The sequence below is a fragment of the Nocardia sp. NPDC004604 genome (assembly GCF_040609795.1).
Classification (GTDB): domain Bacteria; phylum Actinomycetota; class Actinomycetes; order Mycobacteriales; family Mycobacteriaceae; genus Nocardia.
In genome coordinates, this window is sequence record NZ_JBEXLC010000054.1 from 1 (window position 1) to 54,051 (window position 54,051).

At 65.8% G+C, this 54,051-nt stretch carries 50 protein-coding genes, 2 tRNA genes, 1 pseudogene and 1 riboswitch; of the genes and pseudogenes, 18 read left to right on the forward strand and 35 right to left on the reverse strand.

The window, feature by feature from the left end; translation table 11 throughout:
- Positions 1–94 (forward strand): annotated as a pseudogene (locus tag ABZW16_RS20430) (50S ribosomal protein L11); the annotation flags it as partial.
- Between the two features lie 128 nt (positions 95–222).
- On the opposite strand, the gene ABZW16_RS20435 reads toward ABZW16_RS20430, so the two are convergent.
- The 7 genes from ABZW16_RS20435 to ABZW16_RS20465 form a co-directional block, all read right to left on the reverse strand.
- On the reverse strand, positions 223–1,293 hold the full coding sequence (locus ABZW16_RS20435) for a PHP domain-containing protein (RefSeq protein WP_354957510.1): 1,071 nt from the start codon (positions 1,291–1,293) through the stop codon (positions 223–225).
- Positions 1,294–1,301: 8 nt separating this feature from the next.
- Entirely contained in the window at positions 1,302–1,883 is a 582-nt protein-coding gene (locus tag ABZW16_RS20440) for a dihydrofolate reductase family protein (protein WP_354957511.1), read from the reverse strand.
- Positions 1,884–1,939: 56 nt separating this feature from the next.
- The gene (gene mutM, locus ABZW16_RS20445; RefSeq protein WP_354957512.1) at positions 1,940–2,806 is read right to left on the reverse strand and encodes a bifunctional DNA-formamidopyrimidine glycosylase/DNA-(apurinic or apyrimidinic site) lyase; all 867 of its coding nucleotides are present in this window, start codon (positions 2,804–2,806) and stop codon (positions 1,940–1,942) included.
- 1 nt (position 2,807) lies between these two features.
- Positions 2,808–3,530: a ribonuclease III gene (gene rnc, locus ABZW16_RS20450; protein WP_354957513.1), complete on the reverse strand. Its 723-nt coding sequence runs from the start codon at positions 3,528–3,530 to the stop codon at positions 2,808–2,810.
- A 22-nt stretch (positions 3,531–3,552) separates the two neighbouring features.
- Entirely contained in the window at positions 3,553–3,735 is a 183-nt protein-coding gene (rpmF, locus tag ABZW16_RS20455) for a 50S ribosomal protein L32 (protein ID WP_014987105.1), read from the reverse strand.
- A gap of 61 nt (positions 3,736–3,796) precedes the next feature.
- Entirely contained in the window at positions 3,797–4,423 is a 627-nt protein-coding gene (locus ABZW16_RS20460) for a DUF177 domain-containing protein (RefSeq protein ID WP_354957514.1), read from the reverse strand.
- A 106-nt stretch (positions 4,424–4,529) separates the two neighbouring features.
- A complete protein-coding gene (locus ABZW16_RS20465; protein WP_354957515.1) occupies positions 4,530–5,276 on the reverse strand; it encodes a DivIVA domain-containing protein in 747 nt (248 codons plus the stop codon).
- A 341-nt stretch (positions 5,277–5,617) separates the two neighbouring features.
- Here ABZW16_RS20465 and ABZW16_RS20470 point away from each other — a divergent pair, with 341 nt between their 5' ends.
- Positions 5,618–6,184, forward strand: coding sequence for a GtrA family protein (locus ABZW16_RS20470; protein ID WP_354957516.1), 567 nt, complete (start codon positions 5,618–5,620; stop codon positions 6,182–6,184).
- A 207-nt stretch (positions 6,185–6,391) separates the two neighbouring features.
- Here ABZW16_RS20470 and coaD read toward each other — a convergent pair whose 3' ends face one another.
- From coaD to ABZW16_RS20485, 3 genes are read right to left on the reverse strand one after another with little or no spacing between them, the layout of a single operon-like run.
- Positions 6,392–6,877 (reverse strand): pantetheine-phosphate adenylyltransferase, encoded by a 486-nt coding sequence (gene coaD, locus ABZW16_RS20475; protein ID WP_354957517.1) that lies wholly within the window; start codon positions 6,875–6,877, stop codon positions 6,392–6,394.
- Between the two features lie 54 nt (positions 6,878–6,931).
- The gene (gene rsmD / locus ABZW16_RS20480) at positions 6,932–7,492 is read right to left on the reverse strand and encodes a 16S rRNA (guanine(966)-N(2))-methyltransferase RsmD (RefSeq protein WP_354957518.1); all 561 of its coding nucleotides are present in this window, start codon (positions 7,490–7,492) and stop codon (positions 6,932–6,934) included.
- Complete coding sequence (locus tag ABZW16_RS20485) at positions 7,489–10,893, reverse strand: pyruvate carboxylase (RefSeq protein WP_354957519.1); 3,405 nt, start codon at positions 10,891–10,893, stop codon at positions 7,489–7,491. Before ABZW16_RS20485 ends, rsmD begins: the two co-directional genes overlap by 4 nt.
- A 331-nt stretch (positions 10,894–11,224) precedes the next feature.
- Positions 11,225–11,481, forward strand: a riboswitch (cobalamin riboswitch).
- Positions 11,482–11,642: 161 nt separating this feature from the next.
- On the opposite strand from ABZW16_RS20485, the gene metE reads away from it, so the two are divergent.
- Positions 11,643–13,907 carry a 5-methyltetrahydropteroyltriglutamate--homocysteine S-methyltransferase gene (metE, locus tag ABZW16_RS20490; RefSeq protein ID WP_354957520.1) on the forward strand — a complete coding sequence of 755 codons (2,265 nt, stop codon included), beginning with the start codon at positions 11,643–11,645 and terminating at the stop codon, positions 13,905–13,907.
- 389 nt (positions 13,908–14,296) lie between these two features.
- Here metE and ABZW16_RS20495 read toward each other — a convergent pair whose 3' ends face one another.
- From ABZW16_RS20495 to prpB, 3 genes are all read right to left on the reverse strand, one after another.
- A complete protein-coding gene (locus tag ABZW16_RS20495; RefSeq protein WP_354957522.1) occupies positions 14,297–14,680 on the reverse strand; it encodes a limonene-1,2-epoxide hydrolase family protein in 384 nt (127 codons plus the stop codon).
- A 115-nt stretch (positions 14,681–14,795) separates the two neighbouring features.
- Positions 14,796–15,926 carry a bifunctional 2-methylcitrate synthase/citrate synthase gene (locus ABZW16_RS20500; protein ID WP_354957556.1) on the reverse strand — a complete coding sequence of 377 codons (1,131 nt, stop codon included), beginning with the start codon at positions 15,924–15,926 and terminating at the stop codon, positions 14,796–14,798.
- Between the two features lie 2 nt (positions 15,927–15,928).
- Positions 15,929–16,837, reverse strand: a complete 909-nt coding sequence (prpB, locus tag ABZW16_RS20505; RefSeq protein WP_354957523.1) for a methylisocitrate lyase — start codon at positions 16,835–16,837, stop codon at positions 15,929–15,931.
- A 26-nt stretch (positions 16,838–16,863) separates the two neighbouring features.
- On the opposite strand from prpB, the gene ABZW16_RS20510 reads away from it, so the two are divergent.
- On the forward strand, positions 16,864–17,079 hold the full coding sequence (locus ABZW16_RS20510) for a DUF1737 domain-containing protein (RefSeq protein WP_354957524.1): 216 nt from the start codon (positions 16,864–16,866) through the stop codon (positions 17,077–17,079).
- Between the two features lie 8 nt (positions 17,080–17,087).
- Here the strand turns inward: ABZW16_RS20510 and ABZW16_RS20515 are convergent, their stop codons facing one another.
- Entirely contained in the window at positions 17,088–18,611 is a 1,524-nt protein-coding gene (locus ABZW16_RS20515; protein ID WP_354957525.1) for an MmgE/PrpD family protein, read from the reverse strand.
- A gap of 152 nt (positions 18,612–18,763) precedes the next feature.
- Between ABZW16_RS20515 and ABZW16_RS20520 the strand changes: the two genes are divergently transcribed.
- Positions 18,764–20,185: a short-chain fatty acyl-CoA regulator family protein gene (locus ABZW16_RS20520; RefSeq protein ID WP_354957526.1), complete on the forward strand. Its 1,422-nt coding sequence runs from the start codon at positions 18,764–18,766 to the stop codon at positions 20,183–20,185.
- 15 nt (positions 20,186–20,200) lie between these two features.
- On the opposite strand, the gene recG is transcribed toward ABZW16_RS20520, so the two are convergent.
- Both recG and ABZW16_RS20530 read right to left on the reverse strand, forming a co-directional pair.
- Positions 20,201–22,483, reverse strand: a complete 2,283-nt coding sequence (gene recG / locus ABZW16_RS20525; RefSeq protein ID WP_354957527.1) for an ATP-dependent DNA helicase RecG — start codon at positions 22,481–22,483, stop codon at positions 20,201–20,203.
- Between the two features lie 4 nt (positions 22,484–22,487).
- On the reverse strand, positions 22,488–24,275 hold the full coding sequence (locus ABZW16_RS20530) for a DAK2 domain-containing protein (RefSeq protein ID WP_354957528.1): 1,788 nt from the start codon (positions 24,273–24,275) through the stop codon (positions 22,488–22,490).
- A 343-nt stretch (positions 24,276–24,618) separates the two neighbouring features.
- Between ABZW16_RS20530 and rpmB the strand changes: the two genes are divergently transcribed.
- The 3 genes from rpmB (at position 24,619) to ABZW16_RS20545 (ending at position 26,320) form a co-directional block, all read left to right on the forward strand.
- Complete coding sequence (gene rpmB, locus ABZW16_RS20535) at positions 24,619–24,810, forward strand: 50S ribosomal protein L28 (protein ID WP_011210730.1); 192 nt, start codon at positions 24,619–24,621, stop codon at positions 24,808–24,810.
- Between the two features lie 209 nt (positions 24,811–25,019).
- On the forward strand, positions 25,020–25,526 hold the full coding sequence (locus ABZW16_RS20540) for a GNAT family N-acetyltransferase (protein WP_354957529.1): 507 nt from the start codon (positions 25,020–25,022) through the stop codon (positions 25,524–25,526).
- A 14-nt stretch (positions 25,527–25,540) separates the two neighbouring features.
- Positions 25,541–26,320 (forward strand): enoyl-CoA hydratase-related protein, encoded by a 780-nt coding sequence (locus tag ABZW16_RS20545; protein ID WP_354957530.1) that lies wholly within the window; start codon positions 25,541–25,543, stop codon positions 26,318–26,320.
- Here ABZW16_RS20545 and ABZW16_RS20550 read toward each other — a convergent pair.
- Genes ABZW16_RS20550 through thiL form a run of 4 tightly spaced genes read right to left on the reverse strand, consistent with a single transcriptional unit; the run spans position 26,317 to position 29,295 of the window.
- Positions 26,317–27,204, reverse strand: a complete 888-nt coding sequence (locus ABZW16_RS20550) for an alpha/beta hydrolase (RefSeq protein WP_354957531.1) — start codon at positions 27,202–27,204, stop codon at positions 26,317–26,319. The two genes, ABZW16_RS20545 and ABZW16_RS20550, sit on opposite strands and share 4 nt — an antisense overlap.
- A 58-nt stretch (positions 27,205–27,262) precedes the next feature.
- The gene (locus ABZW16_RS20555; protein WP_354957532.1) at positions 27,263–27,517 is read right to left on the reverse strand and encodes a hypothetical protein; all 255 of its coding nucleotides are present in this window, start codon (positions 27,515–27,517) and stop codon (positions 27,263–27,265) included.
- A gap of 42 nt (positions 27,518–27,559) precedes the next feature.
- Complete coding sequence (locus tag ABZW16_RS20560; RefSeq protein ID WP_354957533.1) at positions 27,560–28,243, reverse strand: uracil-DNA glycosylase; 684 nt, start codon at positions 28,241–28,243, stop codon at positions 27,560–27,562.
- Positions 28,244–28,254: 11 nt separating this feature from the next.
- Positions 28,255–29,295, reverse strand: coding sequence for a thiamine-phosphate kinase (gene thiL, locus ABZW16_RS20565; RefSeq protein WP_354957534.1), 1,041 nt, complete (start codon positions 29,293–29,295; stop codon positions 28,255–28,257).
- A gap of 306 nt (positions 29,296–29,601) precedes the next feature.
- On the opposite strand from thiL, the gene ABZW16_RS20570 reads away from it, so the two are divergent.
- Positions 29,602–30,246: a DUF3515 domain-containing protein gene (locus ABZW16_RS20570; protein WP_354957557.1), complete on the forward strand. Its 645-nt coding sequence runs from the start codon at positions 29,602–29,604 to the stop codon at positions 30,244–30,246.
- 32 nt (positions 30,247–30,278) lie between these two features.
- On the opposite strand, the gene ABZW16_RS20575 is transcribed toward ABZW16_RS20570, so the two are convergent.
- Positions 30,279–31,412, reverse strand: a complete 1,134-nt coding sequence (locus ABZW16_RS20575; RefSeq protein WP_354957535.1) for a D-alanine--D-alanine ligase family protein — start codon at positions 31,410–31,412, stop codon at positions 30,279–30,281.
- A gap of 66 nt (positions 31,413–31,478) precedes the next feature.
- Positions 31,479–32,474, reverse strand: coding sequence for an NAD(P)H-dependent glycerol-3-phosphate dehydrogenase (locus tag ABZW16_RS20580; protein WP_354957536.1), 996 nt, complete (start codon positions 32,472–32,474; stop codon positions 31,479–31,481).
- Positions 32,475–32,517: 43 nt separating this feature from the next.
- Between ABZW16_RS20580 and cofC the strand changes: the two genes are divergently transcribed.
- The 3 genes from cofC to ABZW16_RS20595 all read left to right on the forward strand — a co-directional run bounded on the left by cofC (position 32,518) and on the right by ABZW16_RS20595 (position 36,502).
- Entirely contained in the window at positions 32,518–33,216 is a 699-nt protein-coding gene (gene cofC / locus ABZW16_RS20585; RefSeq protein WP_354957537.1) for a 2-phospho-L-lactate guanylyltransferase, read from the forward strand.
- A gap of 161 nt (positions 33,217–33,377) precedes the next feature.
- Positions 33,378–35,537 carry an RNA degradosome polyphosphate kinase gene (locus ABZW16_RS20590; protein ID WP_354957539.1) on the forward strand — a complete coding sequence of 720 codons (2,160 nt, stop codon included), beginning with the start codon at positions 33,378–33,380 and terminating at the stop codon, positions 35,535–35,537.
- A gap of 20 nt (positions 35,538–35,557) precedes the next feature.
- The gene (locus tag ABZW16_RS20595) at positions 35,558–36,502 is read left to right on the forward strand and encodes a bifunctional NUDIX hydrolase/histidine phosphatase family protein (protein ID WP_354957558.1); all 945 of its coding nucleotides are present in this window, start codon (positions 35,558–35,560) and stop codon (positions 36,500–36,502) included.
- Positions 36,503–36,693: 191 nt separating this feature from the next.
- Here ABZW16_RS20595 and ABZW16_RS20600 read toward each other — a convergent pair whose 3' ends face one another.
- From ABZW16_RS20600 to leuC, 3 genes are all read right to left on the reverse strand, one after another.
- Positions 36,694–37,332: an HU family DNA-binding protein gene (locus tag ABZW16_RS20600; RefSeq protein WP_354957540.1), complete on the reverse strand. Its 639-nt coding sequence runs from the start codon at positions 37,330–37,332 to the stop codon at positions 36,694–36,696.
- A 156-nt stretch (positions 37,333–37,488) separates the two neighbouring features.
- Complete coding sequence (gene leuD / locus ABZW16_RS20605) at positions 37,489–38,097, reverse strand: 3-isopropylmalate dehydratase small subunit (RefSeq protein ID WP_354957541.1); 609 nt, start codon at positions 38,095–38,097, stop codon at positions 37,489–37,491.
- 189 nt (positions 38,098–38,286) lie between these two features.
- Positions 38,287–39,708 carry a 3-isopropylmalate dehydratase large subunit gene (leuC, locus tag ABZW16_RS20610; RefSeq protein ID WP_354957542.1) on the reverse strand — a complete coding sequence of 474 codons (1,422 nt, stop codon included), beginning with the start codon at positions 39,706–39,708 and terminating at the stop codon, positions 38,287–38,289.
- Between the two features lie 146 nt (positions 39,709–39,854).
- Between leuC and ABZW16_RS20615 the strand changes: the two genes are divergently transcribed.
- The 3 genes from ABZW16_RS20615 (at position 39,855) to ABZW16_RS20625 (ending at position 41,454) form a co-directional block, all read left to right on the forward strand.
- Positions 39,855–40,556 (forward strand): IclR family transcriptional regulator, encoded by a 702-nt coding sequence (locus tag ABZW16_RS20615; protein ID WP_354957543.1) that lies wholly within the window; start codon positions 39,855–39,857, stop codon positions 40,554–40,556.
- A gap of 34 nt (positions 40,557–40,590) precedes the next feature.
- On the forward strand, positions 40,591–41,127 hold the full coding sequence (locus ABZW16_RS20620; protein ID WP_354957544.1) for a PPOX class F420-dependent oxidoreductase: 537 nt from the start codon (positions 40,591–40,593) through the stop codon (positions 41,125–41,127).
- Between the two features lie 132 nt (positions 41,128–41,259).
- Positions 41,260–41,454: a DUF5302 domain-containing protein gene (locus tag ABZW16_RS20625; RefSeq protein WP_354957545.1), complete on the forward strand. Its 195-nt coding sequence runs from the start codon at positions 41,260–41,262 to the stop codon at positions 41,452–41,454.
- A 760-nt stretch (positions 41,455–42,214) separates the two neighbouring features.
- On the opposite strand, the gene ABZW16_RS20630 is transcribed toward ABZW16_RS20625, so the two are convergent.
- The 4 genes from ABZW16_RS20630 to ABZW16_RS20645 form a co-directional block, all read right to left on the reverse strand.
- Positions 42,215–42,287, reverse strand: a tRNA-Glu gene (locus tag ABZW16_RS20630).
- Between the two features lie 156 nt (positions 42,288–42,443).
- Positions 42,444–42,515, reverse strand: a tRNA-Gln gene (locus ABZW16_RS20635).
- Positions 42,516–42,648: 133 nt separating this feature from the next.
- The gene (gene gltX, locus ABZW16_RS20640; protein WP_354957546.1) at positions 42,649–44,121 is read right to left on the reverse strand and encodes a glutamate--tRNA ligase; all 1,473 of its coding nucleotides are present in this window, start codon (positions 44,119–44,121) and stop codon (positions 42,649–42,651) included.
- A gap of 13 nt (positions 44,122–44,134) precedes the next feature.
- Positions 44,135–44,908 (reverse strand): fumarylacetoacetate hydrolase family protein, encoded by a 774-nt coding sequence (locus ABZW16_RS20645; protein WP_354957547.1) that lies wholly within the window; start codon positions 44,906–44,908, stop codon positions 44,135–44,137.
- Positions 44,909–45,314: 406 nt separating this feature from the next.
- Between ABZW16_RS20645 and ABZW16_RS20650 the strand changes: the two genes are divergently transcribed.
- On the forward strand, positions 45,315–46,451 hold the full coding sequence (locus tag ABZW16_RS20650) for an MFS transporter (protein ID WP_354957559.1): 1,137 nt from the start codon (positions 45,315–45,317) through the stop codon (positions 46,449–46,451).
- A gap of 298 nt (positions 46,452–46,749) precedes the next feature.
- Positions 46,750–47,232 carry a hypothetical protein gene (locus tag ABZW16_RS20655; protein ID WP_354957548.1) on the forward strand — a complete coding sequence of 161 codons (483 nt, stop codon included), beginning with the start codon at positions 46,750–46,752 and terminating at the stop codon, positions 47,230–47,232.
- 6 nt (positions 47,233–47,238) lie between these two features.
- Here the strand turns inward: ABZW16_RS20655 and ABZW16_RS20660 are convergent, their stop codons facing one another.
- The 6 genes from ABZW16_RS20660 to ABZW16_RS20685 all read right to left on the reverse strand — a co-directional run bounded on the left by ABZW16_RS20660 (position 47,239) and on the right by ABZW16_RS20685 (position 53,117).
- Positions 47,239–47,520, reverse strand: coding sequence for a hypothetical protein (locus tag ABZW16_RS20660; RefSeq protein WP_354957549.1), 282 nt, complete (start codon positions 47,518–47,520; stop codon positions 47,239–47,241).
- Positions 47,521–47,600: 80 nt separating this feature from the next.
- Positions 47,601–48,203: a Uma2 family endonuclease gene (locus ABZW16_RS20665; protein WP_354957550.1), complete on the reverse strand. Its 603-nt coding sequence runs from the start codon at positions 48,201–48,203 to the stop codon at positions 47,601–47,603.
- Positions 48,204–48,374: 171 nt separating this feature from the next.
- Positions 48,375–49,382, reverse strand: coding sequence for a 3-isopropylmalate dehydrogenase (locus tag ABZW16_RS20670; protein ID WP_354957551.1), 1,008 nt, complete (start codon positions 49,380–49,382; stop codon positions 48,375–48,377).
- Positions 49,383–49,565: 183 nt separating this feature from the next.
- Positions 49,566–51,164, reverse strand: a complete 1,599-nt coding sequence (gene serA / locus ABZW16_RS20675) for a phosphoglycerate dehydrogenase (RefSeq protein WP_354957552.1) — start codon at positions 51,162–51,164, stop codon at positions 49,566–49,568.
- Positions 51,165–51,864: 700 nt separating this feature from the next.
- A complete protein-coding gene (locus tag ABZW16_RS20680; protein ID WP_354957553.1) occupies positions 51,865–52,317 on the reverse strand; it encodes a hypothetical protein in 453 nt (150 codons plus the stop codon).
- Positions 52,318–52,622: 305 nt separating this feature from the next.
- On the reverse strand, positions 52,623–53,117 hold the full coding sequence (locus tag ABZW16_RS20685) for a helix-turn-helix domain-containing protein (RefSeq protein WP_354957554.1): 495 nt from the start codon (positions 53,115–53,117) through the stop codon (positions 52,623–52,625).
- A gap of 480 nt (positions 53,118–53,597) precedes the next feature.
- Between ABZW16_RS20685 and ABZW16_RS20690 the strand changes: the two genes are divergently transcribed.
- On the forward strand, positions 53,598–54,051 hold a 454-nt coding region (locus ABZW16_RS20690; RefSeq protein WP_354957555.1), incomplete at its 3' end, for an amidase family protein.

Here is a 54,051-nt window from a genome sequence, read left to right on the forward strand (position 1 = left end):
AGAAAAAGTAGTTAAATTACAAATTCCTGCAGGTAAAGCGAACCCAGCACCACCAGTTGGTCCAGCATTAGGTCAAGCAGGTGTGAACATCATGGTGATCCCGAATCCCGCACGATTGTTCGGCAACAGTTAACCCGGCGGCCAACCCGGCCGCGCGATCAGGTGTGAGTTACTGCGATGCGCCGGTCGAGGTCGATCTGCCCACTCCGACGGTCACCGCGATCAAACCACGTCCGCGGTCGCCGACTCCGTCCATGCCAGCAGCTTGTCCACCGGCCAGGTATTGATAACCCGCTCCGCCGCAACACCATTCGCGACGGCGCGCTCACAGCCGTAGCCCTGCCAATCCAATTGGCCCGGGGCATGCGCATCGGTGTCGATCGAGAAGTAACACCCCATCTCATCGGCCAGCCGCAGCAGCCGAGACGGCGGGTCGAGACGTTCGGGACGGCTGTTGATCTCCACGGCCGTGCCGTAACTCCGGCACGCCTCGAAGACCAGCTCGGCATCGAAAGTCGACTCCGGCCGAGTACCCCGCTCGCCGGTGATCAATCGGCCGGTGCAATGCCCGAGCACATCCACATTCGGATTCGCGACCGCGTACACCATCCGCTTGGTCATGGTCTCGCTCTCGGCGCGCAGATGCGAATGTACGCTCGCGACGACGATATCCAGCTCGGCGAGCAGATCTGCCTGCTGATCCAGGGTCCCGTCATCGAGGATGTCCACCTCGATCCCGGTGAGGATTCGAAACGGCGCCATCCGCTCGTTGAGCTCCGCGACCACATCCAGCTGCCGCCGTAGTCGGTCGGCGGAAAGTCCGTTCGCGACGGTCAGCCGCGGCGAATGATCGGTCAGTGCGCAGTATTCGTGACCGAGCGCGGCGGCGACACCCATCATCTCCGCGATCGGACTGCCGCCATCGGACCAATCGGAATGCGTATGCAGATCACCGCGCAACCGAGCCCGCAGCGGCTTACCGGGTGTGCCGATCGGCTGCGCGGCCTGGCGCAATTCGCTCAAATATGCTGGTACCGCACCGGAATACGCCTGTTCGATGACGGCGGCGGTCTTCGGTCCGATGCCCGCGAGCTCGCGCCAGCTGCGCGCCGCACGATGGGTCGCGAGCTCGTCCTCCGGCATCCCCGCCACGATATCGGCGGCTCGCCGGTAGGCCTTCACCCGATGTGATTGCGCCCGTCCACGTTCGAGCCAGAAACCGATCTCGCGCAGCGCCTCCACCGGACCCGGACCATTGCCCGAATCCGGTACGGCGACCGAATCATCTTGCACCACAGCGACTATCGAATCCTGCTGTACTTGATGAAGGCCACCCCGTCCTCGAATACCCGGCTGGTGATCACCCGGAACCTGGCCGCATCCGGCAGTCGCGACCCGGAACCGAACAGTGAACGGCCACGGCCGAGTACGACCGGATACAGCTTCAGGAAGATCTGATCGATCTCCGGCAGCAACACCTGCGCCAGTTCCCCGCCGCCGCACAGCCAGATCCCGAGTCCGTTTTCCCGCTTCAGCTCTTGCACTTTCGCCAGCGGATCGGCCGAGATCAGCTCGACCGAAGGATCCGGGCTCTCCGGCAACGTCGTCGATACTACGAACTGCCGCAGATGCGCATACGGGCTCGAGGTTCCGGTGCGAACACCGAAGTCGTGGGTCTTGCGACCCATCAGCACGGTGTCGAAGTAACGGTTGCGCTTATCGATGCCGAGGGCCTCTCGCACCTTCGTCGGCAGGGTCTCGGGGTACTGCGCGGTGATCGCCGGGCCGTGATCGCCACCGACCGGAAAGAAGTCGACCGACCCCTCCTCGGTGGCGATGAACCCATCGATTGTCGAGGCGACGTAGTAGGTGAGTTTGCGCATATGTCCTTCCTCCACGGCCGGTCTGGTTTCCGAACGCCTAGAAGAACGGTAGCTCGCTAATGCGACCGGCGGCGGGCCTTCGGCTGGCAGCGCGGGCAGGAGTAGGAAGAACGATTCATGAACTTCTCGCGCAGGATGGGCGCACCGCAGCGACGACAGGGTTCGTCTTCGCGGCCGTAGACCGCGAGCGCGCGTTCGAAGTAACCCGATTGGCCGTTGACATTGACATATAGCGCGTCGAAGGAGGTGCCACCGGCGGCAAGCGCCTCCCCCATCACGGCGCCGACCTCGGCGAGCAGGGTGCGCACGGCGGGTCTGATCAAGCCGGACGCCAGCCGACTGCCATGGATTTTCGCCCGCCACAGCGATTCGTCGGCGTAGATATTGCCGACCCCGGAGATCACCGTCTGATCGAGCAGAACACGCTTGATCTCGGTCTGTTTGGCGCGCAGCGCGGCCACCACGACTTCGGGGTCATAGCGCGGATCGAGCGGATCCCGCGCGATATGTGCGACGGGCTCGGGCACCGGGGTGCCGTCCACCTCGACCAACGGCGCGAGCGCCCACCCGCCGAAGGTGCGCTGGTCGACGAAGCGCAGCTGGCTGCCATCGTCGAGGGTCGCCAGGATATGTGCGTGCTTCTCCACGGGGGCATCGGCAGGTTGCACCAGCATCTGCCCGCTCATTCCGAGATGGACCACCAACGAGGTATCGGGTTCATCGAAGGTGAGCCACAAGTACTTGCCGCGACGTTCGGCAGCCGCGACCCGCAGACCCTTCATCCGAGCCGTCAGATCGTCGGCGCCTTCCAGATGGCGGCGCACCGACCTGGGGTGGGTCACCGTGACAGATTCGATGACCCGCCCGACGACATGTTCGGCGAGTCCGCGCCGAACGACCTCGACCTCGGGCAGTTCCGGCACGTCAGACTTCGTCGGTCAGCGACTGATAGGCGGCGCCCGCGGCCTTCTGCTCGGCTTCCTTCTTGGAGCGGCCGACGCCCTGACCGTACGGACGACCGCCGATCACGGTGGTCGCGGTGAATTCCTTGTCGTGGTCGGGACCTGTCGAGGTGATCTCGTAGCTGGGCACACCGAGACCGCGCTCGGCGGTGAGCTCCTGCAGACTTGTCTTCCAGTCGAGCCCCGCGCCCATTCTCGGGCCGCGCTCGAGCAGGTCGGCGAACAGCCGCAACACCACCTCACGCGCGACATCGATACCGTGCTCGAGATGCACCGCGCCGAGCAGTGACTCCATGCCATCGGCGAGAATGCTCGGCTTGTCCCGGCCGCCGGTGAGCTCTTCGCCCTTACCGAGCAGCAGGTGCACGCCGAGCCCGCCTTCACCGAGCCCGCGCGCCACCTCGGCGAGCGCGTGCATATTCACCACGCTCGCCCGCAGCTTGGCCAGTTCGCCCTCGGACTTGTCCGGGTGCTCGTGGTACAGCCGCTCGGTAATGCTCAGGCCGAGGACCGAGTCGCCGAGGAATTCCAGACGCTCGTTGGTCGGCAGCCCGCCGTTCTCGTATGCGTACGACCGGTGCGTCAGCGCCAGCCGCAGCAGATCGGCCGACACGTCGACGCCGAGCGCCGCGAGTAGGCTCGCATGTTCACCGGACGGGCCGGGTTCGTCCTTGCTGGCGGTCACGTCGATACGACAGGTCGAACGATCAGACAGCAGCGGTAACCTGGCGGCCCTTGTAGGTGCCGCAGGAGGGGCACGCGATATGCGGCAGGGTCTTCTCGCCGCAGGCGCGGTTCGGGCACGTGATCAGGGTCGGCGCGGTGGCCTTCCACTGGCTGCGCCGCGACCTGGTGTTGGAACGGGACATCCGGCGCTTGGGAACGGCCACGACTACTTCTCCTCTTGTCCTATTGCTCGCCAGTTAGGCAGCACGGTCTTACTGGTCTGGTCTAAACGTCTGGGTCGGCACCCGCATCGGGGCTGCCATTGCCGGGCGACTCGGTGGCGAACCTCGCCAACCCGGCCCAGCGAGGGTCAAGTATCTCATGCCGGTGGTCCGAACCCGCAATCGCCATCCGGACACCGCATTCCGGACACAGACCCGCGCAGTCCGGAGTACACAGCGGCTGCAGCGGCAGTTCCAGGCCGATCTGGTCCGTGATCACCGGTTCCAGGTCGATCTTGTCGTCCACTATGCGGTAGATCTCGTCGTCCTCGGTGGTCTGCTCGGTGGTGCTGTCCGGATAGGCGAACAGTTCCGTGAGGTGAATGTCCACCGTGCCGGTGAACGGTTCGAGGCAGCGCGAACACTCCCCCGCCGTCGGCGCGGTGGCCGTCCCGGTGACGAGCACACCCTCGGATACCGCCTGCAACCGCAGATCGAGATCCACCTCGGCGCCCGCCGGAATGGCGATCAGATCCAGCCCGATCCGCTCGTCGGTGGTGACCACACGATGCAGCTCTTTCATCGTGCCGGGGCGACGGCCCAGGCTGATGACATCCAGCACGAGACCCGCGTCCGGCGTGCGGCGCGAGGCCGTACGAGGACGCGATGCGGAACCGGAACCGGCGGACATCACGAACTCACTTCACATTCGAGGGGAAATGGGCAACCACTCAACAATACGCGAGAGCACGGTGTACGCCCAAACCGTCTGAAACATGCCGAATCGGCGCGGGATATCAGCGGCGATAGTCGGCCGCGTAATCCGGAGCGCCCGCACCGGAACGCAGTTGGTGACGCCCGCCGCGGACGATCCGCAGGGTGGCGTTGAGGTTCTCTTCGAAGTCGGCGAGCCTGCTGTCGACATAGTGGTCGCACTCGTCGCGCATCCGATCGACCTCTTCATGCGCCCCGTCGATGAGCCGGGCCGATTCGGCGTGCGCGGCACGCACCACCTCGGTCTGCGTGACCAGGCGATCGCGCTCGGCCTCACCCTCGGCGACCGAGCGGCCATAGGAGGCCTTGCCCGCCTCGATCATCCGCTCGGATTCCACGCGCGCCCGGCCGGTGACGGCCTCGAATTCGGCATTGCCGTCGGCAACGACGCGGTCGGCCTCGGCCTGGGCGGTGTTGACGAGATGATCGGCGTGCGCACTGGCCTCGGCCACCATCCGGTCGGCGTGCGCCTTGGCGTCGGCGAGGATCCGGTCGGCCTCCTCGCGGGCCGATCCGATGGTCTGCTCGGCCTGTTCGTTCGCGGTCGTCACCGTCGTCTCGGCGGCGGAACGGGCATCGGAGACGATCTTGTCGCGATGGTCGAGCACATCCTGGGCGTCGTCGAGTTCGCCGGGCAGCGCATCGCGCACATCGTCGAGCAGTTCGAGCACATCGCCGCGCGGGACGATGCAGCTGCGGGTCGGCGGGATGCCGCGCGCTTCCTCGACAATGGCGACCAGCTCGTCGAGTGCTTCGAATACGCGATACATGCTCTTACCCCACTCTCCTGCAGACCTACGGCGAAATTTCCGCCGAGGCCCAGTGTGCCCCTCGTCACGGCTCGTGCCGAGTCACCCATCGGTGTGTCGTGTGGGTGTCTCGTACGCCACAAAAACAAGTGGAGGATATATCTCCACTTGGTGTTACATTTATCCAGAAGGTCCGAACAAGATCTTCTTAAGTAGATTGCAGGCCCCGACCGGGACTGTGGGGATAGAGGAGGCCAACCGGGCGGATTCCTTCGCCCCGACGATTGACTAGTTCCGATTGTTCAGTACATACTGAACACGCAATACGTGAGGAACCTCTCGAGAGTCGGCGGAAGGATGCGATGACCATCGCGGTTATCCGTACCGAAGGCTCGTGTGGGATCGGAAAGACAATGACCGTACTGGAACTACCGCGGACGGCGGCACTGCCGACGAGTAGTTTGTACACGCCGTGGGCGGGGCCGTACCCGGTCCTGCGTATTGCGACGGCGTATCGGTTCGCCCAGCTCATGCAGTACCTGCGCGGCGACCGGGCGCTGGCCCAGTTGATCCGCTTCGCCCTGGTCGGCGGTTCCAGCAACGTTGCCTATGTGCTGTTGTTCTTCGCGATGCACGGCGTCGGTCCACTGGTCGCCAATATCGCCGGCTCGATCGTGAGCACCGTGATCGCCAATGAACTGCACCGTCAGCTCACCTTCCACGCGGCGGGCCGGGTCGGCTGGTTCACCGCACAGTGGGAGGGCGGCGGACTCGCGCTGGTCGGGCTCGGCATCACCACTGCTGCGCTGGCCGCGCTCGAGGTATGGACCCCCGGTATGGGCGACACGTTCCAGGCCACTGCCATCCTCGCCATTACCACCGCGGTCGGCGGCATGCGCTTCCTCGCCCTGCGCGGCCTGGTCTTCTGAGATGCTCCCCCGCCTCCCCGCGCCTTTTGCCGGTCGTAAGTGCCACGAAAATCACGTCGCGGACCGGCGGTTGGGAGTTGCATGTCGTTTGGGCGTACCCGGCGAGTTACCCATGTACGCACGAAATCAGTCGGCCAGTAGCAGCCCTAATACGATTCGCCTCGGTCCCGAGCTTGGGACCGAGGCGAATCGTATTAAGAGCTCCGCTCAGCCTTTCCGTTCCGCCAGGCGATCGAGTAGGCGCTTGTGGACGGCGGGCGGGAGCATATCGGTGACATCGCCGCCGTAGGCGGCTACCTCCTTGACCAGCGAGCTGGACAGGTAGCTGAAGGTCGGGTTGGTGGCGATGAAGAAGGTGTCGACGCCGGAGAGCTTCTTGTTCATCTGGGCCATCTGCAGTTCGTAGCCGAAATCGGTGGCATCGCGCAGACCCTTGACGATTGCGGTGAGGCCCTCCTGCTTGGCAAAGTCCACGAGCAGGCCCTGCCAGGACTCCACCCGCACATTGGGCAGGTGCGCGGTGGCCTCGCGCAGCATCTCCATGCGTTCCTCGACGCTGAACATGCCCTGCTTCTTGGGATTGACGCTGACGGTCACTACGACCTCGTCGAACTGCGCCGCAGCCCGGGCGAAGACGTCGATATGTCCATTGGTCACCGGGTCGAACGAGCCCGGGCACATCGCTCCTGCCATGGACAGACGGTATCAGGAGCTCCGATGGCCACCTCGGACGCCGCGATGACGGCGTTACTCCGGGGCGAATTCGGCTAGTTCGATGCGGGTTTCGCCATATTTACGCGCCTTCGCCGGGATATAGCCTGCGGGCCAGACGATCTCGGGTGAGCGGCTGGAGCGCTCCACGGCGACGAATGCGCCGGGCGCCAGCCAGCCGTGCTCGACCAAGGCGCGCAGGTCGGCGGTGACCGCGGCGGTGTCGACGTCGTAGGGCGGATCAGAGAAGACCACGTCGTAGGCCCCCGCACCGCCACCGGTCAGGACGCTGGCGACGGCCCCGATACGGAGTTCGGCGCCGGGCAGCCCGAGATCGGCGATATTGCCGCGCACAATCGCGGCGGCCTTGCGATCGGATTCGATGAGCAGGGCGCTGGTGGCGCCGCGTGAGAGCGCCTCCAGACCGAGCGCACCGGATCCGGCGTACAGGTCGAGCACCCGGACGCCATCGAAATCGATGCGGGCGTCGAGCGCGCTGAACAGCGCCTCGCGCACCCGATCCGAGGTAGGCCGGGTACCGGCGGGCGGGACGCGCAGTCGTCGCCCGCCCGCGGTGCCCGCGACGATCCGGGTCATTCCGCCGCGGACTCGCGCACGGTCAGTTCGACCAGCAGGTCACCACCCTCGACCTGCTGCACCTTGCCGATCGCGACCCGGCCGACGATGCCGGCGCGCGGTGCGGTGATCGCGGCCTCCATCTTCATCGCCTCAATGGTGCCGATGATGTCGCCGGCCGCGATCGAATCGCTTTCGGACACAGCCAAAGTGACCACACCGGCGAACGGCGCGGCGATATGGCCCGCATTGTTCTTATCCGCCTTCTCCGCGGCCGGGATATCGCTGGCGACGGAGCGGTCACGCACCGCGACCGGGCGCAGCTGGCCGTTCATGATGCACATGACCGTGCGCATGCCGCGCTCGTCGGGTTCGGAGATCGCCTCCAGGCCGATCAGCAGGGTGACCCCCTTCTCCAGCTGCACGCGGTGTTCCTCACCGCGGCGCAGACCGTAGAAGAACTGGTTGGCCGACAGGCCCATGGTGTCGCCGTACTTCTCCCGGTGGGCATTGAATTCGGCCGTCGGGCCGGGGAAGAGCAGCCGGTTGAGGGTGGCGCGGCGCTGTCCGGAGGTTCCGTTCAGTCCGGCTTCGTCCTCGGCGGTGAGCGGTGTCTCGGGCTTGGCCGGACCACGGCCGGCCAGTGCGCGACTGCGGAACGGTTCGGGCCAGCCGCCGGCCGGGGTGCCGAGTTCGCCACGCAGGAAACCGATTACCGAATCCGGAATGTCGTAGCGACCCGGATCGGCGGCGAAACTCTCGATGTCGACACCGGTGCCGACCAGTGCGAGTGCGAGGTCGCCGACCACCTTCGAGGACGGGGTGACCTTGACCAGGCGGCCCAGAAGCCGGTCCGCCGCGGCGTATTTCGCCTCGACCTCTTCGAAACGGTCACCGAGGCCCAGTGCGATGGCCTGCTGCCGCAGATTCGACAGCTGACCACCGGGGATTTCGTGGGTGTACACCCGGCCGGTCGGCGCGGGCAGCCCGGATTCGAAGGGCGCGTACACCTTTCGCAGCGCCTCCCAGTACGGCTCCAGATCGCAGACGTTCTGCAGGTTCAGGCCGGTGTCGAATTCACTGTGCGCCGCCGCCGCGACGATCGCGGAAAGTGCGGGCTGTGAGGTGGTTCCGGCCATCGCGGCGCTCGCACCGTCGACCGCGTCGGCGCCGGCATGCCAGGCGGCCAGATAGGTCGCGAGCTGACCGCCGGGGGTGTCGTGGGTGTGCACGTGGACCGGCAGATCGAAATTACTGCGCAGCGCGGTAACGAGTGTCGCCGCCGCGGGTGCCCGCAGCAGACCCGCCATATCCTTGATGGCGAGCACATGCGCGCCAGCATCGACAATCTGCTCGGCCAGCTTCAGGTAGTAATCGAGGGTGTAGAGCGTCTCGTCCGGGTTGCTCAGATCGCCGGTGTAGCTCATCGCGACTTCCGCAATGGCCGTGCCGGTTTCGCGCACCGCATCGATGGCCGGACGCATCTGGTCGACATTGTTGAGCGCATCGAAGATGCGGAAGATGTCGATGCCGGTTGCGGTCGCCTCCGAGACGAACGCACGCGTCACCTGCTCGGGGTAGGGCGTGTAGCCGACGGTATTGCGGCCGCGCAGCAACATCTGCAGACAGATGTTCGGAATCGCCTCACGCAACGCCGCCAGCCGCTCCCACGGATCCTCGTACAGGAAGCGCAGCGCCACATCGTAAGTCGCGCCACCCCACGCCTCGATGGAGAGCAGTTCCGGTGTCAGGCGTGCGACATGTCCGGCCACACCGAGCAGACCATTGGTACGTACCCGCGTGGCCAACAGCGACTGGTGTGCGTCGCGGAAGGTGGTATCAGTGACCCCGACGGCCTTCTGCGCACGCAGCGCCTGCGCGAAACCCTCGGGGCCGAGCCGAAGCAGCCGTTGCCGGGAACCGTCCGGCGGCGGCACGCTCAGATCGATGGCGGGCAGTTTGTCGTGTGGGTAGACGGTGGTCGGGCGCTCACCATGCGGCTTGTTCACGGTGATATCGGCCAGGTAGTTCAGGATCTTGGTGCCGCGGTCGGCCGAGCCGCGCAGGGTCAGCAGCTGCGGGCGCTCATCGATGAACGAAGTGGTAACCCGGCCCGCCTTGAAGTCCGGATCGTCGAGCACCGCGAGCAGGAACGGAATATTCGTGGTGACGCCGCGGATACGGAACTCCGCGAGCGCACGGCTGGCCCTGGCCACCGCCGCGGGCAGATCGCGACCGCGGCAGGTGAGCTTGACCAGCATCGAGTCGAAGTAGGCACCGATCTCCGCGCCCAGATTCGCACCGCCGTCGAGGCGGATGCCCGCACCGCCGGGGGTGCGGTAGGCGGTGATGCGGCCGGTATCGGGGCGGAAGCCATTGGCCGGATCCTCGGTGGTGATCCGGCACTGCAGGGCAGCACCGCGAATGGTGACCTTCTCCTGGCTCAGGCCGAGCTGTTCCAGGGTCTCCCCCGCCGCGATGCGCAGCTGGGACTGCACCAGGTCGACATCGGTGATCTCCTCGGTCACCGTGTGCTCGACCTGGATGCGCGGATTCATCTCGATGAAGACGTGGTTGCCGCGCTCGTCGAGCAGGAATTCGACGGTGCCGGCACAGCTGTAGCCGATCTGGCGGGCGAAGGCGACCGCGTCATTGCAGATGCGCTCGCGCAGTGCCGGATCGAGGTTGGGTGCCGGGGCGAGCTCGATCACCTTCTGGTGGCGACGCTGCACCGAACAGTCGCGCTCGAACAGGTGCATGACATTGCCGTGCTGGTCGGCCAGGATCTGCACCTCGATATGGCGCGGATTCACCACGGCCTGTTCCAGGAAGACCGTCGGATCGCCGAATGCCGATTCCGCCTCACGGGAGGCGGCCTCGATCGATTCGCGCAGCTGTGCCGGATCGGCAACCCGCCGCATACCGCGGCCGCCGCCGCCCGCGACGGCCTTGACGAAGATCGGGTACTCCAGCTCCTGAGCGGCCGCGAGCAGCTCGTCGACATCGGCCGACGGCGCGCTCGAACGCAGTACCGGCAGTCCGGCCGCCTTGGCCGCCTCGATCGCGCGGGCCTTGTTACCCGCGAGTTCGAGTACCGCGGCAGACGGACCGATGAAGGTAATACCCTCGCGCGCACAGGCCGCCGCGAGGTCCGGGTTCTCCGACAGGAAGCCGTAGCCGGGGTAGACGGCGTCGGCTCCGGCGGACTTGGCCGCCGCAATGATCGCCTCGATGGACAGATACGCCCGGACGGGGTGGCCCTGTTCGCCGATCTGGTAGGACTCGGCTGCCTTCAACCGGTGGACCGAATTGCGATCCTCGTACGGGAATACCGCGACGGTTCCGATGCCGAGTTCGTAGGCCGCGCGGAAGGCACGGATCGCGATCTCGCCACGGTTGGCAACCAAGACTTTCGAGAACATTGACCTAAGGTACCCGGCCCGGAATGCAGCCTTGACAGGGAAGTCCCTTCGCAGGAATCTTCACAACCATTCCTAGCAGACTTGCGAAGTTGTGTTCATCCAGTCGTCACATACTGTGTTGAATTTGCCGCGCCTGCAGCGCGGCGTGTTCGCGGCCCCGAAAGTCGGGATCGCGTAGTGATTCGGTGGGGGGTGGCGGTCGGGCGAAGGGTGGGCCTGCGCAGCGAACATCATGATCACAGGTATGCCGTCAAAACCCGGTTGCGCGCCCGCCTATGCTTGGTGTTGCAGCTGGTTCGCCGTGCGCAGACGAGATGGAGCCCCGACGTCGCGTCAACGGAGTCGAGTTCGCCCACCGGAATACCGGTGTGCGGATGAGAGGGAACCCGGTGAGAATCCGGGACTGTCCCGCAGCGGTATGCAGGAACGACCGCCGTCATCAGCACTGGGTAGGCCGTAGCGATTGCTTGCAGATCGCTCGAAACGGTCAGCCCGGGAAGCGACGGCCAGTAGGTGAGCCCCGTACGGGGTCGGCCAGAAGGCCCGTGCCCGCAAGTCCGAAGACCTGCCAGCCGTGTCGGATACGCCGTATCCGGCGGCCACCGCCTCGTGGATTGGGCGCGCGGACCACCAGTGCGACCTGTCGGGCTCCATGGTTGGTTTTTCCAGTCGTTGGATTTTCCGGCACGTCACTTGGTCTCCGTGAGCTCGTAGGGCGATGGTCTTCGATCTCAGCACTGGAGAAATTCGTGACTGTTTCGCATAACCCGTTCACCGCAACGGTTCTCGGTCTCCCGCGGGTGGGGCCGCACCGTGAGCTCAAGCGTGCCACCGAGTCGTACTGGGCCGGACACATCGACGCCGAGCAACTACACGCGATCGCACGCAACCTGCGGCGCAATCAGCTGACCGAATTGCATTCGGCCGGACTCGATGCCATTCCGGTCGGCACCTTCTCCTATTACGACCAGGTGCTCGATACCGCCGTGCTGCTCGGAGCGCTGCCGCCCCGGGTGGCCGGAATCGCCGATCCGCTGGATCGCTATTTCGCCGCGGCGCGCGGCACCGATACGGTCGAGCCCCTGGAAATGACCAAGTGGTTCGATACCAACTACCACTATCTGGTGCCGGAGATCGGCCCGGAGACCGCGTTCTCACTGCAACCGTCGAAGGTGCTGGATGAACTGCAGGAGGCGCTTGCCCTCGGGGTGCCCGCGCGGCCGGTAGTGGTCGGTCCGATCACCTTCCTGAAACTGGCGAAGGCGACGGGCGGTGCAGCGCTCGATCGCCTCGACGAGTTGGTACCGCTCTACCGTGAGCTGTTGCGGCTGCTGGCCGTGGCAGGCGCGGAGTGGGTGCAATTCGACGAGCCGGTGGTGGTCACCGATCTGACCGCCCACGAGATCGACCTGGTCCGGCGCACCTATGCCGAGCTATCGGCCGCGACGGATCGTCCGGCGCTGCTGGTGGCGACCTACTTCGGCAGTCCCGGCCCGGCGCTGGCCGCCCTGGCCGAGACCGAAATCGAAGGCATCGCAGTGGACTTCACCACTGCCGCCGATCTCTCCGCAGTGGCTGGGGTACCGGCGCTCGCGAACAAGCTGCTGGTCGCGGGTGTGGTCGACGGCCGAAATGTCTGGCGGGCCGATCTGGATCGGGCGCTGACGACACTCGGCGCGCTGCTGGGTTGTGCGAAATCCGTTGCGGTGTCGAGTTCCTGCTCGCTGCTGCACGTGCCCTACACGCTGGCGCCCGAAACCGGCCTCGACGAACGGTTGCGCTCGTGGCTGGCATTCGGTGCGGAGAAGGTCGCCGAGGTGCGCTTGCTCGCGACCGCACTGAGCGCGGGGCCCGATGCGATCACCGCCGAACTGGTCGCCGCCCGTTCGGCACTTGCTACCCGGCGTACCGATCCCAGGCTGGACAATCCGCAGGTCCGGGCGCGGTTGGCGGCGCTCGGTCCGGATGCCACCCGGCGGTCCCCCGCGCCGCAGCGACGGGTGCTGCAGGCCGAACGGCTGCGGCTGCCGTCATTGCCGACCACGACGATCGGTTCGTATCCGCAGACCTCGGCGATCCGGCTCGCACGGGCGGCACTGCGCAAGGGCGAGATCGATGCGGCCGAGTACGTGCGTCGGATGCGCTCGGAAATCGCCGATGTCATTGCGCTGCAGGAGAAATTGGGACTCGACGTGCTGGTGCACGGCGAGCCGGAACGCAATGACATGGTGCAGTACTTCGCCGAACAGCTCGACGGATTCGCCGCCACCGAAGCGGGCTGGGTGCAGTCCTACGGCACCCGCTGCGTGCGGCCGCCGATCCTGTTCGGCGATGTGGCCCGACCCGCGCCGATGACCGTCGACTGGATCGGCTACGCGCAATCGCTTACCGATAAGCCGGTCAAGGGCATGCTCACCGGCCCGGTGACGATTTTGGCCTGGTCGTTCGTGCGCGACGATCAGCCATTGGCGGATTCGGCACGCCAGGTGGCATTGGCAATAAGGGACGAGACGATCGATCTGCAGGGCGCGGGCATTCGGATCATCCAGGTCGACGAGCCCGCACTGCGGGAGCTGTTGCCGCTGCGCGCGGCCGACCAGGGCGCGTATCTGGAGTGGTCGGTCGGGGCGTTCCGGCTGGCGACCTCAGGGGTATCGGATGCCACCCAGATCCACACCCACCTGTGCTATTCGGAATTCGGTGAGGTCATCGATGCGATCGCCGGACTCGATGCCGATGTCACCTCGATCGAGGCGGCGCGTTCACATATGGAAGTACTCGACGACCTCAACGCACGCGGCTTCGATCTCGGCGTCGGACCCGGTGTGTACGACATTCACTCGCCCCGGGTGCCGAGTGTGGAGGAGATCACCGCTGCACTGCGCTCGGCATTGAAAGCCGTTCCCGCCGAACGACTCTGGGTCAATCCCGACTGCGGGCTGAAGACCCGCGGGCCGGTCGAGGTCGAGGCTTCCCTGCGCAATCTGGTCGCGGCCGCGGCCGCGGTGCGCTGATCATCTCGGCATGACCGAATAGCGCCCGCCCTCCCCGCGGACGGGGAGGGCGGGCGTATCGGCACCGGATGCGTGGTCGAGGGGACCACCCGCGCCATCAATGAAATACACTACGTATCAAGGTGATTCGGTCCCAGGAAACGGTCGCAACCGGCGGCGGGGCGGGTACCTGTCACAAACCTCACCGTTGCGCACAATCGGACGCATCCGCGACCGAGCACCCAATCCCCGTCGCCAACCCGCAGGACATCCCGAGCAACGATCCATACGTAACCCCTCCTCATACGTCGCCATCAGATATCACCCCCGATGCCCTATTCGACGCGCGCCCGACCGATTCGGTTCCCGAATCCCAAAGATCTTTCCGGGCGGACATCGGGCGGGAACCGCTACTCGGCGGCGTCGGTGCCGAAGGCTCGGTTTATGGCAGCCATATCGAAGTAGTCGCGCCAGGCGGTGATGGCACCGTCGGCGACTTCGAAGACACCCATTACCGGCAGCGGGGTATCTTTGCCGAGGCCGCGCAGGGTGTCGGTGCGTTCGTTCATCACGATATTGCCGCTGGCGACCTGGTGGTGGATATCGAAGTCGATGGATTCGAAGCTCGTGAGGAATCCGGCGATGAACTCGCGGATGGCGGCACGGCCGTGGATCGGCTCCATCGGAATGTTGTGGTAAACGGCGTCTTCGGCGAAGAAGGCGCTGATCCGGTCCGGGTCGGGATCGGCCCAGCTGCGGCACATGGCGGTGACGATATCGTCGGGACTCGACATTCGGTTCGCTCGCTTCCTTGCGCCCATGCGATGGGCACATCGGTCGATTCGATCTCACCGATTACACCAAACAGTCGCTTGGTCGAGGAGGGCTTCGCCGCGATCATCCGTCGAGTCAGTGCGCCGCCGCCCCCGAGACCAGCAGTTCGCGCTGCGGCACCCCGACGTATTCGGACAGCGGACGGATGAGGGCATTGGCGGCGGACTGCTCGATGATGTGGGCGGTCCACCCGGTAATGCGACTCATCACGAAGATGGGTGTGAACATCTCGATGTCGAAGCCCATCAGGTAGTAGGCGGGACCGGCTGGAAAGTCGAGATTGGGCTCGATGCCGGTGGCCTCGGCCATGGCCTGCTCCAATGCGGTATACATGCGCAGCCAGCGCTGACCGCCGGTCACCTCGGCAACTCGCGCAAGAGCATCGCGCATTGTCGGCACCCGCGAGTCGCCGTTCTTATAGACGCGATGCCCGAACCCCATCACCTTCTGTTTGCCGGACAGCTTCGCGCGCAACCACTCCGCAGCGCGTTCGGGCTCACCGATCTCCAGCATCATGTGCATGACGGCCTCATTGGCGCCACCGTGTAGCGGACCCTTGAGCGCGCCGATCGCCGCGGTGATCGCGCTGTACATATCCGAGCGAGTCGAGGTGACCACCCGCGCGGCGAATGTGGATGCGTTGAAACTGTGTTCCGCGTATAGGATCAGTGAAATCTCGAAGGCGCGCACGATGCGCGGATCCGGAACCTCTCCGAAGCACATATTCAGAAAGTTCTCCGCGAAGCCCAGTTGTGCGTGCGGCGCAACAGGATCCAGCCCATGGCGGCGGCGCATATCGGCCGCGATCACCGTGGGCAGCGCCGCGGTCAGTCGCAGCGACTTCGCCAAGAGCGCCCGATCATCCTGCGCGGCATCGAGATCCGGATCCTGGGCGCCCAGGTAGCTGACCACCGTCCGGACCACATCCATCGGATGACAGTTGTCCGGCAGCTTCTCGATCAGCGACAGGATCGACCGATCGACGCGTCGCTGTGCGCGTTCACGCTGGCACAGTAGTTGGAGTTGGGCGGCATCGGGCAGTTCGCCGTACCACAGCAGATACGCGACCTCCTCGAAACCGCAGTACCGCGCCAGATCCTGCACCGCATAGCCGCGGTAGGTCAGCGAATTGGTCTCGGGCACCACCTTGGAGATGCTGGTGGTATCGACCACCACCCCGGCCAAACCCTTCTTGATATCGGTCATGGTCACTCGCTCACGGTGAAATTGAAGATTCCGGAATCGAAGTCGTTGTACTGCTGGTAATCCAGCAATTCGTAGAGCCGCGCCCGGTGCTGCATCTGCGGCATCAATCCGGATTGCGTTCCGGTGTCGGCGATTTCACGCAGACCCCGCTCGACCGCATACATCGCCAAGCGCAATGTGGTTACCGGATAGATAACGGCGTTATAGCCGAGATCGGCCAGCGTGCCCGCGGACAGCAGCTCCGACTTGCCGAACTCGGTCATATTCGCGAGCAACGGAATATCCACCGCCGTACGAAACTTCGCGAATTCGGCGGCGTCGGTCAGCGCCTCGGTGAAGATCAGATCCGCACCGGCGTCGGCATATGCCCTGGCCCGGTCGATCGCCGCGTCCAGCCCTTCGGTCCCCCGCGCATCGGTGCGCGCGCAGACGACGAAATTCGGGTCACGCCGGGCCGCGACCGCGGCACGCAAGCGGCGAACCATCTCGGCAACCGGAACCACCGCCTTACCGTCGAGATGACCACAGCGCTTGGGATTCACCTGGTCCTCGATATGACAGCCCGCCAACCCGGCATCTTCCAGCAGGGTCACCGTGCGCGCCGCATTCATCGGCTCGCCGAATCCGGTATCGGCATCGATCAGCACCGGCAGATCGGTCACCCGCGCGATCTGCTGTCCGCGCGCGGTCACCTCGGTGAGCGTGGTCAGCCCGATATCCGGCAGCGCGAGTTCGGCCGAAACCACCGCTCCGGAGACATAGACGCCCTCGAAGCCGAGCTGCTGAATCAGCTTGGCCACCAGCGGATTGAATGCCCCGGGCCAGCGCTGGAGCCGCCTGGAAGCCAGCCCGGCCCGCAGCGCCGCACGCTTATCGGCCGCACTCGTGGCGGCGGCCAGCAGTCCGGTCACCGCGACCGCCGCCCTAGGCTGGACCGATGAGCGAAGCTTCGCACAGCGATTCGATGCCGGGTGGTGGGTCCGAAGATCACCGCCTGCGCTACCGACTGATCACCGGCGTCGACGACGCTACCTTCTGCGAGCGGATCAGCGACCTGCTCGATCAGGGTTACCGGCTGCACGGATCGCCCGCCGTCACATTCAACGGCACCGACGTGATCGCCGCACAGGCGCTGGTCTGGGGCGAGGAGTAGGACGAGCATCAGAAGATCCCCTCGCGTGCCATCGGCGCCCGCCCCAGGACCTCGGGCGATACGGTGAATGTCAGCTGATCCAGCGCACCGGCGGCCAATGCTGGCGTGCGCTGCACCGCGTCGAGGAAGCGTTGCTGCTCAGCGGGATCGATGACACCCTCGGCGAGCGTTCGGAACTTCGCGAGATACTGCTCGCGGGCGAAGGGCCGCGTGCCGAGCGGATGTGCATCGGCGACCGCGAGCTCGTCGATGATCGTTTCGCCGCTTTTCAGGGTCACGACAGCCCGCGCCCCGAAGGCCTTTTCATTCGGATCAATGGCGTGATAGCGGCGGGTCCACTCCGGATCCTCGACGGTAGAGATCTTGCGCCACAGCGCGACGGTATCGGCCCGGCGTGCGCGCTCGGGCGCATACGACCGCTCGTGATGCCAGCCGCCGTCTTGCAGCGCGACCGCGAAGATATAAGGAACGGAATGGTCGAGCGTCTCCCGACTGGCCTGCGGATCGAACTTCTGCGGATCACCGGATCCGGTGCCGATCACCACATGCGTGTGCTGGCTGGTATGCAAAACGATCGCGGCGATCTGATCGAGATCGCCGATGCGCGAACGCATTCGGCGCGCGAGATCGATGGGTGCCTGACTCTGGTATTCGGCCGAATGCTCCTTGGTGTAGCTGTCCAGGATCGCGCGCTTCGCTTCGCCCGGGCTCGGCAACGGCACCTGGTATTCCGCGTCCGGACCGCCGAGCAGCCAGGCGATGACGCCGTCCGCGCCCTCCCAGATCGGCGCGGGCGCACCCTCGCCGCGCATGGCGCGATCCACCGCCTCCACCGCCATCTTCCCGGCAAATGCGGGGGCATAGGCCTTCCAGCTGGAGATTTCACCCTTGCGGGATTGCCGGGTCGCGGTAGTGGTGTGCAGCGCCTGCCCGATCGCCTGATAGATCGTCTCGGTGTCGAGTCCGAGTAGCGTCCCGATGCCCGCGGCGGCGGACGGACCGAGGTGGGCGACGTGATCGATCTTGTGCTCGTGCAGGCAGATTCCGCGCGCCAGGTCGATCTGGATCTCGTAACCGGTGGCCAGGCCACGGATCAGCTCGGCGCCGCTGCGTCCGGTGTGCTGGGCGACGGCGAGAATCGGCGAGATGTTATCGCCCGGATGCGAGTACTCGGCGGCGAGGAAGGTGTCGTGAAAGTCGAGTTCGCGCACCGCGACTCCATTGGCCGACGCGGCCCACTCCGGCGATACCCGGTCGGGCGCGGACAGCCCGAAAACGGTGGCACCCGCCCGACCCGGCCGCGGCATGTACGGCTGCGCAAGAGCCTGTGCCCGCGCGCTGGCTACCGGTCCGCGGACCAGGGCGGCCGCGGCGACGGCCGCATTGTCGATGATCCGATTCACGATCATCTCGGTCACCTCGGCGCGCACCTCGACCGGATCGGCGGCAACCTCGGCAATCTTGGCGGCCAGATGTTCCGAGCGCGGAAAGTCCTCGGTGGCGCCGCGGGCGCGTACGATATGTGTCTTCATCCATCCTCCGGTTCCATGCGGCGGGCCAGCTGCCCCACTTCGCACGCTACGCAGGATTGATCGACGGCAAAATCCCTTGCAACAGCGGATTTCTGCGGGCGAGAATCACGTATTTTGCGATGTTTGCAAATTCCGAGGGCTACCATCTTGCGGTGCGCAAGATGTACGCGGGCGCCCGACTGAGGCGGTTGCGCGAAGAACGGCGGATGACCCAGGCGGCACTGGCGAAATCTCTCGATCTATCGCCCAGCTACCTCAACCAGCTCGAGCGCGACCAGCGACCGCTCACCATCCCGGTGTTGCTCAAACTCAACGCCACCTTCGACCTCGACGTGCAATTTTTCGCCGCCGACTCCGATGCCCGCTTGGTATCGGATCTGCACGAGGTGCTGGTGGACGCGGCGGGCGGCGATAGTGCGCCGCTGACCGAGGTGGAGGAGCTCGCGACGCGACTACCGGAGGTCGCCCGGATCGTCGTCGCGATGCATCGGCGACTGCGCGCCGCGACCGATCAACTCGATCTGCTCTCGGCCCGGGTGGCCGCGCCGACCGGTGCTCCCGGTGTGCCCATGCCGTACGAGGATGTCCGGGACTTCTTCTACGACCACCACAATCACATCGCCCAACTCGATCACGCGGCCGAACAGCTCTTCGAGGAGTGCGGCCTGAGCATCGGCTCGCTCGATCGGCAACTCGCCAGGGTGGCCGAGGAGCGCGCCGGAGTGACCGTGCTGGTGCGTGGTGATGGCGCGGATCCGTCCATCCCGAAACGGCATTACGATCCGGACAGCCGCACCCTGACCCTGGCGCGGCGGCTGCGTCCCGGGCAGCGCGCCTTCCAGATCGCCACTACGCTCGGATTTCTGTTGTACGGCAGGGACCTGGATGCTGTGCTGGCCGAAACACCGTCGCTCATCAGCGAATCCCGGACGCTGGCGCGGATCGGGTTGGCCAACTATTTCGCGGGTGCGCTGGTGCTGCCCTACGGGCGCTTCCTGCGGTCGGCCGAGGAGCTGCGCTACGACATCGATCTGCTCAGTCTGCGTTTCGAGGTCGGCTTCGAGACCATCTGCCACCGGTTGAGCACGCTGCAACGGCAGGGGCAGCGCGGTGTTCCGTTCTTCCTCGTCCGCACCGACCGCGCGGGCAATATCTCGAAACGCCAGTCCGCCACCGCATTCCACTTCTCCCGAGTCGGCGGCAGCTGCCCGCTGTGGGTGGTGCACGAGGCCTTCGCGAATCCCGGCCGCACCCTGACCCAGATCGCTGCGATGCCCGACGGCCGCCGCTATTTGTGGATCGCCCGCACCGCACTGACTGCGCCGCACGGATTCGGCACGGCCACAAAGGACTTCGCGATCGGCCTGGGTTGCGATATCGAATACGCCGACCGGCTGGCGTATTCCACCGGGCTGCATCTGGACAATCCGGCCGCCGCGGTGCCGATCGGTGCGGGCTGCAAGGTCTGCGAGCGCCCATCCTGCCCCCAGCGCGCATTCCCGCAGATCGGCAGTCCGCTCGCGATCACCGAACATATGAGTACTGATCTGCCCTATCCACGGATCGGACGTTGACCGACGAGCTCCGGATCAGGACTTGGCCAGATATTCGATGCGTTCGGAGTCGACGGCGGCGCGCATCATGCTCGCCAACCCAGGATGCTTGCGCAGACCGGGGTCGGCCTCGACGACCTCGCGCGCGAGTTCCTGTGCGGCGGTGATGACTTCGAGGTCATCGAGCAGGGAGAGCAGGCGCAGTGAGCGCGCGGTGCCGGATTGGGCGGCGCCGAGAACATCGCCTTCGCGGCGCTGGCGCAGATCGAGGACCGCGAGTTCGAAGCCGTCGGTGGTGGCGGCGACCGCGTCGAGGCGGGCCATGGCGGTGCCGGTGGGACCGGCGTCGGTGATGAGCAGGCACAGGCCGGGATGTTTGCCACGGCCGATCCGCCCACGCAGCTGATGCAGCTGGCTGACGCCGAAGCGGTCCGCGTCCACAATGACCATGACGGTCGCGTTCGGCACATCGACGCCGACCTCGACGACGGTGGTGCAGACCAGCACATCGATATCACCATCGTTGAATGCCCGCATCACCTGGTCTTTTTCATCGGTCGGCAGCCTGCCGTGCAGTAGCCCGACCCGGACGTTCGCCAATGGGCCGGTACGCAGCATGTCGAAGACCTCGACGGCTGCGGCGGTGGTCGGACCTTCCTGCTCGGGACCGTCCTTCGACCTGCCGGACTTCTTGCCGTTGCGGCTCTTGCCGTTCTCCTCGTCGTCGCCGATGCGCGAGCACACCACATAGGCCTGCCGACCGGCCGCGACCTCCTCCCGGATGCGCTCCCAGGCGCGGTCCACCCAATTCGGATGCTGTTTGCGCGGCACCACCTTCGAGACGATCGGTGAGCGGCCCCGGGGCAGCTGGGTGAGGGTCGACGTCTCCAGATCGCCGAGGGTGGTCATGGCGATGGTTCGGGGTATCGGGGTCGCGGTCATGACCAGCAAATGTGGGCTGGCACCGGCTTTCGCCTTGGCGCGCAACGCATCCCGCTGCTCGACGCCGAACCGGTGCTGTTCGTCGACGATCACCATGCCCAGATCGAAGAACTCCACCGCGTCCTGGATCAATGCGTGCGTACCGATGACGATGCCGGCCTCGCCGGTGACCGCGTCGAGCAGTGCGGCCTTCTTCGCCGACGCCGACATCGAACCGGTCACCAACACCACCTTGGTCGCCTGGTCGGCGGCGCCGAGTTCACCCGCGGTGCCGAGATCGCCGAGCATCGCGCGCAGCGACCGATAGTGCTGAGCGGCAAGGACTTCCGTCGGCGCGAGCAGTGCGCACTGCTGTCCGGCGTCGACCACCTGCAACATCGCGTGCAGTGCGACGATCGTCTTGCCCGAACCCACCTCACCCTGCAGCAGCCGGTGCATCGGATGGCTGTGCGCGAGATCGTCGGAGATCTCCGAGATCACCTGCCGCTGCCCCTCGGTCAGTTCGAAGGGCAGGCGGGTATCGAAAGCCGCCGCGATGCCGTCGGAGCGCGGTGGACACGGTCGGGCCGTCCGCCCCTCCGCGTCGTGTCGCCGCTCGGCGAGTACCAGCTGCAGGGCCAGCGCCTCGTCGAAACGCAAACGCTCCCTGGCCTGTTCGATATCGGATTTGTGCTCGGGCAGGTGGATCAGGCGCAGTGCGTCGGAGACCTTCACCAGGCCGCGATCCTCGCGCAGCGTGCTCGGCAGCGGATCGTCGATCGGATCGATCTGATCGAGCACCTGCCGGACACAGGCCAGCAGATCCCAGCTCTGCACCTTGGCGGTCGCTGGATACACCGGAATGAATTCCCGTTCGAAGAACGAGACATCCACTCCCTCTTTACCTTTCGCACTCTGCGCCAGTCCGCGCAGTGCACCGCCGCCGCGCACCGAGGTGAGGTTCTCGATCGAGGCCTCTTCCTTATCGGGCAGGATCAGATAATCGGGATGTGAGAGGTTCCAGCGGTCCGGCCGCCACCAGTGCACGGTGCCCGACATCATCGCCCGGACACCTTCACGGACAAGGTAACTCACCTTGTCGCCATTGAAGAAAGTGATATCGATCGGGGCGACCGAACCGGTATCGAGGGCCACCTTGAGCAGTCTGCCTCTGCGGTTCTTCATCGGCCGCAGTTCGGTTTTCGTCACCCGGCCGATGACGGTGATGTGCGCACCCTCTTCCGGCTGCTCCTGGGTGAGCGGCTGGCCCTGGGTGGCATAGCGCAATGGGTAGTGCCGCAACAGATCCTCGACGGTGTGCATGTCGAAGGCATCGGCCAGCGGCTCGGCGGCTTTCACGCCGAGCAGGTGGTCCAGCCGATCACTCAGTGTCGCCATATCCCTATTCCACCCCAATCTGCACCAGATCCGCGTGCTGCCCACCGGAGTACACGCTCACCTCGATGCCGGGGAAGCCGTCCGCGATATGCGCGGCGAGTTCGGCCGCGAGTTCGGCGGGGGCCGCCGCGCCCATGAGCAAGGTGACCAGCTCGCCACCGAAGGCGAGCATCCGGTCGAGCAGGGTCCGGCCCGCGGTCGGCACATCCCGATCGATCACCACCACATCGTGGCCGACCAGGCCGAGTCCGTCGCCCGCATCGCAGGTGCCGACCATGGTGAGGGCCCGCTCGGTGGCGGCGCGCAACGATCCCCACCGGGTAGCGGCCGCCGCCTCCGACATCGCGAAGGCATCGTCCACCGCGATCCGCCCACAATCGTGCACGGCCAGTGCCGCCAATCCCTGCACCATGGACCCGCTCGGCAACAGCAGCACGTCGCGGTGCGCGTCACGAGCCGCGACACCGACCGCGACCAGCTCGTGCGCGGGCAGGGCGCCATTCGGCAATACCAGCACCTCCCGATTCGGCAGCTGTCGGATCGCGCCGAGCAGCGCGGCGCTGGTGACCGTGCCGTCGCCGCCGAGCACCACCGCTCCCCCGGCTTCGAACAGCGCCGCGGCCCCATCGCCCGCCACCACAGCCAGCACTCCGCGGTCCGCGCGACCATCGTGATCGGTCCAGGCAGGCGCGAACGGTTGGGCGGTGATGGCGAAACTTTCGATGCGGATGGCGCTCAGGGTGCCGGTGGCGATGCCCGCTTCGACCGCGGCTCCGGCATCGGCGCAATGTACGTGCGCGGACCAGGAGCCCGCGCCGTCACCGACCACCACAACGGAGTCGCCGAGTTCGGCGAGTCGATCGCGGAGGCGGGCTATGCGTCGGTTGTCGGTATCGGAGAGGAGGTACATCACCTCGAAGTGCGGTTCGGCGCTGTTCCGAGGTTCGGCACCGTTCCGGAATTCGAGGCCGCCCTGGCATTCGACGCTGCCCTGGGACTCGGCACCGCCGCGCGACGGCGAGCCGTCATGTACCGCGACGACGTCCATATCGCGACGTTCGACATGCGCCTGCGAGGCTGCGAACTCGCCGCGCACATACTGCGGCCGATCAGGTGTCTGCCCGAGCGTGACCGCGACCAGACTGTCGAGCAGCACCACGAGCCCACGGGCACCCGCATCGACCACCCCGGCCTCGCGCAACACCCCGAGCTGGGCAGGTGTGTCACCGAGCGCCTTGGCGGCACCGTCGGCCGCCGCCACCGCGACCTCGGCCAGCACAGGGTCCGGACAGGCCGCGGCACAGTCGGAGGCCCGATCCAGCACGGTCAGGATGGTCCCCTCGACCGGCACACTCAATGATTCGCGCACCAATGCCGAGGCCGTGGCCAGCGCCGCACGCAGGGTATCGGCGGTCAGCAGGCCATGACGCACCGCTTCGGCGATCCCCCGCAGCACCTGCGAAAGGATGATTCCCGAATTGCCGCGCGCACCGAGGGTCGCACCGCGCGCCATCGCGGCGGCCACCTCATATGTGGACGAGACAGCGGCTGCGGACAGGGCGGCGGCCATCGCGGCCTCGGCGGCCTGCATCGCCGCCCGCATGGTTGCCAGCATGTTCGTGCCGGTATCGGCGTCGGCGATAGGAAAGACATTGAGCGCGTTGATCTCCTCGCGCCGTTGTTCGAGACCCTCGAGGCAGACCCGGCCCCAGCGCAGCAACGCCGGGCCGTTGAGAGCATTCGACCCGACAGCGGATGGAAGTTCTGCGTCACCGCGGCCATCGCTCGTCATGTCCCGCACTCCGGGCACCGTCACCTCTCTCCGCGATCGTCCACACCGCTAGCGACTGCTGGCAGGTCGCTCGAACGGGCCTGCCACCGTTCGCCAGGTTAGCTGGCGAGACCGACAGTCGATCGGCGACACCGATCCACTACGATCGGTGGTGTCCACGGGCCGTTGCTCCACGACCCGGTTTGGCGGATCCGGACCCCGCCAGCTACCCTTGCAGGGTTGCCTAGCGCGGCCGAGGCCGGTCTGCGCTGGCCGACGTCAGTCGGCAGGGCATTAAGACATCGTTTCCGGACATGCTGCCGATGTGCAGCAGTCCCCACATGACATGAAGGAGTTCGCGACTATGGCTGCCGTCTGCGACGTCTGCGCCAAGGGCCCCGGCTTCGGGAAGTCGGTCTCGCACTCGCACCGGCGTACCAACCGTCGTTGGAACCCGAACATCCAGACCGTGCGTGCCCAGGTCGCCCCGGGCAACACCCGCCGCATGAACGTGTGCACCTCCTGCCTGAAGGCCGGAAAGGTCGTTCGCGGCTGATCTGCCTCGAGGCCGATCCAACCGAGACCGACCTACGCCCCGACACCATCCGGTGCTCGGGGCGTAGTCTTTTCCGCCCTTTGCCGGTCGTCAGGTGCGACCGACGATCCGTCGCGGTCCGACAGTTGGTGCATGTCAGCTTTTGGACGTACCCGACGAGTTACCCATGTGCTTGCGAAACCAGTTGCTGGGCAGTCAAGCTTTCCGAGATGACCGATCTGAGCCCACCGTGGCGGATCACCGCACTCGCCGCCGAACACGTCCACAGCCTGGCCCAATGCCATATCACGTGCTGGCGTGAGGCCTACCGCGGCCTGGTCCCGGACCACATACTCGACGCCTTCGACGTGGACCGCCGAGCGGAGCAATGGGAACGCCTCCGGGTCCGCCACCCGAACAGCACCCACGTCGCCCTGGTCGACGATCAGGTCATCGGCTTCGCCAGCGTCGGCGCCTCCCGCGACGAATCCCCGGTGACCCCAACCGAACTCAACGCCCTCTACATCCGCGCCGCCTGGTACGGCACCGGCGTGGCCCACGCCCTGATCCTCGCCGCCCTCCCCTCCGACATCCCCTGCTCCCTCTGGGTCTTCGAGAAAAACCCACGCGCCCAGGCCTTCTACCGCAAACACGGCTTCGAACTGGACGGCACCACCCGAATAGAAGCCTTCACCCCCACCACCGAAGTCCGCATGGTGCGTGGAGTCGACGGCTAGCTAAGGTGCTGGACATGACCTCCACTGCGCAAACCGAGTACGTCACCATTGCGGACGGCGTTCTGCAGATCACGATTGCTACCGCCGCCAATGGCACTTCTATGGACTTCCAGGGGATTACCGCCGGGACGGAGGCATTGCGGGCGGCGGGGCGCGAGGTGGGGGCTGTGGTGCTGACGGGGAGCGGGGCGAACTTCTGTGCGGGTGGGAATGTGCGGGGGTTCGCCGAGGCGGAGGATCGGGCGGGACATATTCATGGGCTGGCGACGGTGCTGCACGACTTCGTGCGGGCGCTGGACGAGACGACGGTGCCGGTGGTGGTCGGGGTGCAGGGCTGGGCGGCGGGCGCCGGGATGAGCCTGGTATGTGCGGCCGATATCGCCATCGGCGGGCCGAGCACCAAGTTGCGTCCGGCCTATCCGGGTATCGGCCTGAGCCCGGACGGCGGGATGTCGTGGACGCTGCCGCGCATCGTCGGTGCGGGACGGGCGCGCGAAATCCTGCTCACCGATGCGATTCTCACCGCCGAGGAGGCCGTGCGGCTCGGCATCCTCAGCCGCTTGGTCGACGACGAGCAGGTGCGCGACGAGGCCATGAACCTGGCCCGAACCTGCACGACCGGACCACGATCCACCTACGCGAGCATCAAATCACTACTGGCGCGGTCGAATTCGGCGACGCTGAGCGAACAGCTCGACTATGAACGCGATGCGATCGCCGCCGCGGCGAACAGCCCGGCGGGCATCGAGGGCGTCAACGCGTTCATCGAGAAGCGCAAGCCGAAGTACGTTTAGTCACAAACGGATTCGGTCTCCATCGCCCGAGTCTCCAGCACGAATTTGGCGACCGCGTCGGTGAAGGCATCATTGTCGTCACCGGCCGCGGTATGCGCCGCACCACCGATCTCGACCAACTGCGCATGCGGCACCATCTCCCGAAACGCCGCGGCTCCCTCGGGCGTCACCACATCGGACTGCATACCGCGCACCAGCAGCACCGGCATCGTCAGGGCACGCGCCGCGACCTCCATCTGCTGGCTCATCTCGCTCGCATCCTCCACGCGATCCTCGAGCATGTCCGGATCCCAGTGCCAGTACCAGCGCCCCTCGCGCCGCCGCAAGTTCCGCTGCAGACCATCGGTGTTCTTGGGCCGCGGACGGTGTGGCATATATTCGGCGACCGCGTCGGCGGCCTGCTCCAGCGTGTCGAATCCGCCGCGATGTTTGCCGAGGAAGTCGATCACCCGCGCGACACCGGTCGGTTCGGGTCGGGTGACGATATCGACGAGCACCAACGCGCTGATCGCCTCGCCACCGGGCACCATCGTGGTGAGCAGGCCGGTGATCCCGCCCATGCTCGCCCCTACCACGACCGCGGGCGCACCCAACTGCTCGAGCACATTGACCAGATCCGCGACCATCGTGTCGCGCCGGTAATTCGCATCCGCCGCCCACTGACTGTCGCCGTGGCCGCGGGCGTCCAGCGTGACGACCCGCATCCCGGCGGCGGCCAGCTTCGCCCCCGTCTGCTTCCACGAGTGTCGGGTTTGTCCGCCACCGTGGAGGAACAGCACGAGCGGGCCGTCCGCCGGGCCGAACTGGTCGGCCGCCAGCTCGATCCCATCCGAACCACGCAGGTGCAGCCGAGCCGGATCGAGCAGGTTGTTCGCATTACTCACGATCCGAGGATCGCACAGCATCCGTGGGGCCTCTTGTTGACCCCCGGTCAATGGGACGTCAGCAGTTCCATTTACCTTGCGCGCTGAGGGTGTTCTGCAGCAGGCAGGCGACCTTCGCATTCACCGAAGAAGAAATGGTGGAGGAGCCGTTCGAGGTGAATTCCTCACCGACCGGAGCGGCATTGCCGGTCGAGGTGGTATCCGCAGCAGGCTCCAGTCGCAGCGGGGCCGCACTCGCGGCGGCTGTGCCTCCGGCCATGGCTGCGCAGAACGCCAGCGCGACGGTGGCGCCGCGGACGGTCTTGATGTGCATTGAATTGTGCTCCTCTACTTTGATTTACCTCAGCGCCCGGGATCAGGGCAGGCGCCAGTCAACAGGTTCGGCACCCAGTTCGTCGAGTAGTTCATTCACTCGTGAGAAGGGTCGCGAACCGAAAAATCCGCGCGAGGCCGACAGTGGCGACGGATGCACGGATTCGATATAGGGCACCTCGGCCTCGGCCAGCTGCGGCTTCAGTGTCTGCGCGTCGCGACCCCACAGGATCGCGACCAGCGGTTCATCCCTGGCCACCAAGGCGCGAATTGCCTGGTCGGTCACTGCTTCCCAGCCCTTGCCGCGATGGGAGGCGGGCTGTCCCGGCGAGACCGTGAGCACTCGGTTCAGCAGCAGCACGCCCCGATCCGACCACGGACTCAGATCGCCATTGGACGGTGTGGTGTAGCCGAGGTCCTTGCTGTATTCGGCGAAGATATTGGCGAGGCTGCGCGGAACCGGCGAAACATCGGGGGCGACAGAGAAACTCAGCCCCATCGGATGGCCGGCCGTCGGATACGGATCCTGGCCGACGATCAGCACCCGCACCGCCTCGAACGGGCGCTGGAAGGCGCGCAGCACATTCTCACCGGCCGGTAGATAGCCACGGCCCGCGGCGTTCTCCGCGCGCAGGAATTCGCCCATGGCCGAGATCTGCTCCGCAACGGGTTCGAGTGCCTTCGCCCAACCCGGATCCATGATTTCCATCAGTGGTTTCGCGCCCATGACCGCACAACCTATCGTGGCTCGGGCTCGGATGCCGAGTCCACCCCGCTGAACGATTCCCAGCCCCCGCTTCCCGGCCGCCGCACACCGTCGACAGTGACGCCGTGACCTGCCAGCACCCGTCCGATCGGCGTCCAGCCCGGCGGCAATTCCCGCCGCGCCGACCAGGTTCCGACAAAGGCGTGATCCTCGCCGCCGGTCAGAATCCATTGCGTCGCATCGGCATCCAGGCGTCGCGCGATCGCCTCCAGTTCCGGATCGCGCAAGGCGGTCGAACCGATATCGATGGCCACGCCGGACGCCGCGGCGATATGGCCCAGATCCGCGAGCAGTCCGTCCGAGATATCGGTCAGCGAGTTGGGGATCGCGGCCGCGGACGACCCGAGCACGCCCTCCGCTGAGGTATCCGAATCATCCGGTCCGGCAGCAACATCGACGATCGCGGCCAGCACCGCCGAATAGGGCGGCTGCGGGACCCGATGGGCCGCAAGCGCTTCGGCAACGAGCTCGTCGTTCGGATCGGCCTCGGCGGTCAGGGCCGCCAGCCCGGCGGCGGACCAGCCGAGCCGACCGGCCACCGCGACCGTATCGCCCACGCGCGCACCGGCTCTGGTGATCGGCGCGCGACCGTCCAGATCGCCGAAGGCGGTGACCGAGATGACCAACTGCGGGCTGCGCACCACATCACCGCCCGCGATCGAACCACCGGCCCGCCCCGCCTCGGCCCATATACCGTCGGTGAGACCGTCGATAACCTCGACCGGCGTATCGGCCGGACAACCCAGCGCCACCACGAATGCGGTCGGCACCGCGCCCATCGCAACCACATCGGCCGCGTTCTGCGCGATCGCCTTCCGCCCGATATCGCGGGGATCGGACCAATCGAGCCGGAAGTGCCGGTCCTGAACCAGCATGTCGGTTGTCACCACGAACCGGCCGTCCGGCGCGGCCACCACGGCGGCATCGTCGCCGGGACCGAGCAGTACGCCGGGCGCCTGGACCCGGCCCGCGTTGATCCGCTCGATCAGTGCGAACTCCCCCAGCTCACGCACTGTCCGCGGTGGCGTGCTTTCGCTGATGACCGGTCCCTTCCCGACGTCGTGCTGGCTGGAATCCGACCGAGGGTACCCTTTCCAGGGCAATCGAGTACTACCAGGCCGGTGCGCAGCATCCATCCCCGCAACCGGTGCGAACAGGAAGGACCGGTGAGCATGGCGGCGGAGTCGTCGGAGCGCGATTCGTCGAGGGCGGATTCGCCGAAGGCCGAGGAGTCGAAGGATGCCGAGCTGTCATCGGACACGGCGGAATCGGCTGCCGATAGCGCCGTCGCGCCGGGCGCCACAGCGAAAAACGCGCCCCTGCCCGCCACCGAGACCTCCGAAGATGTCGACACCGAGTCCGAAACGGCCGATAGCGGCCCGGAGGACGCTGCTGCCGAGTCAGCCGGCGCCGAATCGGCCCCCGAAACCCGGGGCTACCCACCCGCGCTGATCGCGACCGCCGTCGCACTACCGGTGGTGCTGGTAGTGGCCGTCCTTGTCGCCGCCGTGCTGGCCCGCCGCGCGCCGACCGAACGCGAACCCCTGGTACTCGGTCCGGTCCCCGCGCCCGCCGCGACAGGACCCGCCTGCACCGCCTTACTGCCCGCACTACCGATCGACCTCGGCGACTACACCAAATCCACCCTGGTGGAGCCCGCTCCGCCCGCGACCCGTGCCTGGCAGCGCAAGGACGGCGGCGATCCCATCGTGCTGCGCTGCGGCCTGGAGCGCCCGCTGGAGTTCAACCGCGCCTCCGCGTTGCAGATCGTCAATGGCGTGCAGTGGTTCGAGGTCCGCGATGCCGCCGCCAAGGCGAGCACCTGGTTCGCCGTCGACCGCGAACCTTATATCGCGCTGACCGTTCCCGACGGCTCCGGACCGACTCCGCTGCAAGGAGTTTCGGACACCATCACCGCGAATCTGCCCGCGAAGCCGATCGAACCCGGCCCCCTGCCGAACTGACCGCCGCCCTGGAGCGATAGGCCGCTCGGCCACTAACGCAGGCCGGTACCCCGTGCCAGCGCGGTCTCGATCAGCGTGGAAACCAGTGTCCGGTAGTCGATTCCGGTCGCCTCCCACATGCGCGGGTACATCGAGATCGATGTGAAGCCGGGCATCGTATTGATCTCGTTGATCACCGGCCCCTCGGCGGTGACGAAGAAGTCGACCCGGGCGAGTCCCTGGCAGTCCAGTGCCTTGAACGCGCGCACCGCGAGTTCCCTTATGCTGTCGGACACTTCGTCGTCCAGCTTCGCCGGAACGTCGAATTCGCAGACATCGTCGAGGTATTTGGTTTCGAAGTCGTAGAACTCCGGCGCCGCGGCATCGGCATCCGGCATCCGGATCTCGGCCACCACGCTGGCCTCGACCCGGCCGTCCGGAAATTCCAGTACACCGCATTCGACTTCACGTCCGAGGATGCCCGCCTCCACGATCACCTTCGGATCGTGTTCCCGCGCCGCGGCGATCGCCGCGTCCAACGCACTCCAGTCGGTGACCTTGGTAATGCCGATCGAGGAGCCCCCGCGTGCCGGTTTGACGAACACCGGAAGTCCGAGCCGCGCCCGATCGTCCGCGCCGAGCGTGTCGGCACCGCGCCGCAGCACCACCTGCCGCCCGATCGGCAGCCCCTCGGCGGCGAGCAGCTTCTTGGTGAATTCCTTATCCATACCCGCCGCGCTGGCCAGCACGCCCGGTCCGACATATGGCACCCCGGCCAATTCGAGCATGCCCTGTAGCGTCCCGTCCTCGCCGAACGGGCCGTGCAGGATCGGGAACACCACATCCACCGAACCCAGCGTCGCACTCGGATCGTCCAGCGCGACCAGCGCTCCGGACCGGCTCGGGTCGGCGGCCAAGGTCAGCGCGGTGCCGGTGCTGTCCACCGCGGGCAGCGCATTGTCCTTGAAGCCGTCCGTAGCGACTGCTTGCAGGTCGCTCGAAAAGGTCAGCGCGGCCACATCGGAGCCGCCGAGCACCCAGGCGCCGTCATGGGTGATGCCGATGGGCACCGCCTCGTACTGTTGCGGATCCAGGTTGCGCAGCACGCTGCCAGCGGATACACAGGACACGGCGTGCTCGTTACTGCGCCCGCCGAACACCACAGCCACCCTGATCCGGTTCGTCATGAACGGAACCGTACCCGTTATGCGGGGCGAACCAACCTCGCGCCCGTACGATGCCCGCCTTCGGCCCTATTCCGGTTTGATCCGCCGTCCCAGCAGTTTGTCGACCGCCGCACGCACCGAAACTCCCTCATGACACACCAGGTGTACCGATGTGGTCAGCGGCATCTCCACATCGTGTGCGGCGGCCAGCGCCCGAATGGATGTGCACGACTTCACACCCTCGGCGACCTGGCCATGGGTTGCCTCCTGGGCCGCCTCCATGGACCCGCCCGCCCCGAGCACATGCCCGAATGACCGGTTGCGCGAGAGCGGCGAGGTGCAAGTGGCGACCAGATCGCCTACCCCGGCCAAACCCGCAAGCGTGACCGGCTCCGCACCGAGCGCGACCCCGAGCCGGATGATCTCGGCCAGCCCGCGGGTGATCAGACTGGCGATCGAGTTGTCACCCAACCCCATTCCCGAGGCGATGCCGCAGGCAAGCGCGATGACGTTCTTGCAGGCACCGCCGATTTCACAGCCGATCACATCGGTATTGGTGTACGGCCGGAAGTATCCGTTGGCGCAGACCTGCTGCAGCGCGGCCGCCCGCGCGGCATCGGTGCAGGCGATCACGGTCGCCGCGGGCTGCTCGGCGGCGATCTCCCTGGCCAGATTCGGCCCCGACAGCACCGCGATGCGGCTCTCGTCGGCACCGGTGACCTCGCCGATGACCTGACTCATCCGCAGTAGCGTTCCGGTCTCGATGCCCTTGGCGAGACTGAGCAGCGCCGCGTCCGGCCCGATCGAGTCCTTCCACGTTTCGAGATTCGCGCGCAAGGATTGAGACGGAACCGCGAGTACGACAATGTCGGCCCCATCGAGCGCTTCGACGTGATCGTGGGTGGCCGCGATCGGCGGTAATCGCACGTCGGGCAGATAGAACGGATTGCGATGTTCGGTGGCGAGCGCCTTCGCCACCTCGGGCCGCCGGGCCCAGATCGTGACCTCGGTTCCCGCGTCCGCCAACACCTTCGCGAACGCGGTCCCCCACGATCCCGCGCCCAGCACTGCCGCCCTCGTCATCTGCCCAATATGCCACGGAAGCACTCGTGGAAGGATTAGGACCATGCGTCCGCATGCCGTGCACGCCGTGATCGCGGTCAAGAGCCTCGATCGGGCCAAGAGCCGCCTGGCCGACCGGCTGCGCCCGGAGCACCGGGCACAGTTGGTGCTCGCCATGCTCGCCGACACCGTATCCGCCACCGTCGCGGTGCCGCAGATTGCGTCGGTCACCGTGGTGACCCCGGATCCGGTGGTCGCCGAGCTGGCGGGCTCGCTCGGCGCGGCGGTCCATCCCGAACCTCGCCGTGCGGTGCTCGACCCCGCCGACCCGGACGGTCTGAACACCGCACTCACCGATGCGGCGACCACGCTGCGGCACCGGTACGGCCCGGTCGAACTGCTGGCCCTACAGGCGGATCTGCCCGCCCTGCGCCCGGACGAGCTCTCGGACATGCTGAGCACCGCACCGGTCGGGGTGCGCTCGGTTGTGGTGGACCACGCGGGCACCGGCACCGCCGCGCTATTCGTCGGCGACACCGTCGCGGCGCTGGACCCACGTTTCGGGCCCGGCTCCGCGGTCCGGCATATCGCCGCCGGCGCGGTCGATCTGCGCGGTGACTGGCCGGGATTGCGGCTGGATGTGGACACCGCGGACGATCTCGATCGTGCCATCGACCTCGGCACCGGGGATTCGACCTGCGCTGCCCTGCACGACATCGGCTGGCCGATTCGCGTTCACGAGGGCGTGCGCCGGGTGTGCTAGCCGATCGCCACGCCCGGCGTGATACTCACGTCAATGATGACGTCGGGCTGCACAGGGCCCGGTTAGTAGGGGATGATCGTTAACGTGAGTGAGCGAAGCGAGCGATTCCCGTACCAGCGCGCATCGCGCCTGTCGGTGCCGCGTGCCAGCGAGGCATGGGCATGAGCGAGACCGAGACCGTCAAGCAGCAACTGCTGCCGAACCCACTGCCCGCCGCGACACCGTTGGCCGACGATGCGGTGGTGCAGCAGTTGCCACGTGATCGCTACCTGAACCGTGAGCTCAGCTGGCTCGACTTCAACGCGCGGGTACTCGCCCTCGCTGAGGACGCGTCGCTGCCGTTGCTGGAACGCGCGAAATTCCTGGCGATCTTCGCCTCCAATCTGGACGAGTTCTATATGGTCCGCGTCGCCGGTCTCAAACGCCGTGCGGAGACCGGACTTTCGGTGCGTTCGGCGGACGGCCGTTCGCCCACCGAGCAACTGGAGCTGATCGCGGCGCGTACCCAGGAAATCGCCGACCGGCATGCCCGCGTTTTCCTCAACTCGGTACTGCCCGCGCTGACCGCCGAGGGCATTGCCATCATCGATTGGTCCGATCTGGACGACGATGAGCGCCAGCGCCTCTCGGGCTATTTCCAGGACCAGGTCTTCCCCGTCCTCACCCCGCTGGCGGTGGATCCGGCCCACCCCTTCCCCTACATCAGCGGACTGAGTCTCAACCTCGCGGTGACGGTGAGGGATTCCTCCACCGGCGCCGAACACTTCGCCCGGGTCAAGGTGCCCGATAATGTCGATCGCTTCGTCCGAGTGCGGCGAAACGAGTCCGGATCCCCCGTCGCGGCCTTCTTGCCGATGGAAGCGCTGATCGCCGCACACCTCGATCTGCTGTTCCCCGGCATGAAGGTGGTCGAGCACCACTCGTTCCGCATCACCCGCAATGCCGACTTCGAGGTCGACGAGGACCGCGACGAGGATCTGCTGCAGGCGCTGGAGCGCGAACTGGCCCGCCGCCGCTTCGGTTCGCCGGTCCGACTAGAGGTCTCCGACGATATGACCGAGCACATGCTCGATCTGCTGTTGCGCGAGCTCGAGGTCGATCCGGGGGATGTGATCCAGGTGCCAGGTCTGCTCGACCTGTCCTGCCTCTGGCAGGTGTACGGCGTCGATCGGCCCAATCTCAAGGACGCACCGTATGTGCCCGCGACGCCTCCGGCGTTCGGCGAGCGCGAAACCCCGCGCAATGTCTTCCAGGCGCTGCGCGAGGGCGACGTCCTGGTGCACCACCCCTACGACTCGTTCTCCACCAGCGTGCAGCGCTTCATCGAACAGGCCGCCGCTGACCCGCAGGTGCTCGCCATCAAACAGACCCTGTACCGGACCTCCGGTGACTCCCCGATCGTGAACGCGCTCATCGACGCGGCCGAGGCGGGCAAGCAGGTCGTGGCGCTGGTCGAGATCAAGGCACGCTTCGACGAACAGGCCAACATCAAATGGGCCCGCGCGCTGGAGCAGGCGGGCGTGCACGTGGTCTACGGTCTCATCGGCCTCAAGACGCACTGCAAGACCTGTCTGGTAGTGCGCCGCGAGGGCGCGACCATCCGCCGCTACTGCCATATCGGCACCGGCAACTACAATCCGAAGACCGCACGGCTCTATGAGGACGTCGGGTTGCTCACGGCCGCACCGGAAATCGGCGCCGACCTGACCGATCTGTTCAATTCGCTCACCGGCTACTCGCGAAAGGCCAACTACCGCAACCTGCTTGTCGCTCCGCTGGGTGTGCGCGCCGGAATCATCGACCGCATCCAGCGCGAGACCGAACTGGCCGAAGAGGGCGTCCCGGCGCGAATCCGGATGAAGGCCAATGCAATTGTCGACGAGCAAGTCATCGACGCGCTCTACCGAGCTTCTCAGGCCGGTGTACCGGTGCAGATCGTGGTGCGCGGCATCTGCGGTCTGCGCCCGGGTGTCGAGGGGATGAGCGAGAACATCGAGGTGCGCTCGATTCTCGGTCGCTTCCTGGAGCATTCGCGGATCATGCACTTCCAGGCCCAGGACGAATACTGGATCGGCAGTGCCGACATGATGCACCGGAATCTGGACCGGCGCGTGGAAGTTATGGCGCAGGTGAAGGATCCGAAGCTGTGCGAGCAGTTGGGGTCGGTATTCGACTCCGCCCTGTATCCGACGACCCGCTGCTGGACACTTCAACCTGACGGCAGCTGGCAGGCCTCGCCCGACGGCGCCGACCGAGACGGTGCCCATGTACGTGACCACCAAGAATTCCTGATGCGAATGCGGAGACCGGATCACCAGTGAGTGGTACGACGGGATACGACATGGACGGGGGACCGTTCTGGGATCCCCGGGTAACAGCCAACATTCACGCCGCCGGTGCGGTGCTGTGGCGCAGGACGGCCGACGGTTCCGGTGCCATCGAGATCGCGGTGGTGCATCGCCCCAAGTATCAGGATTGGTCACTGCCCAAGGGCAAACTCGATCCGGGCGAGACGCCGGTGCTCGCCGCGGTGCGTGAGGTCGGCGAAGAAACCGGCCTGGACTGCCGTCTGGGCCGCTATCTCGGGCACGTCACGTATCCGATTCCGGGACACCGGAAATTGAAGCGAGTGGACTACTGGGCAGCCGAGGTCGCGGGTGGGGCGTTCAGCGCCAATTCCGAGGTCGATGTGCTGTCCTGGTACACCTTGGACCGGGTGATGGACCAGCTGTCGTATCCGATGGACCGCCAGGTGCTGCGCGCCTTCACCCGCCTGCCCGCGGCCACCGCCACGCTGCTACTGGTTCGACACGCCAAGGCGGGCAGCCGGGACCGATTCGACGGCCCGGATGAGCAGCGCCCACTGGAGCAGGAAGGGCAGGCCCGGGCACAGGCGCTGGTCCCGAATCTGCTGGCGTTCGGTGCATCCGAGATCTATTCGGCCGATCCGGTGCGCTGCGTTCAGACGGTGACGCCGCTGGCCGAGAAACTCGGCGCAACCATCGCCATCGAGCCGCTGTTTTCCGAAAGTGGTTATGCCGCAGCGCCGGACAAGGCCCGGCAACGCGCTGTCTGCCTGGTATCGGATCGCGCGGTGCGCGTTCTGTGCAGTCAGGGCAAGGTAATTCCCGATCTGCTGCAGTGGTGGGCCGATCGGGACGGCATCACGCTGCCGTCCGCGCGCAACCGCAAGGGCAGCGTGTGGGTGCTGTCTTTTGCCTCGGGTCGGTTGGTCGCCGCCGACCACCTCGATCGGTCGCTGTCGGCCGCCATCGTCAAATCCTGACCCCAATGGGGACCGCAACCGTCACGCGGTCGCTACTGGACCCCGAATTCGGACATAGGCAGCTAAAACGGCCCTGGGGCGAACCCCAGGGCCGTTTTTAGCCGGTACAGGGAGTGATTCCGCTCAGTGGAACCGAATCACTCGATGGCGCTGGACCTTCAGCCGCATTCGAGCGGCCTCGAACCTCTGCGTCAGCGAGCGCGGCGGGCCGGAGCCTTCTTGGCCGCGGTCTTCTTCGCGGGCGCCTTCTTCGCGACGGTCTTCTTCACGGCGGTGGCCTTCTTGGCCGCCGCGGCCTTCTTGGCCGGAGCCTTCTTGGCGACGGTCTTCTTGACGGCCGCCTTCTTCGCCACCGCCTTGACGGCAGTTGCCTTGCGGGCGGTCGTCTTTGCCGGGGCCTTCTTCGCTGCCGTCTTCTTCGCGGGCGCCTTGGTGGCGGTCGCCTTCTTGGCGGCAGCCTTCTTCGCCGCCACCTTCTTGGCGGCAGCCTTCTTCGCCGCCACCGGTGCATTCGCGCCGCGCTTTACGGCGGGGCCGCTCGCGGTCAGCTTCTGCTTACCCGCGATGACGGCCTTGAACTGAGCACCTGGGCGGAACGCAGGCACCGAAGTGGGCTTCACCTTGACGGTTTCGCCGGTGCGCGGGTTCCTGGCAACTCGAGCCGCACGCTTACGCTGTTCGAACACACCGAATCCGGTGATTGTGACGCTTTGACCCTTGTGCACAGCGCGCACGATGGTGTCGACCACATGCTCGACTGCCGCGGTGGCCGTGCGCCTGTCCGTACCCAACTTTTCGGTCAGAACGTCGATCAGTTCCGCCTTGTTCATTGAATCCTCCGCAGACTAATGGCCCGTCGTCGGACCGACTAGGTACCACGGTAAACCCACTTTGAGCAAGAGTCTATGTGCCACGCCAAAATTCATGTGGTTTAGCACACGTCCAGCTACCGCCCCTAGGGCTGTACAGCTATCACTACCGGGTGATTACGCCTGCGAAATATGTGCCGGAAGGGTTGTGGGTTTCCAACTTGGCCTTGCCTTTTCGAACTCATCGATGACGTCACTGCGCCGGAGGGTGAGCCCGATGTCGTCCAATCCTTCGAGCAGACGCCACCTGGTGTAGTCATCAATATCGAACGGCAACACGACGGTTCCGGCCGTCACCGTGCGCGCCTCGAGGTCTACAACCAATTCGAGACCGGGCTGTTCCTCGAGCAACTTCCAGAGCATTTCGACATCGTTCTGTGACATCTGCGCGGCCAACAGACCAGCCTTGCCCGCATTGCCGCGGAAGATGTCGGCGAAGCGTGATGAGATGACGACACGAAAGCCGTAGTCCGACAGCGCCCATACGGCGTGCTCACGCGAGGATCCGGTACCGAAGTCCGGCCCCGCCACCAGCACACTGCCCCGGTTATAAGGCTCGGTGTTCAGAATGAAGTCCGGGTCGGATCGCCATGCTGCGAACAGTCCGTCCTCGAATCCTGTGCGCGTCACCCGCTTCAGGTACACGGCCGGAATGATCTGATCGGTGTCGACATTGGATCGGCGCAGCGGCACTCCGATCCCCTTGTGGACGGTGAAGGCTTCCATTTCTGCTGATTCTCCTGGGTCGTTAGGCGATTTGAGCCGACTGTTTCGAGCGACCTGCAAGCAGTCGCTACGGCTACCGTTTCGAGCGACCTGCAAGCAGTCGCTACGACTGCCGTTTCGAGTGACCTGTGGGCGGTCGCTATGGCCGGAAGTGCGAATCGATGCGGGCGCAACGCGTCCGCACGCCGATCAGTCCAGATCCGCCGGTGCGGACAGGGTGCCGCGGACCGCCGTCGCGGCCGCTACGAGCGGGGAAACCAGGTGTGTACGGCCACCTTTGCCCTGTCGACCCTCGAAGTTGCGGTTCGATGTCGAAGCACAACGCTGACCGGGCGCGAGCTGATCGGGATTCATTCCCAAGCACATCGAGCAGCCCGCCTGACGCCATTCGGCGCCCGCGGCGGTGAAAATCTCGCCCAGTCCTTCTTTTTCCGCCTGTGCGCGCACCCGCATAGATCCCGGTACAACCAACATTCGCACACCGTCGGCGATGCGGCGTCCCTTCAAAATCCCGGCCACAGCGCGCAAATCCTCGATGCGCCCGTTGGTGCACGAACCGACGAATACCGTATCGACCGACACCTCTCGAAGCGGAGTTCCCGGCTCCAAGTCCATGTATCGCAGCGCTTTCTCCGCGGACTCCCGCGCCGTATCGTCGGCAATCTGCGCGGGATCGGGCACCGTCTCACCCAGTGGCGCACCCTGTCCCGGATTCGTGCCCCAGGTGACGAACGGGGTCAGCGCATCGGCGTCGATGTGCACCTCGGCGTCGAAAACCGCGCCCTCATCGGTCTGCAACGCCTCCCAGGCGGCCACTGCGGCGTCCCAGTCGGCTCCCTGCGGCGCGTGCGGGCGTCCTTTGAGGAATTCATAGGTGGTTTCGTCAGGGGCGATCATTCCGGCCCGCGCACCCGCTTCGATCGACATGTTGCAGATGGTCATTCGCGCCTCCATCGACATGGCGCGAATGGCCTCGCCGCGATACTCGAGCACATAGCCCTGACCGCCGCCCGTACCGATCTTGGCGATGACGGCCAGAATCAGGTCCTTACTCGTGACACCGGGCGACAATTGGCCGTCAACGGTGATCGCCATGGTCTTGAACGGACGCAGTGAGAGGGTCTGCGTGGCAAGGACATGTTCGACCTCGCTGGTGCCGATACCCATCGCCAGCGCGCCGAACGCACCGTGGGTCGAGGTGTGGCTGTCGCCGCAAACCACCGTCATACCCGGCTGCGTCAAACCGAGCTGCGGCCCGACGACGTGCACGATGCCCTGATCCAGATCCCCCATCGGATGCAGTCGCACACCGAATTCCGCGCAGTTGTGGCGCAGGGTCTCGACCTGGGTGCGCGAAATCGGGTCGGCGATCGGCTTATCGATATCGATGGTCGGGACGTTGTGATCCTCGGTCGCGATGGTGAGATCGGGACGGCGCACGGGGCGACCGGCGGCGCGGAGCCCGTCGAAGGCCTGCGGACTGGTCACCTCGTGCACGAGGTGCAAATCGATGTAGATCAAATCCGGCTCACGGGAGGCGCCTTCGCCCTCTCCGCGGGCTACGACGTGCTGCTCCCACACCTTTTCGGCCAATGTGCGGCGCTCGGCCATTCTCGATCACCTTTCCGACGAGCAACCGGTTCGCGCGATCTGGGCTGAGGCGCGGTTCCGGCTGCACAATTTGGCTATCCGGCGCGTCGGGAGCGAGCAGAGCGCTTAAGTGGCTTTCTCAACATCCGAGACGCTAATATCGTTCTATGAGACAGCATAGCGGTATCGGCGTCCTCGACAAAGCGGTGTCAGTGTTGTATGCCGTCGCGGAGCACCCCTGCGGTCTCAATGAGCTGTGCACCCGCACCGGACTGCCCCGCGCCACCGCCCATCGCCTGGCCGTAGGGCTCGAGGTACACCGGCTGCTGGCCCGCGACAACAACGGCCTGTGGCGGCCGGGCCCGGCCCTCGCCGAACTCGCCGCCGGTGCCACCGATCCACTGCACGAGGCCGCCTCGGCAATTCTCCCGCGCCTGCGCGAGATCACCGGCGAGAGCGTCCAGATCTACTGCCGCGACGGCAATGCTCGGGTATGCATCGCCGCCCTGGAACCACCGGTCGGACTGCGCGATACCGTGCCGATCGGCGCGCGACTGCCGCTCACCGCCGGATCGGCGGCCAAGGTGCTGCTGGCCTGGGCGGATCCGGAATTGCAGCGCACCATCCTGGCCGATGCGGTCTTCGGCGAGCGCGCGCTGGCCGAGGTACGCAAGCGCGGCTGGGCGCAGAGCGCCGCCGAGCGGGCCAGCGGTGTGGCCAGCGTCTCCGCACCCGTACGCGATGCCGCGGGTCATGTCATCGCGGCCGTTTCGGTATCGGGCCCGATCGATCGCATGGGCCGCAGACCCGGCGCACGCTGGGCGGCCGACCTGGTCGCCGCCGCGGACGCATTGCACAAGAGGCTGTAACACGTTCTAGTTCGAACATCTAAGGTTGGTGCGCATGGGAGTAAACCAACGGGCGCAGATCGTCATGTCCGATGCCGAGATCACCAAGTTCCTGCAGCGCAGCCGCATCGCGACGCTGGCAACCATCGGCCCGAACGGCACGCCGCATCTCATCGCGATGTGGTATGCCCTGCTCGATGGCGAGGTCGCACCCGATGGCTCGGTCCGCAAGCTGCCCGAGCTGTGGTTCGAAACGAAGGCGAAATCGCAGAAGGCCGTCAACCTGCGCCGCGACCCGCGCATCACCTGCATGGTCGAGGCGGGTCACACCTACGACCAGTTGCGCGGGGTCTCCATCGAAGGCCACGCCGAGATCATCGACGATCCGGAGCAGCTGTTCGCCGTCGGCGTGAGCGTCTGGGAGCGCTACACCGGCCCCTACAGCGAGGAAGTCCGCCCGCTGGTCGAACAGATGCTGCACAAGCGCGTCGCCATCCGGGTGGTCCCCGATCGCCTGCGCAGCTGGGACCATCGCAAACTCGGCCTGCCGGAGCTGCCCCTCGGCGGAACCACCGCGCAATCGCTGGACTGATCGCGGCACGCGGGCGATATCCGACTGACACACCGCGCCCCCGCACAGTAGCGTCAACTCTGTTCGACCCGAATCGGCAGCGCGACGACGCCCCTTGGCGCGGTGCGCGGTCGCGACGACGAGGAGCAGACGATGGCGGAAGCGGATAGTTCCAACGGCAGCGCGGGGTCCAGCGCCGAAGAGGTCAAGCGCAAATTCAAGGAAGCCCTGGAGCGCAAGAACCAGCACCACGCCAAGTCGACCGATCACATGGACGGACGATCCAAGGCAACCTCCTCCCACGGCAACGCCAGCCACAAACGCGAGTTCCGCCGCAAGAGCGGATAAAGCCCCACCACCCCACCAAAGGCCCTCCAGCCCCCCACCTGGAGGGCCTTTTGCATCTCCCCAACTTCCGGCACCCCACAGACAGCCACACCAAATACAGACCCCCCCAAACGACCCCACATCCCCACTTCAACCTCCCCCGCCCGGAACCCCTCCAACGACCAAGCCACCCACCCCGCCCTGTGCCCACCCCCCAACATGGATCGGCCGAGAATGCGCTGATGCAGGGGTGCTCTCGACGTTTACCTGCATGAGCGCATGGTGATCACTTGTCCAGGGGTTGCATACCCCTCCTCGTCGGTGGTGAGCCCGCGCGAGAGGTCGACGGTGCTGGAGACGCGGGGCACAGCTGGGAACCCAGGCCCAGGAACAATGCATCGGCGAGCCACCAGTCCGGGACCTGTGTGACCACCAACGGTCCGGCACCCTGCGACCAAGAACCACCAACCCAGCACCCTGCGACCATCAATCCAGGACCCCGAGATCGAGAACCACCAGCCTGGGCCCCTCGATCAAGAACCACCAGCCCGGCACCCACACAGCCGAAACACGAGTCCAGTCCCCTACGAAACCCCCACAAGACCGGCACCAACACACCGACAACCCCGTCGCGGGAGCCACCTAGCCGACCCCAGGAGCCCGCGATCCCGGTCCGGGGGCGAAGCCCTCCGGGTAGGGGCGTGGGGGTTCCACCCCCACAAAACAATGCGAAAACGAGCAAGGCCCATGCTCTCCATGAGCATGGGCCTTGCACTTGTTGTAGCCCCGACGGGATTCGAACCCGCGCTACCGCCTTGAGAGGGCGGCGTCCTAGGCCGCTAGACGACGGGGCCAGGACTCGACCTCCCACATTTCTGTGGGCGATCTTTCCGTTTCGATCTTTCGATCAGTGGAAGCTCGGTTAGCTTAGCGGACCGAAGCTCGGCGACCAAATCGCCGGATGCTGAACAACTTTCGGCCGCGCACCGAGAGACGAACAACATTCTCCGCTGGGGTACCAGGACTCGAACCTAGAATGGCTGAACCAGAATCAGCTGTGTTGCCAATTACACCATACCCCAATGACCAGGACGTTCGACCTCGTGTCCGGCTGACCCGAGGCCCTGTTCCGAGCCGAGAAGAAGAGTACCAAACCGCATACGGTTAACTACAAATCGGCTGGTCAACGCCCTGTTTTTCGGTCAAGTCCGGGTTTTACGCGGGCGCGGTCCACGCCAGCGCCGAGCGCAGCCGAGCCAGGCTGGTTTCGCGGCCGAGCAACTCCAGGGACTCGTACAGCGGCGGGCTGATGTGCGAACCTGTCACCGCCACTCGCACTGGCGCGAACGCCTTGCGCGGCTTGAGCCCCAGATCATCGATGAGCGTGGTTTTGAGCACATCCTCGATAGCGGAGGTGGTCCAGGCCGGCAACGGCTCCAGCGCGGCAATGGCGGCGTCCAATATCGGCGTGGCATCGGGGCCGAGGTTCTTCGCCCCCGCCGCCGGATCAATCGCGAACTCTTCCGCGGGCGCGAACAAGAAACGCAGCAGATCCCACGCATCGGACAACACCACGATCCGGGTCTGCACGAGTTCGGCGGCCGCGGCGAACAACTTGTCGTCGATGTCGGCGCCGATGTGACCGTGTTCGGTCAGGAACTCACGTAAGCGGTGCGTGAAATCCCCCGGCTCCAGCAATCGGATGTGTTCGGCGTTGAGCGAGTCTGCCTTCTTCTGATCGAAACGTGCCGGATTCGAATTTACTTTCGAGATATCGAAGGCCGCCACCATCTCCGCCATCGAGAAAACATCGCGATCATCCGCGATGCCCCAGCCGAGTAACGCCAGGTAATTCAGCAAACCCTCCGGGATGAATCCCCGATCCCGATGGACGAACAGATTCGACTCCGGATCGCGCTTGGACAACTTCTTGTTGCCCTGCCCCATCACGAACGGTAGATGAGCGAACTCCGGAGTGAACTCTGCAACACCGATCCGCCGCATCGCCGCATAGAGCGCGATTTGCCGCGGAGTTGAGGAAAGGAGGTCTTCCCCGCGCAAAACATGGGTGATCTTCATCAATGCGTCGTCGACCGGGTTTACCAGCGTATAGAGCGGATCGCCATTACCGCGGGTGAGTGCGAAGTCGGGCACCGTACCCGCTTTGAAGGTGGTTTCGCCGCGCACCAGATCGTGCCAAGTGATGTCCTCATCGGGCATCCGCAACCGAATTACCGCCGGACGTCCGGCAGCGCGATAGGCCTCGATCGCCTCCGGGGTGAGATCGCGGTCATAGTTGTCGTAGCCGAGCTTCGGGTCCCGGCCCGCGGCGCGGTGGCGCTCCTCGACTTCTTCGGGCGTGGAGAAGGATTCGTAGGCCTCACCGGCCGCCAGCAACTTCTGCACGATCTCCATGTGCAGCTCGCGCCGCAGCGACTGCCGGTACGGCTCATAGGGTCCGCCGACCTCCGGACCCTCATCCCAGGTGAGGCCGAGCCAGCGCAGTGCGTCCAGGATCGCCCGGTAGGAGTCCTCGGAATCGCGTGCGGCATCGGTATCTTCGATGCGGAAGACGAACTTGCCGCCGGTGTGGCGGGCGTACGCCCAGTTGAACAGCGCCGTCCGGATCAGGCCGACATGTGGCGTCCCGGTCGGTGACGGGCAGAAGCGGACCCGTACTTCAGTCATGGCTCTCTTTCGACTAGCGCTTGGCGGCAACAGGATTGGTGAGGGTTCCGATGCCCTCGACGGTCACGGACACGTTCTGCCCGGACTGCAGCGGGCCGACACCCTCCGGGGTTCCGGTGAGGATCACATCACCGGGCAGCAGCGTCATTACCGTGGTCACCCACTCGATGAGCTTCGGAATATCGTGTAGCAGAAGCGAAGTGCGGCTGCGCTGGCGGACCTCGCCATCGACTTCGGTGACGATCTCCAGATCCGAAGGGTCCAGCGAGGTTTCGATCCACGGGCCGAGCGGGCAGAAGGTGTCGTAGCCCTTGGCCCTGGTCCACTGGCCGTCGTGCTTCTGCTGGTCACGGGCGGTCACATCGTTGGCGACGGTGTAGCCGAGCACTACATCGAGCGCACGGGCGGCGGGCACATCCTTGCACGGACGGCCGATGACGATCGCCAGCTCACCCTCGTAGTCGACCTGGGAAGAGCTGGGCGGCAAGATGATCGGCGCGTTCGGGCCGATGATCGAGGTGCTCGGCTTCATGAAGATCACCGGATCGGCGGGTGCGACACCACCCATTTCGGCCGCGTGCGCGGCGTAGTTCTTGCCGATGCAGACCACCTTGCTGGCCAGAATCGGCGCGAGCAGGCGCACATCGGCCAGCGGCCAACTCCGCCCGGTGAACGTCGGCGTACCGAACGGATGTTCCGCGATCTCTTTGGCGACGCTCTCGCTCCCCTCCCCTTCGATACTGACGAAAGCGACTCCATCGGGACTGGCGATTCGACCTAGACGCATGCCCGGCAGTCTATCGACCCCCGTCGACCTGCTCGAACGCGCTGTGTCCAATTGTCGCGCCGATGACCGCGGCGCGTTCGCGGCTGTCGGAGTCGCGCGGTCCGAGCCGTCGGGACTCGCGCTGTGACGCATGCGATTCGGACATCCCGAGTTCATGGCCGCGCCTTCGCGCAGACGCCGGCTGGGCCGCTAACCGTCTCGCTCCGCAGGCGTCGACACCGCGGCTCGGCTCGGCGTCGAAATTGTGAGGAGATAGACAACCCGACCCTCGAAATCAGGTTGCCCACCGGGTGTACGGTAAGGCTCAATGTTCATAAGCTGAGAACTCAGTCCCATATTTTGAGATTCCGAGGTGAGGTCGTTGGCTACTACCGTGACGCAGCCGCGCGAGGTCCGACGGTGGTCCATGCTCGGACTCGGCGTCTTCGCGCAGGCATCCAGTGCCGTGTTCATCCACGGGGTCCCATTTCTGCTGCCGGCGCTGACCGCGGACGGCATGCCGCTGGCGACCGCCGGATTACTGGTGGCCATGCCGACGGTCGGGCTGGTGTGCACGCTCATCGCGTGGGGCTATGTCGTCGACCGGATCGGCGAGCACAAGGTGTTGGTCGGCGGGCCCCTGCTGATGTTCGTCGCGGGCGCGGCGGCGGCAACGGCGTCGAATTACCTCGCGCTCGGCGCGCTGCTGTTCTTCGGCGGCGTCGGCGCGGCGAGCACCAATGGCGCCAGCGGGCGGGTGATCGTCGGCTGGTTCCCGCCACATCGACGCGGGCTGGCCATGGGAATCCGGCAGACCGCACAGCCTTTGGGTGTCGGCGTCGGCGCACTGGCCATTCCGGCGGTGGCGGCCGAACACGGTGTCTCGGTGGCCATTCTGGTGCCCGCCGTCATGGCGGGCGCGGCCGCGCTGGGCTGTTCGGTCGGTATCGTCGATCCACCACGCCCCACGGGTGCGGCCGCGGACCGGGCCAACCCCTATCGCGGCGATTCCACCCTGTGGCGCATACACGCGGTGTCAGTGCTGCTATGCGTTCCACAAGGCACCGTCTGGACTTTCGCATTGTTGTGGTTGCATCGTGACGTCGGCTGGTCGCTGCCGGCGGCGGGCGCCCTGGTTACCTTCACCCAAATCCTCGGCGCCCTAGGGCGAATCGGCGCGGGCGCGTGGTCGGATCGCGTCGGCAGCCGACTGGGACCGCTGCGCACCGTCGCCATCGCCGCCGCAATCACCATGGCCGCCTTGGCTTCGGCCGCATGGACACATGCCTGGTGGGCCGCGATCCCGCTGCTGATCGCTGCATCGGTCATCACCGTGTCAGATAACGGCTTGGCCTTCACCGCGGTCGCCGAAATCGCCGGACCCTACTGGAGCGGACGCGGACTCGGCATCCAGAACACTGGCCAGAACCTCGCAATAGCCACCATCCCACCGGCTTTCGGCGCACTCATCACCGCCAGCGGCTTTCCCGCCGCGTACCTACTGGCTGCCGTGCTGGCGACGGCGGCCGTGCCGCTGGTTCCCGCCGATCGACGATCCGAATAACGGCCCCTTACGAATTCGCGCCCGCCCCGGTCTGCTAGGGCGGGCGCGATCCAGGTGTGCCGACCACATGCGACGGTCCGCCGATGCGACGCGAGCCTCGCGCTTTCCGAATCGTGCAGCACCGAGAATCGACAGTGACCCGACAGACGTCGTCGCATCGATCTCCGCGCCCCGCTGGAACCCAACGCAGGTTCCCCAGCATTCGCGGCGCATCGAACCAACCGGATCCGCCCCTCTGATCGCATGGCTATGTAAATCCAGCCTTGACAAGCCCTCGATGTCAAGCCAAGCTTTACATATGCCTGATGAACACCAACACATAGACCCACAGGACGAGCGGGCAATACTCGGAGAGTTGTTGTCCGCCAATGCGGAACTGGTCGTGGGCGTGCTGCGTCCAGAGGAGGGGCGGCCCAGCGTGCCGGTGCTGGCCGCGCTCACCGCGACCCGAAACTTGAGCCGCCTCGTCGACGACATCCTGCACACCCTGGCCCGGCAGGCCCGCGATGAAGGCCACACCTGGGCCGAAATCGGCGATCTGCTCGGCACTTCACGCCAAGCGGCCTTCCAACGCTTCAGCGGCCCGATGCCCCCCATGGGACCGTTCCCGCCACCCCCGGCGCCACCCGGATTCCCAACGCCGCCCGGCATTCCCATGCCCCCAACCCCGCCAACACCACCCGGATTCCCAACCCCACCGGGTCTGCTCACCCCACCCACCATGCCGATACCGCCCAGCATGCCGAAGCCGCCCATCCCGCCAGCTCCGCCCACCCTCTAGTTCCGATCAACGAATCCCCCACCACCGCAGGGATTCACCACCAGCACCTCGTTCCACCGACACGGCAGGGTCACCAGCCGCTGCGCCCGACGACACCGTCGCGAGACCGTCATGACCGAGCAATTCCCGCCCACCGCCGAGCAACTGGCAGAACTGGCCGGGCGCGGATCGGCCATTGCCGAATCGGTCAGTGCGGCAGCCACTCTCATCGAATGGCAGCATCTGGCCGTCGCCGGTGAAGTGTTCGATGTCATTGGGCCGATCGCCGGGCCGGTGGCGCGTATGCACGATGTCATCGCCGGTGCCGCTATGAGTCGATTCGCGGTATCGCCGCGGCGGTCGGTGGCGCGCTGGCCGAGTGCGATTGATCAGATCTCGATCAGGACAGCCGGGTCGAAACTCACCCGGAACGGTGGATCCGCCTGGATCTGCGCAGTGCACACCGTTCCCGCCGCCACTACTGGACTAGCGCGAAAGACGCCGTCCGCGAGCAGCATTCGGTGGATCCGGACCTCCGGATGATGTTCGACGATCCAGTATTGCGCAATTTCGATGGCCGCGTATTCGCGGACCTTCCTGACCCGATCGGTGCGCTCGGTACCGTTACCCGGTGCGACGACCTCCACAGCGAGCAGCACTTCCCTGCCCAGGATGCCCCTGGGGGTTTCGGCGACAATCGCCGCTCGCGCAGTATCTCTCGGGATCACCACGATATCTGGCTTGCGCACACCACTCGGGGTGCCAACTTCCCAACCGCCGCCTATACATATATGCACAGCCGCCCCGACCGCCGCGGCATCGATGAGCCGCCCGAGCCGCTGCACCACGAAGTTGTGTCGGGCACCGGTGGCGACCGCGATCAACCATCCGTCCTCGAGTTCGAACCCTCTACCGCCGTCGGGTAGGTCGTGCAGATCAACTTCGGTATAAGGTCCGAATCCCCGCCCACGCAGCACCCGACGCTCACTCATCGGACCGCCCGGTGGCCGGAGACGGGTCGCGTCGACACGTCGATGCGGAGGCCATTCATCGATGGTTCGCGCTCGCGGAGCCGAATTCAAGTATGTGCCAGGCCTCCTCGCGGTTCGCGAATGCGCAAAGCCCGCACCCGAAACCGTCGAGTGCGGGCCTTGCGGGAAGTATCAGACCGCCGCGGCGATCCGATCCCCGACCTCGACGGTCGAGGCCGCACCACTGCGCGACGCGAGATCCTTGGCAACCGCGGCTTCGATCCGGGCGGCCGCCTCGGTATTGCCGAGGTGGTTGAGCAGCAGCGAAACCGACAGGATCGCGGCGGTCGGATCGGCCTTGGACTGACCCGCAATATCGGGAGCACTGCCGTGCACCGGCTCGAACATGCTCGGGTTGGCGCCGGACGCATCGATATTGCCGCTGGCCGCCAGGCCGATACCACCGCTGACCGCCGCCGCGAGGTCGGTGATGATGTCGCCGAAGAGGTTATCGGTGACGATCACGTCGAAGCGGCCCGGATCGTTGACCATATGGATGGTGGCGGCGTCGATGTGCTGGTAGGCGGTCTGCACCTCCGGGAATTCGACCGCGACCTCGTTCACCGTGCGCTGCCACAGCGAACCGGCGAAGGTCAGCACATTGTTCTTGTGCACCAGCGTCAGGTGCTTGCGGCGTGCCTGCGCCTTGGCGAAGGCGTAGCGCACCACGCGCTCGATGCCGAAGCGGGTATTGGTGCTGACCTCGGTGGCGACCTCGTGCGGCGTCTCCACCCGGATGGCGCCGCCGGTACCGGTGTAGGGCCCCTCGGTGCCCTCGCGCACGACAACGAAGTCGATATCCGGATTGCCAGCCAGCGGACTGGTCACGCCCGGGTACAGCTTCGACGGCCGCAGGTTCACGTGATGGTCCAGCGCGAAGCGGGTGCGCAGCAGCAGTCCGCGCTCGAGCACACCGCTGGGCACCGACGGATCGCCGATCGCGCCGAGCAGGATCGCGTCATGCTGCTTCAGTTCGGGCAGCACCGAATCCGGCAGGATCTCCCCGGTCGCATGGTAGCGACGGGCACCCAGGTCGTATTCGGTCTTCTCGACACCCGGCTGCACCACATCGAGCACCTTGAGTGCCTCCGCGATGACCTCGGGACCGATCCCATCACCGGCGATAACAGCAAGCTTCATAACAAAATGCTCCGTTCAGTATTGCCGACCGCCACCGTACTTCGCACCGCACCGCACGCCGTTCTCGGGCACGCAGCGCACGTTTCGTACGTCGCCCGGCACTCGCGGGCACGGTGTGACAGGTCGTGCCCGGCACATGTGACGGCGCCGCGCACGGGTCGATGTGCGCGACGCCGGCGGTGGTCAGAACAGGTCGACCAGGACGATCTTGGCGGCGCCGACGGATTCCGCGATCGCGGCCTGGACGTCGGCGGGGACTTCGCGGGCCACCCGCAGAACCACGGTCGCGCCTTCTTTGTCGACATCCTGGCTCAGCTGTGCGGCGAGGATATCGATCTCGGCCTCACCGAGCTTGGTGCCGATCTTGCCCAGCGCGCCCGGCCGGTCGTCGTAGTTCAGCACGGCCAGGTTCAGGCCCTCGGCGCGCATATCGTAGTTGCGGCCGTTGATGTTGACGATCTTCTGCACCAGCTGCGGCTCGGTCAACGTGCCGGCCACATTCAGGGTGCGGCCGTCGCCGAAGACCGCGCGCAGGTCGACGACGCTGCGATGGCTCGGGCTCTCCGAAATCTTGGTGACCTGGGCGCTAATGCCACGGTCCTTGGCCAGCGCGGGGGCGTTGACGAAGGTGACCTGGTCCTCGACCAGCGCGGAGAAGATGCCGCGCAGCGCCGACAGCTCCAGCACCGCGACATCCTGCGCGGCCAGTTCGCCGCGCACCTGCACCTCGACACTGACCGGGAGCTCGTTGGACACCGCGCCGAGCAGGTGACCCTGCTTGCGCACGATCTCCAGCCACGGTGCGACCTCGTCGCTGACGGTGCCACCGGTGACATTCACCGCGCCCGGCACGAATTCACCGGCCAGGGCCAGCAATACGGACTTGGCGACATCGGTGCCCGCGCGGTCCTGCGCCTCGGCGGTGGATGCACCCAGGTGCGGGGTCACGACGACCTGCGGCAGATCGAACAGCGGGCTGTCGGTGCACGGCTCGGTGTCGAACACGTCCAGGCCCGCGGCGCGCACGTGACCCGACTTGATGGCGTCGGCGAGCGCCTGCTCGTCGACCAGCCCACCGCGCGCGGCATTGACGATGATGACGCCGGGCTTGGTCTTGGCGATGGCTTCCTTGCCGATGATGCCCTTGGTCTCAGGGGTCTTCGGCAGGTGCACCGAGATCAGGTCGGCACGCTCGAGCAGTTCGTCCAGGCTGAGCAGTTCGATGCCGAGCTGGGCGGCGCGGGCCGGGGAGACGTAGGGGTCGTAGGCGATCACCTTGGTCTCGAACGCGGCCAGGCGCGCGGCGAACAGCTGGCCGATACGACCGAGGCCGACCACACCGACGGTCTTGTCGAAGATCTCGACACCGTTGAACTTGCTGCGCGCCCAGGTGCGCTCGCGCAGCGTGGCATCGGCGGCCGGGATCTGGCGGGCCGCGGCCAGCAGCAGCGTGACGGCGTGCTCGGCGGCGGTGTGGATGTTCGAGGTGGGCGCGTTGACGACCATGACGCCGCGCTCGGTGGCCGCGGGCACATCGACATTGTCGAGGCCGACGCCGGCACGGGCGACGATCTTCAGGTTCTTCCCGGCCTCGAGCACCTCGGCGTCGACGGTGGTCGCGGAGCGGACCAGCAGCGCGTCCGCCTCGGGCACCGCGGCGAGGAGTGCCGGGCGGTCGGGGCCATCGACCCAGCGAACCTCGACACCGTCACCAAGCGCGTCGACGGTCGACTGGGCGAGCTTGTCGGCGATCAGAACAACAGGACGGCCTGCTTGGCTCACTGTGGGTTACTCCTGGGAGGAAGAGGGGTAGGCATTTACCGCCGACCAGCTTAGTGGGCGCGAAATGGCAGCGCCCTACCCCCTGGTAGGCGGCCGCCGTCAGTGCCGTCGCCGGATCCGGCAAAGGCGAGGCCCCGCACCATCAGGTGCGGGGCCTCGACTCGTCTCGCGCCGAATCGAACGGCACGGATACGGCCGAAATCAATCGGCCGCAACAGCGCTATCAGCCGCCGAACGAACCCGTCCACAGGGTGTTGAGAATACCGTGCAGAGCAGCGCTACCGGTGGAAAGCAGGCCGTTCAGGGCAGCAGAACCGGTGTCGATGATAACGGGGATCATGAAATTTCCTCTTCGTCGAAAACAAATCCAGTCGAACTGGCTGACACATGGCACATCGGGGCTTACGCAAATCCGGTTACGGATTTCGGCCAGATAGTGACGCAGACTACATACTGCTTTTCAATGTGATCTGGACAACCGTCCATCATGGTCTTGAACAGGCAAGATTCAGCCAATCGCAGGTCAGACATCCTTTTTCGAGCCATAATTAGCTCCGCAAAAGATGATCTCTGAGAGCTCTCTAAGAGAATGTTTCGAACCGCCTGAGACCTATCCGAGATAGGTCTGACTAATCGGCGGGAATCCGGCAAATCTCGGACAAATCCAACGGTGCTGCCATCGAGTTGCGTGGCCGTGCTATTAGTCGGCGCGATACATCAGATATGGGCGCCCCAAAATCAGCGCGACAGCAAGCGTCGCGCTACCGAAATACACCGGCAGCAGATGGATGAACGCGGTGTAGTGGATGAAGAAGTGGATCACCAGCGCACTGGCCGACCCGGCAACGGTCGCACCGAGCAACGTCCACCACACCCATGCCTCGCCCTGCCGCCAGCCCCACCGACCGAGCAGCACGATCGCCACCGTCGTCGTCATCAGCGCGCCGCCGAATCCGGCACGGTCATGGGCGATGAACGGCAGTAGGTGTGCGTTGGCGGACTTCGGCGTGGCGGCATCGGTGTGCATGAACTGCAGATCGGTCGGCACGAAGACGAAGGTGAGTCCTATCGTCAAGATGACGACGCCGCCGATGAATACGCCCACCCCCGTGGCGATCATCACCAGCTGACCGACCAGCGCACGTCGACGCACTTGTTCCGGACACTGCGGCGGCTGGTTACCGCGACCACCGAGCCGACCGAGCTCAAATCATGCACCCGCGAAATGTGCAGCGGCACAACGCCTGTGCCGCTCGCCGAGTTCATCGCGGACGAATTCGACCGCGCGACAGCCGCTTTCCCGAAGACGGCGGATCGGGATCCGGAGCCCGCGAGATCACCGCCGACTTCTTCCGCAGGGAAGTCCTCGCTACCGGAGATGAGCTGTAGCGCTCAGAATTCGGCCGCGCCGTCGACAGGCCCTGCGGCCGGATCTGGTGCGCAAGCCGCAGCGCGATATCACCCCTCGGCGACCGCGTCGGCATAGGCGCGCGCCAACCGCTCGGTCGCGGTCGGGGCATCCGGATCGGGGCGGGGCACCCCGAGGTGCGATTCGCGCAGCTCATCCATGAACTCGGCCCACAGCTGCGGCCCGCCCTCCTCCAGCAGTTCCGCGCGTACACGCAGGCGCTTGGTCGTCGGTCGATGCCGCAACCCCCATGCGCCCAGCTGCGCCATGATCGGCACCAACTGAATCGCGGGCTCGGTCAGCCGGTACTCGGCCTTCTGCCCGGGACGGGAGTCCTCGCGGCTGAGCAGTCCGGCCGCGACCAGGCGCTTGAGCCGGTCGGACAGGATATTGGATGCGATGCCCTCCTCCGATCCAGCGAGCAGTTCGCGGAAGTGGCGGCGGTTGCCGAACATCACGTCGCGCAGCACCAGCAGCGTCCACCGATCGCCGATCACCTCGATAGTCGCGTTGATCGGGCAGCCCGAACGTCCCTGATCGCGCATCTGATGCTCCCTCGGTCGAAATCGCCGCTTGCATTCTACAACCAGCTGCATCTTCTCCATGCACATCTGATTGCAAAATGCAATCAGATCAGGAATATGGGGGTGAGGGACAGTCGCCCGAGATCCGACGCTAAGGAGTTCCGGCGGCGGCCCGTCGAACCGACAGAACGTGTCCGGGCATACATCGGTTCGCAGCCTCGCGAAGTACGCGCGGGTGTCCGATGAAGGTCTCCTGAACTTCCAGGCCGACACCGATCCCGCCGCGTGTCGTCATGGCCAGTGGTCAGGCGAATAGTCTGTGGCCGGGCAGGAACATGATGAGTATTGAGACATCTATCCCGTTGCACGGCGCGGCATTCTTATGCCCTGTGCTCATGGAGTTGACCCACTGCCGACGCTGTGACCTGGGGTGGGCCGTCCTCGATGGCAGAACGAGCGGGTGACTTCACCGGTGCAGGTGGTCCGTTCGACTTTCCCGTTGTGCGAATCGGCATTTTATGTCCTCTCCGGCGGGCCAATAGCGTCGGATTCATGGATTGGAATTTTCAGTCGGCGGAAGAACTCGCGGCCGCCTTGCATGCTGGTGAAGTGACATCGGTGGAACTGACCGATGAGGCGATCGCCCGTATCGAGCGGGACGACAAGGCGATCAACGCGATCTGTGTACCGGACTTCGACCGCGCGCGGGCCGCCGCGCGCCGCGCCGACCAGGCGCGCGCCCGCGGCGAGGATCGGCCGCTGCTCGGCATTCCGGTGACGGTCAAGGAGTCCTACAACATCGCCGGGCTGCCCACGACCTGGGGCATGCCGCAGCACGCGAACTACGTACCGGCCGAGGACGCGGTACAGGTGTCGCGGTTGAAGGCGGCCGGCGCGGTGGTGCTCGGGAACGTAAACCAATTATTGCTGATGGAGGTATTAGAACACATGGTGA

Coding starts and splice junctions, on each gene's coding strand:
- gltX (WP_354957546.1), bottom strand. CDS start 44,121: ATGACTGAAGTACGGGTCCGCTTCTGCCCGTCACCGACCGGGACGCCA.
- ABZW16_RS20665 (WP_354957550.1), bottom strand. CDS start 48,203: ATGAGTGAGCGTCGGGTGCTGCGTGGGCGGGGATTCGGACCTTATACC.
- ABZW16_RS20685 (WP_354957554.1), bottom strand. CDS start 53,117: ATGCGCGATCAGGGACGTTCGGGCTGCCCGATCAACGCGACTATCGAG.
- ABZW16_RS20485 (WP_354957519.1), bottom strand. CDS start 10,893: ATGTTCTCGAAAGTCTTGGTTGCCAACCGTGGCGAGATCGCGATCCGT.
- ABZW16_RS20645 (WP_354957547.1), bottom strand. CDS start 44,908: ATGCGTCTAGGTCGAATCGCCAGTCCCGATGGAGTCGCTTTCGTCAGT.
- ABZW16_RS20460 (WP_354957514.1), bottom strand. CDS start 4,423: ATGTCCGCCGGTTCCGGTTCCGCATCGCGTCCTCGTACGGCCTCGCGC.
- ABZW16_RS20620 (WP_354957544.1), top strand. CDS start 40,591: ATGGGAGTAAACCAACGGGCGCAGATCGTCATGTCCGATGCCGAGATC.
- ABZW16_RS20590 (WP_354957539.1), top strand. CDS start 33,378: ATGAGCGAGACCGAGACCGTCAAGCAGCAACTGCTGCCGAACCCACTG.
- ABZW16_RS20575 (WP_354957535.1), bottom strand. CDS start 31,412: ATGACGAACCGGATCAGGGTGGCTGTGGTGTTCGGCGGGCGCAGTAAC.
- ABZW16_RS20555 (WP_354957532.1), bottom strand. CDS start 27,517: ATGCACATCAAGACCGTCCGCGGCGCCACCGTCGCGCTGGCGTTCTGC.
- ABZW16_RS20470 (WP_354957516.1), top strand. CDS start 5,618: ATGACCATCGCGGTTATCCGTACCGAAGGCTCGTGTGGGATCGGAAAG.
- ABZW16_RS20530 (WP_354957528.1), bottom strand. CDS start 24,275: ATGACGAGCGATGGCCGCGGTGACGCAGAACTTCCATCCGCTGTCGGG.
- ABZW16_RS20560 (WP_354957533.1), bottom strand. CDS start 28,243: ATGGGCGCGAAACCACTGATGGAAATCATGGATCCGGGTTGGGCGAAG.
- ABZW16_RS20670 (WP_354957551.1), bottom strand. CDS start 49,382: ATGAAGCTTGCTGTTATCGCCGGTGATGGGATCGGTCCCGAGGTCATC.
- coaD (WP_354957517.1), bottom strand. CDS start 6,877: ATGGCAGGAGCGATGTGCCCGGGCTCGTTCGACCCGGTGACCAATGGA.
- ABZW16_RS20580 (WP_354957536.1), bottom strand. CDS start 32,474: ATGACGAGGGCGGCAGTGCTGGGCGCGGGATCGTGGGGGACCGCGTTC.
- cofC (WP_354957537.1), top strand. CDS start 32,518: ATGCGTCCGCATGCCGTGCACGCCGTGATCGCGGTCAAGAGCCTCGAT.
- ABZW16_RS20495 (WP_354957522.1), bottom strand. CDS start 14,680: ATGTCGAGTCCCGACGATATCGTCACCGCCATGTGCCGCAGCTGGGCC.
- ABZW16_RS20465 (WP_354957515.1), bottom strand. CDS start 5,276: ATGTATCGCGTATTCGAAGCACTCGACGAGCTGGTCGCCATTGTCGAG.
- ABZW16_RS20655 (WP_354957548.1), top strand. CDS start 46,750: ATGCCTGATGAACACCAACACATAGACCCACAGGACGAGCGGGCAATA.
- ABZW16_RS20600 (WP_354957540.1), bottom strand. CDS start 37,332: ATGAACAAGGCGGAACTGATCGACGTTCTGACCGAAAAGTTGGGTACG.
- ABZW16_RS20540 (WP_354957529.1), top strand. CDS start 25,020: ATGACCGATCTGAGCCCACCGTGGCGGATCACCGCACTCGCCGCCGAA.
- ABZW16_RS20545 (WP_354957530.1), top strand. CDS start 25,541: ATGACCTCCACTGCGCAAACCGAGTACGTCACCATTGCGGACGGCGTT.
- recG (WP_354957527.1), bottom strand. CDS start 22,483: ATGGCGACACTGAGTGATCGGCTGGACCACCTGCTCGGCGTGAAAGCC.
- rpmB (WP_011210730.1), top strand. CDS start 24,619: ATGGCTGCCGTCTGCGACGTCTGCGCCAAGGGCCCCGGCTTCGGGAAG.
- ABZW16_RS20440 (WP_354957511.1), bottom strand. CDS start 1,883: ATGCGCAAACTCACCTACTACGTCGCCTCGACAATCGATGGGTTCATC.
- ABZW16_RS20515 (WP_354957525.1), bottom strand. CDS start 18,611: ATGAAGACACATATCGTACGCGCCCGCGGCGCCACCGAGGACTTTCCG.
- rsmD (WP_354957518.1), bottom strand. CDS start 7,492: ATGACCCGGATCGTCGCGGGCACCGCGGGCGGGCGACGACTGCGCGTC.
- ABZW16_RS20510 (WP_354957524.1), top strand. CDS start 16,864: ATGAGCGAAGCTTCGCACAGCGATTCGATGCCGGGTGGTGGGTCCGAA.
- ABZW16_RS20595 (WP_354957558.1), top strand. CDS start 35,558: ATGGACGGGGGACCGTTCTGGGATCCCCGGGTAACAGCCAACATTCAC.
- ABZW16_RS20625 (WP_354957545.1), top strand. CDS start 41,260: ATGGCGGAAGCGGATAGTTCCAACGGCAGCGCGGGGTCCAGCGCCGAA.
- ABZW16_RS20650 (WP_354957559.1), top strand. CDS start 45,315: ATGCTCGGACTCGGCGTCTTCGCGCAGGCATCCAGTGCCGTGTTCATC.
- leuD (WP_354957541.1), bottom strand. CDS start 38,097: ATGGAAGCCTTCACCGTCCACAAGGGGATCGGAGTGCCGCTGCGCCGA.
- ABZW16_RS20500 (WP_354957556.1), bottom strand. CDS start 15,926: ATGACCGATATCAAGAAGGGTTTGGCCGGGGTGGTGGTCGATACCACC.
- ABZW16_RS20615 (WP_354957543.1), top strand. CDS start 39,855: ATGAGACAGCATAGCGGTATCGGCGTCCTCGACAAAGCGGTGTCAGTG.
- leuC (WP_354957542.1), bottom strand. CDS start 39,708: ATGGCCGAGCGCCGCACATTGGCCGAAAAGGTGTGGGAGCAGCACGTC.